Origin of the sequence: Cellulophaga baltica, assembly GCF_900102165.1 — a bacterium.
GTDB lineage: Bacteria > Bacteroidota > Bacteroidia > Flavobacteriales > Flavobacteriaceae > Cellulophaga > Cellulophaga baltica.
In genome coordinates, this window is record NZ_FNBD01000004.1 from 57,672 (window position 1) to 115,342 (window position 57,671).

47 protein-coding genes and 1 tRNA gene (2 of these 48 cut by a window edge) are annotated in these 57,671 nt (G+C 33.7%); 25 read left to right on the forward strand and 23 right to left on the reverse strand.

Features of this window, described 5'->3' with window-relative positions; translation table 11 throughout:
* The 3 genes in view from BLQ19_RS08060 to BLQ19_RS08070 are tightly spaced (at most 59 nt apart) and all read right to left on the reverse strand, a layout consistent with a single transcriptional unit that may run on beyond the window.
* A protein-coding gene (locus tag BLQ19_RS08060; RefSeq protein WP_074537997.1) for a tetratricopeptide repeat-containing sensor histidine kinase crosses the window boundary here: on the reverse strand, nucleotides 1–1,023 show its 5' end (the start). 1,023 nt of this gene lie to the left of the window's left edge; only the first 1,023 of its 2,046 coding nucleotides appear in the window; it begins with the start codon at nucleotides 1,021–1,023; its stop codon lies off the left edge, out of view.
* Nucleotides 1,024–1,081: 58 nt separating this feature from the next.
* Nucleotides 1,082–3,133 carry a tetratricopeptide repeat-containing sensor histidine kinase gene (locus BLQ19_RS08065; RefSeq protein WP_074537998.1) on the reverse strand — a complete coding sequence of 684 codons (2,052 nt, stop codon included), beginning with the start codon at nucleotides 3,131–3,133 and terminating at the stop codon, nucleotides 1,082–1,084.
* Between the two features lie 59 nt (nucleotides 3,134–3,192).
* Complete coding sequence (locus BLQ19_RS08070) at nucleotides 3,193–5,271, reverse strand: tetratricopeptide repeat-containing sensor histidine kinase (protein WP_074537999.1); 2,079 nt, start codon at nucleotides 5,269–5,271, stop codon at nucleotides 3,193–3,195.
* Nucleotides 5,272–5,566: 295 nt separating this feature from the next.
* On the opposite strand from BLQ19_RS08070, the gene BLQ19_RS08075 reads away from it, so the two are divergent.
* A tRNA-His gene (locus tag BLQ19_RS08075) sits at nucleotides 5,567–5,642 on the forward strand.
* Between the two features lie 115 nt (nucleotides 5,643–5,757).
* Here the strand turns inward: BLQ19_RS08075 and BLQ19_RS08080 are convergent.
* Nucleotides 5,758–7,320, reverse strand: coding sequence for a M28 family peptidase (locus BLQ19_RS08080; protein WP_029445140.1), 1,563 nt, complete (start codon nucleotides 7,318–7,320; stop codon nucleotides 5,758–5,760).
* Nucleotides 7,321–7,549: 229 nt separating this feature from the next.
* On the opposite strand from BLQ19_RS08080, the gene BLQ19_RS08085 reads away from it, so the two are divergent.
* The 5 genes from BLQ19_RS08085 (at nucleotide 7,550) to BLQ19_RS08100 (ending at nucleotide 11,457) form a co-directional block, all read left to right on the forward strand.
* Nucleotides 7,550–9,133 carry an aldehyde dehydrogenase (NADP(+)) gene (locus BLQ19_RS08085; RefSeq protein WP_074538000.1) on the forward strand — a complete coding sequence of 528 codons (1,584 nt, stop codon included), beginning with the start codon at nucleotides 7,550–7,552 and terminating at the stop codon, nucleotides 9,131–9,133.
* A gap of 11 nt (nucleotides 9,134–9,144) precedes the next feature.
* Nucleotides 9,145–10,152, forward strand: coding sequence for a 4-hydroxyproline epimerase (locus BLQ19_RS08090; RefSeq protein WP_074538001.1), 1,008 nt, complete (start codon nucleotides 9,145–9,147; stop codon nucleotides 10,150–10,152).
* 57 nt (nucleotides 10,153–10,209) lie between these two features.
* Nucleotides 10,210–10,539, forward strand: coding sequence for an AraC family ligand binding domain-containing protein (locus BLQ19_RS21510; protein ID WP_254788288.1), 330 nt, complete (start codon nucleotides 10,210–10,212; stop codon nucleotides 10,537–10,539).
* Nucleotides 10,540–10,621: 82 nt separating this feature from the next.
* Entirely contained in the window at nucleotides 10,622–11,077 is a 456-nt protein-coding gene (locus BLQ19_RS21515; RefSeq protein WP_254788291.1) for a helix-turn-helix domain-containing protein, read from the forward strand.
* 110 nt (nucleotides 11,078–11,187) lie between these two features.
* Complete coding sequence (locus BLQ19_RS08100) at nucleotides 11,188–11,457, forward strand: CBU_0592 family membrane protein (RefSeq protein WP_074538002.1); 270 nt, start codon at nucleotides 11,188–11,190, stop codon at nucleotides 11,455–11,457.
* Between the two features lie 123 nt (nucleotides 11,458–11,580).
* Here the strand turns inward: BLQ19_RS08100 and cydB are convergent, their stop codons facing one another.
* On the reverse strand, nucleotides 11,581–12,657 hold the full coding sequence (cydB, locus tag BLQ19_RS08105) for a cytochrome d ubiquinol oxidase subunit II (protein WP_074538003.1): 1,077 nt from the start codon (nucleotides 12,655–12,657) through the stop codon (nucleotides 11,581–11,583).
* Between the two features lie 2 nt (nucleotides 12,658–12,659).
* A complete protein-coding gene (locus tag BLQ19_RS08110; RefSeq protein WP_029445146.1) occupies nucleotides 12,660–13,991 on the reverse strand; it encodes a cytochrome ubiquinol oxidase subunit I in 1,332 nt (443 codons plus the stop codon).
* Nucleotides 13,992–14,180: 189 nt separating this feature from the next.
* On the opposite strand from BLQ19_RS08110, the gene BLQ19_RS08115 reads away from it, so the two are divergent.
* Genes BLQ19_RS08115 through BLQ19_RS08125 form a run of 3 tightly spaced genes read left to right on the forward strand, consistent with a single transcriptional unit; the run spans nucleotide 14,181 to nucleotide 16,775 of the window.
* Nucleotides 14,181–15,401, forward strand: coding sequence for a sulfite oxidase (locus BLQ19_RS08115; protein WP_074538004.1), 1,221 nt, complete (start codon nucleotides 14,181–14,183; stop codon nucleotides 15,399–15,401).
* Nucleotides 15,402–15,884 (forward strand): hypothetical protein, encoded by a 483-nt coding sequence (locus tag BLQ19_RS08120; protein WP_025615560.1) that lies wholly within the window; start codon nucleotides 15,402–15,404, stop codon nucleotides 15,882–15,884. It begins immediately after the preceding gene.
* 12 nt (nucleotides 15,885–15,896) lie between these two features.
* The gene (locus tag BLQ19_RS08125) at nucleotides 15,897–16,775 is read left to right on the forward strand and encodes a sterol desaturase family protein (RefSeq protein WP_034665779.1); all 879 of its coding nucleotides are present in this window, start codon (nucleotides 15,897–15,899) and stop codon (nucleotides 16,773–16,775) included.
* A 55-nt stretch (nucleotides 16,776–16,830) separates the two neighbouring features.
* Here BLQ19_RS08125 and BLQ19_RS08130 read toward each other — a convergent pair whose 3' ends face one another.
* The 4 genes from BLQ19_RS08130 to BLQ19_RS08145 form a co-directional block, all read right to left on the reverse strand.
* Nucleotides 16,831–17,448 carry a Tll0287-like domain-containing protein gene (locus tag BLQ19_RS08130; protein WP_074538005.1) on the reverse strand — a complete coding sequence of 206 codons (618 nt, stop codon included), beginning with the start codon at nucleotides 17,446–17,448 and terminating at the stop codon, nucleotides 16,831–16,833.
* Nucleotides 17,448–17,717: a heavy-metal-associated domain-containing protein gene (locus BLQ19_RS08135; protein ID WP_074538006.1), complete on the reverse strand. Its 270-nt coding sequence runs from the start codon at nucleotides 17,715–17,717 to the stop codon at nucleotides 17,448–17,450. The genes BLQ19_RS08130 and BLQ19_RS08135 overlap by 1 nt, the downstream gene beginning before the upstream one ends.
* A gap of 6 nt (nucleotides 17,718–17,723) precedes the next feature.
* Nucleotides 17,724–18,062, reverse strand: a complete 339-nt coding sequence (locus BLQ19_RS08140) for a rhodanese-like domain-containing protein (protein ID WP_024481294.1) — start codon at nucleotides 18,060–18,062, stop codon at nucleotides 17,724–17,726.
* Between the two features lie 160 nt (nucleotides 18,063–18,222).
* On the reverse strand, nucleotides 18,223–18,855 hold the full coding sequence (locus tag BLQ19_RS08145; RefSeq protein ID WP_024481293.1) for a Crp/Fnr family transcriptional regulator: 633 nt from the start codon (nucleotides 18,853–18,855) through the stop codon (nucleotides 18,223–18,225).
* Nucleotides 18,856–19,097: 242 nt separating this feature from the next.
* On the opposite strand from BLQ19_RS08145, the gene BLQ19_RS08150 reads away from it, so the two are divergent.
* The 11 genes from BLQ19_RS08150 to BLQ19_RS08200 all read left to right on the forward strand — a co-directional run bounded on the left by BLQ19_RS08150 (nucleotide 19,098) and on the right by BLQ19_RS08200 (nucleotide 36,334).
* Nucleotides 19,098–21,431, forward strand: a complete 2,334-nt coding sequence (locus BLQ19_RS08150) for a chondroitinase-B domain-containing protein (RefSeq protein ID WP_074538007.1) — start codon at nucleotides 19,098–19,100, stop codon at nucleotides 21,429–21,431.
* A gap of 2 nt (nucleotides 21,432–21,433) precedes the next feature.
* Nucleotides 21,434–23,716 carry an alginate lyase family protein gene (locus BLQ19_RS08155; protein WP_074538008.1) on the forward strand — a complete coding sequence of 761 codons (2,283 nt, stop codon included), beginning with the start codon at nucleotides 21,434–21,436 and terminating at the stop codon, nucleotides 23,714–23,716.
* 21 nt (nucleotides 23,717–23,737) lie between these two features.
* Nucleotides 23,738–24,112, forward strand: a complete 375-nt coding sequence (locus BLQ19_RS08160; RefSeq protein WP_024481290.1) for a cupin domain-containing protein — start codon at nucleotides 23,738–23,740, stop codon at nucleotides 24,110–24,112.
* A gap of 575 nt (nucleotides 24,113–24,687) precedes the next feature.
* The gene (locus tag BLQ19_RS08165; RefSeq protein ID WP_074538009.1) at nucleotides 24,688–27,789 is read left to right on the forward strand and encodes a SusC/RagA family TonB-linked outer membrane protein; all 3,102 of its coding nucleotides are present in this window, start codon (nucleotides 24,688–24,690) and stop codon (nucleotides 27,787–27,789) included.
* A gap of 20 nt (nucleotides 27,790–27,809) precedes the next feature.
* The gene (locus tag BLQ19_RS08170; RefSeq protein WP_074538010.1) at nucleotides 27,810–29,258 is read left to right on the forward strand and encodes a RagB/SusD family nutrient uptake outer membrane protein; all 1,449 of its coding nucleotides are present in this window, start codon (nucleotides 27,810–27,812) and stop codon (nucleotides 29,256–29,258) included.
* Nucleotides 29,259–29,274: 16 nt separating this feature from the next.
* Nucleotides 29,275–31,197, forward strand: coding sequence for a PKD domain-containing protein (locus BLQ19_RS21725; protein WP_083332217.1), 1,923 nt, complete (start codon nucleotides 29,275–29,277; stop codon nucleotides 31,195–31,197).
* A gap of 192 nt (nucleotides 31,198–31,389) precedes the next feature.
* Nucleotides 31,390–32,304, forward strand: a complete 915-nt coding sequence (locus BLQ19_RS08180) for a polysaccharide lyase family 7 protein (RefSeq protein ID WP_074538012.1) — start codon at nucleotides 31,390–31,392, stop codon at nucleotides 32,302–32,304.
* A gap of 211 nt (nucleotides 32,305–32,515) precedes the next feature.
* The gene (locus BLQ19_RS08185) at nucleotides 32,516–33,235 is read left to right on the forward strand and encodes a FadR/GntR family transcriptional regulator (protein ID WP_074538013.1); all 720 of its coding nucleotides are present in this window, start codon (nucleotides 32,516–32,518) and stop codon (nucleotides 33,233–33,235) included.
* A 192-nt stretch (nucleotides 33,236–33,427) separates the two neighbouring features.
* Entirely contained in the window at nucleotides 33,428–34,735 is a 1,308-nt protein-coding gene (locus tag BLQ19_RS08190) for an MFS transporter (protein WP_074538014.1), read from the forward strand.
* 50 nt (nucleotides 34,736–34,785) lie between these two features.
* Complete coding sequence (locus BLQ19_RS08195) at nucleotides 34,786–35,550, forward strand: SDR family NAD(P)-dependent oxidoreductase (protein ID WP_024481283.1); 765 nt, start codon at nucleotides 34,786–34,788, stop codon at nucleotides 35,548–35,550.
* Between the two features lie 28 nt (nucleotides 35,551–35,578).
* Entirely contained in the window at nucleotides 35,579–36,334 is a 756-nt protein-coding gene (locus BLQ19_RS08200; protein ID WP_074538015.1) for an SDR family NAD(P)-dependent oxidoreductase, read from the forward strand.
* A 67-nt stretch (nucleotides 36,335–36,401) separates the two neighbouring features.
* On the opposite strand, the gene BLQ19_RS08205 is transcribed toward BLQ19_RS08200, so the two are convergent.
* Nucleotides 36,402–37,424, reverse strand: coding sequence for a LacI family DNA-binding transcriptional regulator (locus BLQ19_RS08205; protein WP_074538016.1), 1,023 nt, complete (start codon nucleotides 37,422–37,424; stop codon nucleotides 36,402–36,404).
* A 155-nt stretch (nucleotides 37,425–37,579) separates the two neighbouring features.
* Here BLQ19_RS08205 and BLQ19_RS08210 point away from each other — a divergent pair, with 155 nt between their 5' ends.
* A complete protein-coding gene (locus tag BLQ19_RS08210) occupies nucleotides 37,580–38,626 on the forward strand; it encodes a sugar kinase (RefSeq protein WP_024481280.1) in 1,047 nt (348 codons plus the stop codon).
* Nucleotides 38,627–38,643: 17 nt separating this feature from the next.
* Nucleotides 38,644–39,864, forward strand: coding sequence for a 6-phosphofructokinase (locus BLQ19_RS08215; protein WP_025615550.1), 1,221 nt, complete (start codon nucleotides 38,644–38,646; stop codon nucleotides 39,862–39,864).
* Nucleotides 39,865–40,022: 158 nt separating this feature from the next.
* Here BLQ19_RS08215 and BLQ19_RS08220 read toward each other — a convergent pair whose 3' ends face one another.
* The 8 genes from BLQ19_RS08220 to BLQ19_RS08255 all read right to left on the reverse strand — a co-directional run bounded on the left by BLQ19_RS08220 (nucleotide 40,023) and on the right by BLQ19_RS08255 (nucleotide 47,544).
* A complete protein-coding gene (locus tag BLQ19_RS08220; protein WP_074538017.1) occupies nucleotides 40,023–42,242 on the reverse strand; it encodes a TonB-dependent receptor in 2,220 nt (739 codons plus the stop codon).
* A 46-nt stretch (nucleotides 42,243–42,288) separates the two neighbouring features.
* Complete coding sequence (locus tag BLQ19_RS08225; protein ID WP_024481277.1) at nucleotides 42,289–42,621, reverse strand: hypothetical protein; 333 nt, start codon at nucleotides 42,619–42,621, stop codon at nucleotides 42,289–42,291.
* 56 nt (nucleotides 42,622–42,677) lie between these two features.
* Nucleotides 42,678–42,995, reverse strand: a complete 318-nt coding sequence (locus tag BLQ19_RS08230; protein ID WP_024481276.1) for a DUF6787 family protein — start codon at nucleotides 42,993–42,995, stop codon at nucleotides 42,678–42,680.
* A 30-nt stretch (nucleotides 42,996–43,025) separates the two neighbouring features.
* Entirely contained in the window at nucleotides 43,026–43,484 is a 459-nt protein-coding gene (locus tag BLQ19_RS08235) for a DUF6146 family protein (protein ID WP_074538018.1), read from the reverse strand.
* A gap of 67 nt (nucleotides 43,485–43,551) precedes the next feature.
* Complete coding sequence (locus BLQ19_RS08240; protein WP_024481274.1) at nucleotides 43,552–44,187, reverse strand: DUF937 domain-containing protein; 636 nt, start codon at nucleotides 44,185–44,187, stop codon at nucleotides 43,552–43,554.
* Between the two features lie 79 nt (nucleotides 44,188–44,266).
* On the reverse strand, nucleotides 44,267–45,217 hold the full coding sequence (locus BLQ19_RS08245; protein ID WP_024481273.1) for a D-2-hydroxyacid dehydrogenase: 951 nt from the start codon (nucleotides 45,215–45,217) through the stop codon (nucleotides 44,267–44,269).
* Between the two features lie 63 nt (nucleotides 45,218–45,280).
* Nucleotides 45,281–46,345, reverse strand: a complete 1,065-nt coding sequence (gene serC / locus BLQ19_RS08250) for a 3-phosphoserine/phosphohydroxythreonine transaminase (protein WP_024481272.1) — start codon at nucleotides 46,343–46,345, stop codon at nucleotides 45,281–45,283.
* A 131-nt stretch (nucleotides 46,346–46,476) separates the two neighbouring features.
* Entirely contained in the window at nucleotides 46,477–47,544 is a 1,068-nt protein-coding gene (locus BLQ19_RS08255; RefSeq protein ID WP_139150221.1) for an acyl-CoA reductase, read from the reverse strand.
* A gap of 106 nt (nucleotides 47,545–47,650) precedes the next feature.
* Between BLQ19_RS08255 and BLQ19_RS08260 the strand changes: the two genes are divergently transcribed.
* Nucleotides 47,651–48,004 carry a 4Fe-4S dicluster domain-containing protein gene (locus BLQ19_RS08260; protein ID WP_024481270.1) on the forward strand — a complete coding sequence of 118 codons (354 nt, stop codon included), beginning with the start codon at nucleotides 47,651–47,653 and terminating at the stop codon, nucleotides 48,002–48,004.
* 134 nt (nucleotides 48,005–48,138) lie between these two features.
* On the opposite strand, the gene BLQ19_RS08265 is transcribed toward BLQ19_RS08260, so the two are convergent.
* The 4 genes from BLQ19_RS08265 to BLQ19_RS08280 all read right to left on the reverse strand — a co-directional run bounded on the left by BLQ19_RS08265 (nucleotide 48,139) and on the right by BLQ19_RS08280 (nucleotide 55,750).
* Nucleotides 48,139–50,985 (reverse strand): TonB-dependent receptor, encoded by a 2,847-nt coding sequence (locus BLQ19_RS08265; protein WP_074538019.1) that lies wholly within the window; start codon nucleotides 50,983–50,985, stop codon nucleotides 48,139–48,141.
* Nucleotides 50,986–51,102: 117 nt separating this feature from the next.
* Entirely contained in the window at nucleotides 51,103–54,060 is a 2,958-nt protein-coding gene (locus BLQ19_RS08270) for a TonB-dependent receptor (RefSeq protein ID WP_074538020.1), read from the reverse strand.
* 23 nt (nucleotides 54,061–54,083) lie between these two features.
* Nucleotides 54,084–55,085, reverse strand: a complete 1,002-nt coding sequence (locus BLQ19_RS08275) for a FecR family protein (RefSeq protein WP_074538021.1) — start codon at nucleotides 55,083–55,085, stop codon at nucleotides 54,084–54,086.
* A gap of 89 nt (nucleotides 55,086–55,174) precedes the next feature.
* Nucleotides 55,175–55,750 (reverse strand): RNA polymerase sigma factor, encoded by a 576-nt coding sequence (locus tag BLQ19_RS08280; RefSeq protein ID WP_029449651.1) that lies wholly within the window; start codon nucleotides 55,748–55,750, stop codon nucleotides 55,175–55,177.
* Nucleotides 55,751–55,961: 211 nt separating this feature from the next.
* Between BLQ19_RS08280 and ychF the strand changes: the two genes are divergently transcribed.
* Nucleotides 55,962–57,056, forward strand: a complete 1,095-nt coding sequence (ychF, locus tag BLQ19_RS08285) for a redox-regulated ATPase YchF (protein ID WP_024481265.1) — start codon at nucleotides 55,962–55,964, stop codon at nucleotides 57,054–57,056.
* Between the two features lie 76 nt (nucleotides 57,057–57,132).
* Nucleotides 57,133–57,671, forward strand: partial view of a DMT family transporter gene (locus BLQ19_RS08290; RefSeq protein ID WP_074538022.1) — the 5' portion only. 370 nt of this gene lie beyond the right edge of the window; the window shows 539 of its 909 coding nt (coding positions 1–539); the start codon lies at nucleotides 57,133–57,135; the stop codon falls past the right edge of the window.

Genomic DNA, 57,671 nt, shown 5'->3' on the forward strand with positions numbered 1-57,671 from the left:
GAGGTATAATATTTCCGATAGGGTAGCAATGCCCGCTTGGTATTTTTGTTTCTCAGCAATTTTTAAACCCTTAAGCGCTAAATCTTCTGCGCTAGTATAATCTCGAAGTTGTAAGTAGCTTTTTGCTTTTCCGCTGAGCAAATCGGCCTTTCTGATCTGATCCTGAAGCTTTTTGTGACTTTCTTCACTTAGCTCAAAATACTTTAAAGCTTCTTTGGGATTCTTTTTTTCTAGATAAAGTTCTCCTTTTGTGATATAGGCGAAAGAAAGCCATTCTTCTTTCTCCTGCTCTTTAAATATTACAATACTCTGGTCTAAAAATTCAAGAGCTTTATCAAAATTTTTATTTTTTACATTTAGATAACCTAGATTACTCTTTATGACTCCTATCCAATGCTTTTTGTTTAATGCTTCTGATAATTTTAACGAATTTTCATAATATGGTACCGCTTCTTTGGTGTCCCCTAATAATAAGAATAATGTTGCTAAATTCGTATTTAGTTTAATTTCACTGAGTAGATCTTTTTTGTTTTTGCTGAATTCTAAAGCTTCTTGGTAAATTTTATAAGCATTTTCATGATTTCCAGCATGCATTTGCATCATTGCTTTAACATTATAGGCAGATAGTAAGGTGCTATCTGCAGCAACTTCTTTAGAGAGCTTTATGGCTTTATCTATATGCTCGTGAGAAACCTTTGTTTGGTTAGAAGTGATGGTTGAAGAAAATGCAAGTGCTATATGTGCCTTGGCTTGTCCTCTTTTGTAATTTATTACTTTACTAAGTTTTATTGCTTTATGGCTAAGCGAGCTTACACTGTCATAATTGGAATACACCAATTCCCACGCTAGTTCATTTATCAAATTAATATACACAGTATCTTTTTGAAATGAGGTATGATTCAATTTATATTCCTCTACTTCGGAAAGGATAACTTGTTTTTTACCCTGTGCATACGTATTTGAGATACTTAATAAATAAATGATGAAAATTAAGAATAAAAACGGTTTGAAGTTATAGTTCATTGTATACGAAGTAGATGGCTTCGTTTAAAGTAATGAAATAATTCGGGAATAAATAATTTTAGTTGTTGTCGATAGGATTTTTGGGTATTGTAAAGTAAAATGTACTTCCTTCATTATTGGTACTCTTTACAAAGATTTTACCACCGTTATTTTCTACCATTTCTTTGCACAGTAAGAGGCCTAACCCTGTGCCTTTCTCTCTATTTGTGCCATAGGTGCTTTGTAAGGCAGAATCTGGCTTAAAAAGTTTCTTTAGGATCTCAGGAGTAATACCGACACCATTATCTTTGCAAGATATTTCCCAAAACTGTTCTTTTTCTGAGGCATGTATTTTAATTTCCCCGCCGGTAGGGGTAAATTTAATACCATTGGTAACTAAATTTCTAACAATTAAATTAAATTGATTAACGTCACAGTAAATTTGAGCTGATGTTGGTACATCGTTAATTATTGTTATTTTTTTCTGATTAGCATTTTCTTGTAATAGTTGAATGCTACTATTCACTTTTTCATGTATTTGAAAGGAGATGGGTTTATTTACGAAGCCATTCATCTGAGATTTACTCCAGGTTAATAGGTTGTTTAAAGTGAAAGACATAGCATCTACATCGCTATATAATTTAGGAACAAAGTTTAAAAAATCTTTGGGTTCAATATCTCCATTTTTAATTAATAAAAGCAGATTTTTTAAAGCATTGATAGGAGATTTTAGATCATGGCTTATGATGGAAAAAAGTTTTTCTTGAGTCTCATTGGCATATTTTAAAGTCTTTTCACTTTTCTCAAGAGTGATTGTTTTTTCTTCTAATTGATGATTTAAATTGGTGATGGTGTTGTTATTTCGGTAACCATAATAGGCAATAAGAATGACTAAAAATACAATAAAGAGACTGAATATTATATAGGTTTTTTGCTGTTTTATTGTTCTTTGGTTTTCTAGTTTTAGATCGTTTTGTTGTTTCTGAAAATTAGTTTTTGCATTCAAAAGTGCCAATGCGTTTTGCTTGCTCTGAAGGGCGGTACTGTCTGTAATGTTTTTAAATTTTTCTAAATAGAAGAGCGCTTCTTTTTGGTTTTCTTTCTCTTTGTATAATTGATAAAGAATTTCAGAAAAGTTAGCAATCAGGATCTGATTTTGGTTTTCAATTGATGATAAGTACCCTTCTTTTGCTAATTGTTCTGATTTTTCCAGTTCATTTATTTGCTGATGATATTTGGTGTAGCCTAAGAGTAAGTCTTGCTTTAATTTTTCATCTATTAGATTTTTTTGCAGGCTTTTACTTAAATCAAGATAACGCAAAGCCTCTTTAGTTTCATTTATATTGAGAAGTATATTTGCTTTGGTGAGATAGGCGTAAGCAAGCCACTCTTTACGGTCTACTTCCGTAAAAATTTGAATGCTTTCATCTAAAAACGTAATTGCTTTGTCAAACTGATGCGTTTTATTATATAAAAATCCTAAGTTACTTTTTACAACCCCTACCCAAAATTTATCTTCCAGACGGTCTGTGATGGCCAGTGCTTTTATGTAAATTTTTATAGACTCATCATTGTCGCCCAATACAGAGAAAAGTGTAGCTAGGTTGGAGTAGAGTTTTGTTTCCTCTAAGGGATGTTTGTTATTTTCACAAAGGAGTAAAGCATTTTGATACTGCTCATAAGCTCCTTCATAATCGTTAACATAGGTTTTGTAAATAGCTTTAATATTATACGCAGAAATCAGCGTACTGTCGGCTTTAATTTTAGTACTCAAGACTATGGCCTGGTCAATGTTGCCTAATGTTTTTTTAGAGTCTTTACAGGCTATGATTTCACTAAAGGATGCTGTTAGCAGTGCTTTTGCTTGACCCTGTTTGTAATTTATTTTTCTACTTAAGTCTAGGGCCTCTGTACTTAAAATTTTAACACTGTCATAGTTAGAATATCTTAATTCCCGACTTAATGCGTTAATTAGATTGATATAAGAAGAATCTTTCTCTTTACCTTCTAATCTATGTGCTGTAATTTTAGAAAGAATTTCTTGTTTTTTTGCCTGAGCAGTAAGTTTAGGAATATTTAAAAAAGAGCAGAAAATTAATATGGCAATAAGTGTAGAGTAGTTACATTTCATAAGTTCGCAAAGTGGCTGGCATTGCTGAAATTAAAGAAATAAATGTTATGAAGGAAATTTTATTTCGTAATATTTTCTCTTAGTGGAACCGTGAAATAAAATATGCTCCCCTCGTTTAATTTACTCGTTACAAAAATTTCACCTCCATTGTTATTCACCATTTCCTTACATAAGGAAAGTCCGAGGCCAGTACCTTTCTCATTAGATGTACCATAGGTAGTTACAAGGGTGGCATTTTTTGAACTAAAAACTTGGTCCAGAATCTCTGGAGACATACCTACGCCTTTATCTTTTATGGCCACTTTAAGAAAATCGCCTTCTTTTGTAGCATTTACGGTTATGGTACTTTTTGGGTGAGAAAATTTGATAGCATTGCTCAAGAGGTTCCTAATCACGACATCAATCTGGTTAATATCTGCCCAAACAAAAGCTTTCATAGGAGTGGTGTTGGTGATAGAAATGTTTTTATTCTTAGCTGTTTCTTGGAGTAATTTAATATTTTCAGTAACTAATTCATGAATATCAAAAGAAGATGCTTCAGTTTTAGAACCCGTCATTTGTGTTCTACCCCATGATAATAAATTGTTCAAAGTAAATGAAATAGCATCTACATCATTTTTAACTTTAGGTGTAAACTCCAAAAATTCTTCTTGAGAAATTTCATCGTCTTTTAACATATTCAGAACACTGGCTAGGGCATTTATAGGACCTCTAAGGTCATGACCAATAATTGAGAATAGCTTATCTTTTGTGGCGTTTATTCCACTCAATTCTTCTTCTCTTTTTTCTAAGGCTTTAGTTTTTAGCCTAAGCTCTTTGTTAAATATTTTACGCGCTTTAGATTGTTTGCGTAATAAGAATATAATTAATGCTAAAATAGCCAATGCAATTAATGCCATGTAGAAGTAAATATTCTGTCTAGCTTTTACCTTTTCATTTGCCAGTTGTGCATCTTTTTGCTGCTTTTCAAATTCTAATTTAGTTTTAAGTATACCTAGGCTATTTAGGTTTTCTTTTCGTGAAATAGAATCTGATAATAGTTTAAATACCTCGTGGTATTTCAAAGCAATATCAGCCTTGTTATTCTTTTTATTAATTTCATACAATAGCTGATTTGATTTTTTAGAATCATCTAAAAGGCTAAGTCTTGTTCCAATTTCTAAGGACGCAATGGCATTCTCTTCGGCTTGGACATAATTAAAGAGTTTAAAATAAGCTTCAGACAAAGAGTTTAAAAGTTGAGCTTTACTTCTGTCATCATTTAAATCTTCGTGCAAGGTTAATGCTTTATCATACCAGTATAAGGCTAATTTGGGCCTGTTCTGTCTTAAATACATGTCACCTTTTACCATATAAGAGTAGGCTAACCAGTCATTAATCTCTTTTTCCTCAAAAATTACAATACTACTATCAATGTATACTTTAGCATTTTCAAAATCTTTTAGTTTCACATATAAATCGGCAATATTACTGCTACTTTGTGCGGTGTAAACATCATTCCCTAATTGATGGTTGATGTCTTGAACTATTTTGTAAAGGCTTAAACTTTGCTGATAATCTTTTTGAGAAAGATATAAGTGCGCTACATTTTCTTGGATAAAGGACAAATTTAAAAGATCGTTGGTGTCCGTAGCAATCTCAATGGCTTTTAAATATGCTTTTAGCGCTTCTGCATGATTTCCTATGTCATAATGCAAAATACCTAAAGGATTTAATGCGCGAATTTTCAATTTCTGATTTTCTATTTTTTTTGCGAGATTATACGCTTTCTCCAAGGATTGTATGGCCTTATCGTTTTCACCATTATACGCTTCATAATGACTAAGTCCTATTAGCGCCATAATGGTACCTTCTTCATAGTTTGACTTGCGACTTAATTCTTGTGCTTTTTTAGTGTAAAAGTATAAACTATCTATATTTTTAAAGTAGTACTCATGACCTATAGCATTCAATAGATTTATATGCTCATGATTTGAAGCATCAAAATTGTTATTGCGCTGTAATTGTAATAATACGGTAGATAAACTATCTAATTTGTTGTTCTGTGTATACGTGTGGGTGACATTAAGAAACAGGAATACAATAAGCAGACAAAAAGGCCTTTTAATGTAGTTAGGAATGATAAAATAGGCAACCATACTCGGGGGAGGATATTATCCGTTTCTTTTTTATAAAACTACCGCATAAGCGTATAGTAATAAAAAATTTGTTGTGAAACGGCAGTTTTTATTTGTATAAATACGGTTTACAGGATAATACAAGTTGATTTAAGCCTAAAAAAGGAACGAAAAATAAGCAGTTGAATTGTCAAAACACTTGATTATTAGTACTATAATCCGAGAATGAATGATTTTATGAAAATTTATTTAAAATAGTGATTATTTTATTTTGCAAATAGCATCTAAAAAATTAACTTTGCAGCCGCTTACAAATGGTGGTTGTAGCTCAGCTGGTTAGAGCATCGGTTTGTGGTACCGAGGGTCGCCGGTTCGAACCCGGTCTTCCACCCAAAAAATAAAGCCTTATCAATTTTGATAAGGCTTTTTTTGTGGCTATAAGTAAAGAAAAAGCCCTTGTACAAATACAAGGGCTTTTAAACCTTAAATTAAGATTGTAGTGTAGGCTTATTTATTTTCCTTATCTACAACAAGTCTATCTTGTCTATTAGCAACTTCCCACCCGGTATAGAATACCAATCGTGATCTGTTTTCTAGTAAATCATAATTAATCTTATCTGGAGTATCTCCAGGAGCGTGGTAATCATCATGTGTACCATTAAAATAAAATATAATAGGAATATTATTTTTTACAAAGTTGTAATGATCACTTCTATAATAAAATCTGTTCGGATCATTTTCATCATTATACGTATAATCTAAAGCAATATTCATGTATTTTTTATTTGCTTCTTCAGAGATCATATGCAAATCGGTACTTAATTTATCAGATCCTATTAAATAGATATAATTACGATCTCCTTCTCTTTTAGGATCAATACGGCCTATCATATCTATATTTAAATCGGCAACCGTTTGTGCTAACGGAAAGATAGGATCAAAATCGGTATAATACTGAGAACCTAATAATCCTTTTTCTTCACCAGTTACATGTAAAAATACAATAGATCTTTTAGGACCTTTGCCTTCGTCTGCTGCTTTCTTGAAGGCTTGAGCTATTTCTAATAAGGCTACCGTTCCGGAACCATCATCATCAGCACCATTGTTTACCTCACCATCTTTAGTTACACCAATATGATCTAAATGCGAAGAAATAATTAAATACTCATCCGGTTTTTCTGAGCCTTTTAATATAGCTACAACATTCTCAGAATCTACATCCTCGTCAGAACTTTTAATCGCTAAGTCTATTTTAGCAGCAATAAGCTTTGCTTTGTTTTCCGTTTTAATGTTCGGTAAGATAGCGTTAGCGATGGTCTCGTTAATAAAGAAATTAAAGAAAGTGCTAGTTTCATCTTCTTTAATACCCATTCTTCCGCTATCGTTCTTTTTCATGTAATCAAAGCGACTTTCAAAACGAGCAAAATTATTTTCATCAAAATATAAAACACCTTTAGCGCCTTTAGCTTGTGCAGCTTCAAATCTTTTACCTACAGATTCTGATAAGTTGCTCCAAACAGATTTTTCAGTACCTCCAGAGATTACATATGTTCCATCAGCCTTCATTGGTTCACCAGCTTTAATCAAGACAATTTTATCTGTAACATCAATAGCACTGTAGTCAGAATATTTTTCGTCTTCTATTCCAAACCCAGCATATACAATGTCATTGTAGGTTCCTTCTGCAGCAGTGAAAGTCAAAAGGCCCTCTCCGTTATTGTAGGTTTTACCATTTATAGTAATAGTTCCTTCTGGAAGTTTGCTAACCGTTAAGGGTACATTTTGAAAATAGTTCCCATCTGCTTGCGCTGCAGGAATCCCCATTTTCTTATATTGCTCTGCTAAATATTCTACGGCCTTTTTCTGTCCAGGCTTTCCTGTTTCTCTACCTTCAAATTCATCAGAGGCATAAATGTATAAATGCTCTTTTAACTCTGCTTCCGTAATGGTTTCTGCATAAGGTTTAGGATCCATGGCAGTCTTAGCTTCTGAAGAAGTATCAGAAACAGTTTTCTGTGAAGAATTACAGGCCATGGCCAATAATGTCACAACAAATGCTATTTTTTTCATTTTGGTGTTCAATTAATTAATTAGTCTTTTCAAAAATAATGAAAACAATGAACTTTAAGCCAATCAATTAAAAAATCTATCTATGGTTTTCATTGGAATAATAGTTTAACGCTTCATTTTTTTAAAAAGACCACCAAGCGCTAAAAAAATGTTAGAAAAATAAACCGAAGCATGATAATTACTTTATAAACTAGTAGCTTTATCAAAGCATTATATAAAATGTATACGAATGATATCTGGAAAAAATTATATAGGGAACAAATTGTCGGCAAAAAACACAAAAATGTACAAGACGTTTAACCCAAAAACGAACACGGAGAATACCATAAGTTTTTACGAAGCAAATCAAGAGGAAATTAATGAAGCGGTGCTATTGGCTTCGAATGCTTTTGATGCTTATAAGAATATTTCTAATGAGAAAAAAGCCCTATTTTTAAATACAATAGCAGATGAAATAGTAGCATTAGATACTGCGCTTATAGAAACGTATTGTTCTGAAACAGGACTTACGGAAGGGAGAGCATTAGGAGAAAGAGGAAGAACCGTAGGGCAACTGCGTATGTTTGCAGATTTGGTGCGTCAAGGAAATTGGGTAGATGCCACTATAGACACGGCCATTCCAGACAGAGTGCCAATGCCAAAATCAGATCTACGTAAGATGATGGTGCCCTTAGGACCCGTTGTAGTATTTGGAGCAAGTAATTTTCCGTTGGCCTATTCTACTGCCGGTGGGGATACCGCTTCTGCATTAGCCTCTGGTTGTCCTGTAATTGTTAAAAGTCACCCTATGCATGCTGCAACAGGAGAACTGGTTGCCTCAGCTATTAATAAAGCAGCAGAAATAACAGGCATGCCAAATGGTGTATTTTCTAATCTTAACAGTAGCGGAATAGAAGTTGGGGTTGCTTTGGTGCAACATACTGGTGTTAAGGCAGTTGGTTTTACGGGTAGTATTAGGGGTGGTAGCGCTTTATTTAATTTAGCGGCGCAAAGAGAGGAGCCTATTCCTGTATTTGCAGAAATGGGGAGTATTAACCCTGTCGTGATTTTGCCTAAGGCTTTGGCCGCCAAAAATGAAGAATGGGCAAAGACTTATGCCAGTTCCATCACATTAGGTTCAGGACAATTTTGTACCAATCCTGGATTACTATTGGGTATTAGCAGTGACTCTTTGAATAAATTTATAGTGCACTTGTCTGATGAAATTGAAAAAATAGCTCCCACATGTATGCTGCATCCTAATATTTATAAGGCATATACGACGAATAAGGAGAACGCAGAAACACAACAAGGAGTTGTTATAGCAGCCTCTTTTGAAACTAAGGTGGCAGATAATCATGCAAAACAAGCAGTAACAACGGTAGACGGTGCTACATTCTTGAAAAACACAAGCTTGCATCAAGAAGTTTTTGGACCCTATTCTATGGTAGTGCGCTGTGAGAATGCGAAAGAATTAGAAGCAGTTATAGTAGCTCTAGAGGGGCAATTAACCGGTACTGTAATTGCAGAGGAAAATGATGCGGAAAACTATGTTGAAATAATTAACGCCTTAAAAAATAGAGTGGGGCGTATCATCTATAATGGGGTGCCTACGGGAGTAGAAGTTTGTCCATCTATGCAACATGGGGGGCCATATCCTGCATCTTCAGATAGTAGATTTTCTGCTGTAGGAGTACATGCTATAAAAAGATGGATTAGACCTTTTTCATATCAGGACTGGCCAAATGTCTTATTACCTTTAGAATTACAAAATGAAAACCCGCTGCAATTAAGTAGATTGGTAAACGGAGAGCAAACTACAAGATCTATCTAAGAAAACAACAAATGGCTAGTAAAACATTTTTCTGTGTTGATGCACATACCTGTGGAAATCCTGTACGCGTAGTAGCAGGAGGTGGACCTATATTAAGTGGAGAAAACATGAGTCAAAAACGGCAACATTTTTTATCCGAATTTGATTGGATTAGGAAAGGGTTAATGTTTGAGCCTCGAGGTCATGATATGATGAGTGGAAGTATTTTTTATGCGCCTTCTAATCCTGAAAATGACTTTGGAATTTTATTTATAGAAACTAGCGGTTGCTTACCTATGTGTGGGCATGGTACCATAGGAGCAATTACTATAGGCATAGAAGAAGGATTAATAAGCCCTAAGATTCCAGGTCACGTACGGATGGAAACACCTGCGGGCTTAGTATTAATTGAATACCAACAGACAGGAAATAAAGTGGATTGGGTAAAACTTACGAATGTCAAATCGTATTTAGCGGAAACAAACTTAACAATAGACTGTACAGGCTTAGGAGAACTAACTTTTGATGTTTCTTATGGAGGTAATTTTTATGCGATTATAGATCCACAAGAAAACTTTAAAGGAATTCAAGATTTTTCAGCGGGTAAACTAGTGCAGTTTAGTCAAGAAATTCGCTCTAAAATCAATAAAAAATATCCAAATTTATTTATTCACCCCGAAGATGAAACGATTAGAAATGTAAGTCACGTTTTATGGACAGGAGATACCATTTCTCCAGAGGCTACTGCCCGTAATGCCGTATTCTATGGAGATAAGGCTATAGATAGATCCCCATGTGGCACTGGAACTTCTGCCCGAATGGCACAATGGCATGCCAAAGGAAAATTAAAAATAGGAGAAAAGTTTATTCATGAAAGTTATATTGGCTCTCAGTTTATAGGAAGAATAGAAGAGGAAGGCACACTAGAAGGGAAGAAAGCTATCATTCCAAGTATACAAGGTTGGGCAAAAATATATGGGTACAATACTATTCTTATAGATGATGACGACCCTTATGCACACGGGTTTCAAGTGCTGTAGAGAAATTTAACCTGGTTTTATTTAGTGTATATAAATAGAACTAAAGAGATACTTAGTTTGAATAAAGTAATAGAAAAATACGAATTTAAGAAGGGGCTCCCTCAAGAGCTTGAAATAAAAAATCTAGCTACATTGTACCGTGATTCGCGTGAAGACTTGATACAACCTCATAGAACAGATTTTTATCAAATTATATGGTTTAAGAAAGGAGCACCTAAGCATATGGTTGATTTTAATCCGGTACAGATAGAGCCAAATACTATATTATTTGTGGATAAGAATAGTGTTCAACGTTTTGACGAAAATGAATTGGTTGATGGGGAAGTACTTTTATTTACCGATAATTTTTTCTCTAAAACAGAAGAGGATACAAGTTTTAAGAAGTAGCATGTTGTTTAATGATTTGTATGCAATATCAACCATAAAGATAAATGGGGAAACTACTATTTTCGAAACCTTTTTTGAGCTTATGAAAACGGAGCTAGGTTACAGTGCAGATATCTATCAGTCAGATATTCTTAGAAATCAGCTTAAAAACGTATTGTTGGTATCAGAAAGAGAAAGGCAAACCCAAAATAGTGCGATGATAAATAAGGGGCCAGATTTAGACTGTGTAATTAAGTTTAGAGATCTCTTAGATAAACAGTTTCAAATACAAAAATCTGTAGCTAAATATAAAACGCAGTTAAATGTTACTCAAAAACGTTTAAACTCGGCCACCTTAAAAGTAATGGATATTACTCCCAAACAAATGATAGATGCTAGGGTTATCTTGGAAGCTAAACGTTTGTTAGTCCATACATTAGATAGTGTCAAGGAGATAGGGTACACGCTTGGTTTTGAGGAGCCTACAAATTTTGTGAAGTATTTTAAAAAACATCAAACAATAACGCCGATAGAATTTAGGAATAAATTTGGTAATTAGTTTTTAAGGCGTAAAATTACCATTTTAAACTGCTTTTTTATCATAATAAATTAATCGTCTTACCGCAAATTTGCTTCTAAGTTTAACTACAATAGAACAAATTTGAAGAAATGAAATTGTTAATAGATGTTATAGGGTGGTCAGGTTCTGGCTTTTTAATTCTTGCTTATGGACTAACATTAGTAGAGAACAATAAGTATGTTAGTTACTCGAAATATTTAAATCTTTTTGGAGCTCTTTTAATAGCCATTAACTGTTATTACTATAATGCCATACCTTCATTTGTTTCTAATTTAATTTGGTCTGTGATGGCAACCTTAACCATTTACAAAACAAAAAGACGGGCGGGTTATTTTATGAAGGCTAAACTTAAGGTATAAGCTAATCTTTCTATTTTTAATAAATAGATCTCTGGTGGTGATTTAATTAGGGTGTTCTAAAAAATGGCATATGATACAGATCATTGAGGGACTTATTATGAAATAGAAAAGAATTATTTAGTATTAATGCTCTCCATAACCCACATCATCCATCTTACCTTTAAAAACTCTGTATTGAATGACCATATAGATGGCTACAAGCACGATTGCGATAGCAAACCAATAAACACCTACCGATAGGCCGTATTTGTCCGCGGCAACGTTGTAAATGGTTAAACTAGGGTTTATATCATTTGTTGATGGCAATACCTTAGGAAAAATCGATGCCACAGTTGTTGTTAATCCTCCAAATAAGAACACGGAAGAAAATAAAAATCCTAATCCATCTCTTTTAAATCTTTTAATATTAAATAACCCAAACAGTCCAATAAAAGTGAGCAGCGGGAAAATCCAAAGCCATGGTGTGTTTAAGAAATTTTGAAATGGTTTTGGTTCTATGACATGCCAAACAGATAAGGAGATAATGACCAAAGCAAGCAATACACAATTTAGTCTAAATATGACGGTCTTTAATTTTTCATTAAGATCAGAATTTGTTTTAAATATGATCCAATTCGCCCCATGAATGCTTAAGGACACTACCCCTATAACGCCTAGTAATACAGTAAACCAATCTAAAATTCCTAGGTGCTCTGCTTGCGGACTAAAAGTAGGGTTCCATAAGGGAAGAAAAAAGTAATGCGCCTCTTGTGTAGAGACACCTTCTGTTACAATACCTAAATTAACGCCCCGTACAATATTTCCTAAGGCTACACCGAAAAACAAAGCGAGCAGTAAGCTTGCTACTCCAAAAGCCTTATCCCAAATAGCTTCCCACATGGCATTATGTACCTGTCCTCTAAGTTCTAAGCCTATAGCTCTGAAAATCAAGAGCCATAATATCATAATTAACGGCAAGTAAAAACCACTAAAAGAAGAAGCATAGAGCGTAGGGAAAGCAAAGAATAAAACGCCTCCAGAAGCAATTAACCACACCTCATTAGCATCCCAAAAAGGACCAATAGCATTGGTGATAGCTTTTTTATCTTTTTCTGTTTTAGCAAAGAATAAATGAATAATTCCAGCTCCAAAATCATAGCCATCTAAGATAACATACACAGCAAGCATGGTCATTAAAACGATGTACCAAAATAGTTCCATAATTAGTGTTTTACAAGTTGAGGTCCTTTATTAATAATTTTACCCGCTAATATTAAAAATAGTAGTCCTAGCAATAGATATAAACCTACAAATCCTAATAGAGTAAAGAGTGTATTCCCTGCAGACACGGTTGGAGAAGCTCCAGCACTTGTTCTTAATAAATTAAACACTAACCAGGGCTGTCTGCCCAATTCTGCGGTATACCAGCCCATCGTATTGGCGATATAAGGGAAAGGTAGAAGGAAAACCAAGGAATAAAGGATCCATTTTGTTTTGTATAATTTTTTTCTAAATAATTGCACGATAGCTAAGAATAATAATCCTATAAAAATGGTACCTAAACCTACCATGATATGATAGGCATAATACAGCCCTGGAATGTTGGTTGGATGTACAGATTCATCAAATTCATTCAAACCTTTTATTTGTGCATCCCACTTTTGGTAGGTAAGAAAACTTAAAATGTTAGGCACGGCAATTTTGTTGTCTAATTTTTTCTCTACAATATTAGGTTGACCAATTAAAACAATTTCAGAACCTCCTTCTTCAGTTTCAAAAATACCTTCCATTGCAGCGAAAGTTGCAGGTTGATATTTCACGACATTTTTCGCAGCTAAATCTCCCGTAGGAACGGCAACGAATACGCTAGCAACAAAACCAAAAATTACTCCAGTTTTGACAAAAAGCTTTCCAAAATCATGATGTTTATCATTTAATAAATAGAAGGCGCCAATAGCAGCCATTACAAATGACGCTGTTACTAATGAGGCTAACTGGTTATGGAAATAAGAGGGAAGTAACCAAGGGTTGGAAAATAAGGCACCAAAATTAGTCAACACAAATTTTCCGTTTTCTAAAATTTCAAAACCAACGGGGTGTTGCATCCATGAATGCGTAGCGATAATAAGATATCCACTCGCCCAAGAGCCCAAGAAAACTAGAAATCCTGTTACAAAATGTAGTTTGTGGCCTAATAGCTTTTCTCCAAAAATAAATAAGCCTAAGAATGAAGATTCCAAAAAGAAAGAAAACATTCCTTCCATAGCAAGTGTTTGCCCTATAATACCTCCTGTAAGTTCCGAGAATTTAGCCCAATTGGTGCCAAATTGAAATTCCATTGGAATACCTGTAACTACACCCATTGCAAAGTTTAGAGCAAATATCTTCATCCAAAATTTAGCAGCATCATTATACATTTCTATCTTATTGAATAGAAATTTTCCTTTGTAATACACAATTAGGAGTGATAATCCCATGGTTAGTTGTGGGAACAAATAATGAAAGGTGATGGTGAATGCAAATTGTATTCTATCGTAGAAAAGCATGTCTTCCATAAACTATAATTTTAGAGATGGCAATTATGAGTATAAAAATAAGCATCAAAGCTTACTTGGAAGGTAACAATGGTTACATATTTATGTTATTTAACGTATTACCCAGTTCTGTTGTCTTCTGTAACTTTTGTTACCGAAATATAACCTAAAATTCAGTATTTTTAGAAGCTTAAAGTATGATGAGATCCTATGGAGAGAAGAAAATTTATTACAAGGTCATCTTTAGCTACGCTGACAGGAATTTTAGGGATGGATATCGTGTTTGGAAATTTACTTCCCGATAAATATATCCCTTTGGAACTACAAGAAACAGATCCGCTTAAATTGTTTGGTTTAAATAAGGAGATGCAGGTGCTAAATGATAAACCTTGGAACATAGAAGCACAAGCACATTTGCTCGATGATAAAGTTACACCGAACACTGCGATGTTTATTCGGAATAATGGAAAAATTCCGGAAGCCATAGATGTAAATACATGGACATTAACTTTTGATGGAGAATCCATCAACCAAAAGAAAACATATACCTTAAGTGAACTCAAAACTAAATTTAAGCACTATACCTATCAGCTTACCTTAGAGTGTGGGGGAAATGGTCGGAGTGAGTTTAACCCGCCAGCGAAAGGCAATCAGTGGACTATCGGAGCAGTTTCTTCTGCGAAATGGACGGGAATTCGTTTAAAAGATATTTTGGCTGAGGTAGGTATAAAATCTGACGCCGTATATATTGGATATCATGCGGCAGATACCCATTTAAGTGGTGATCCTAGCAAAGAACCTATTTCACGTGGAGTGCCCATCGCAAAAGCCCTTCAGGAGGAAACTATCTTGGCTTTTCAAATGAATGGTGAAGATATTCCAGTAGTACATGGTTATCCCTTGCGCTTAATAGCTGGTGGCTATCCTGCTTCTGCCTCAGGGAAATGGTTACAGAGAATTAGTGTTCGGAATAAAATACATGACGGAGAGAAAATGACAGGGAGCTCTTATAAAGTTCCTAGGAACCCAGTGGCACCTGGGACAACCGTAAAAGAAGAAGATATGCGCATTATAGAATCTATGCCTGTAAAGTCTTTAATAACCTATCCTAAATCTGGAGCTACTTTTAATTTAAATAAACAATTAACTATTAGAGGTCACGCTTGGGCAGGAGAGTTAAATGTTTCTAAAGTTGCGTATTCTATTGATTTTGGTAGTACGTGGAGCAGTTGTGATTTAGAAAAGGAGGTAAACCGATTTGCATGGCAGCATTTTTCCGCTAAAATAAAATTTCCTCAAAAAGGATATTATGAGGTTTGGATAAAAGCTACAGATAGGGATGGGCGTTCTCAACCTATGCTTGTTCCGGGATGGAATCCTAAGGGGTATTTAAATAATGCATGTCATAGAATTGCCGTAAAAGTTGTTTAAATGGGGGTAGAGGAAAAATTTAAACAAAGTGTTAAGGGTATTCATAGCTTATTAGCAATTCTACTGATAGGGTTTATAAGTGTACTCACAATTCTGTTTTTTACGGTTAAGGATTTGGCGAGTCCTACGACCAATACTCCAGTTATATCTCCTGATTATGTTGAGGTACTTGGCAATGAAGAAGATTTAGACAAAATAGAAAATGGCATTCATGTGCGAACAGGTTTTGTAGAAGGTGAAGGTTTGATGTTGGTAGTGCAAAACTGTACCAGTTGTCATTCCGCTAAGTTAGTAACGCAAAATAGAATGTCTAAAGAGAAGTGGTTGGCAACAATTAGATGGATGCAAGAAACTCAAAATTTGTGGGATTTAGGTGTCAATGAAGAACCTATCTTAAAGTATCTGAGTACCTATTATGCGCCCAATCAAATAGGTCGTAGAGCTAATTTAGAAAATGTTGAATGGTATCATCTCAATGAATAGTGCGATAGTAAAATGAATGAATATATAGCTGTTTTTGTAAAAGCCTTAATGAACACCATAAGTTGGACTTGGAAATCTATTATTTTTGAGGTGCCTTGGTATACCAATTTTTTCTGGGGGCTAATTGTAATTTCTTTAGTAGTATGGGGATTAGAAATAGCATTTCCTTGGCGAAAAAATCAATCCGTTTTCAGAAAAGATTTTTGGCTAGATGGGTTCTACATGTTTTTCAATTTCTTCCTCTTTGTAATTATGATAAGTGGATTTTATAAAATACTAGAAAAATTCTTTTCAGACATAGGAATTAGTGCATCTAGCTTTACATTGATAGATTTTTCTACTTGGCCTTCTTGGGCGCAATTGGTAATTTTCTTTATCATCTTAGACTTTGTACAGTGGTTTACGCACACGTTGCTTCATAAATATGAGTTTTTATGGAATTTTCATAAAGTACACCATAGTGTAAAAGAGATGGGTTTTGCTGCTCATTTACGGTATCATTGGATGGAAAACATCTTATACAAACCATTAAAAACTTTTGGAGTGATGATCTTGGGAGGCTTTGAGCCAGAACAAGCCTATATTGTTCACTTTATAGCCATCACAATAGGGCACTTTAATCATTCTAATATAAAAATAACTTGGGGTCCTTTGAAGTATATTTTAAACAATCCAGTAATGCATTTATACCATCATGCCTATGACTTACCCAAAGGTACTTATGGCGTAAACTTTGGTATAAGCTTAAGCGTTTGGGATTATATCTTTAGAACAAATTACATCCCAGAAGATAGTGGTACAATTGAATTAGGGTTTCATGGAGATGATAAGTTTCCTAAAGATTTTATCCATCAAAATATGGAAGGTTTTAAAAGTTCTAAAAAACAATAAAAAATCCTTTGGTTTTAAAACCAAAGGATTTTTTATTAGAACTGTTATTATTGTATTATTGTTCTTTAAAGCTAATACTCCAAATCCCGCGTACTTCATTTGTTCCATAGCCTAAAGCCATGTCTTTTGGATAAAGGCTTCTAATTACCGCACGTGTTTCTGGATTTACTTCTTTTTCTGTTCCGTGACATTGTAGACACATTGCATTGGTTATAATTGGATAATAGAATTCAACCATATCGTCCATATATTTTTTAACCACAGGGGTGGGGGTAATACCATTGACTATATCTTGTTTATAAGATTTAATATATTCCAATTCGGCCTCATTTGCTTTATTCGCTTGGTTTCTAGGTTTATCAGAGACTCTTTTGAGGGTTGCGTTATGTTTTAAGGCCATACTATCAGTAATTGGATATGCCTGAATATTACAGAATTTTAAAGCTGCCGAAGTTCCTTTTTTCTGTATAGTGCCTATCAATTGCTTACCTAAAGCTTGTTGTGTTGTCTGGGCATATTCTAAGCCTATAGCTGCCAGATTTTTTTGATTTTGAGTAGTCTTTTGCGTCGCATTTTCAATCATAGGAATCTGCTTAGTCGCGTTCGTTTTAGTTTCAGAATCTTTACAACCAGCTAAAACTAACAAAAGTAAAGATGGAATTATAAATTTCATTATGATGAGATTTTACCTGTAGCACAACTTACGAAAGATTTTGCTTTTGAAACTAATGAATTATCTTCATCTATTGACGGGTAACCAATAGCTTTGAGCTTATCTTTAACTCTTAAAAGGTCTTCGTTATTTTTAGTAGAGAATGATATATTAGAACGGTCTATATCGATCTCAATACTTGAAATATTTTCTATTTCCGAAATTTTGTTCTTAATTGTATTGGCGCAACCACCACATTTTAAATTCTGAATGGTAATTGAATTTTGCATAGTTCTTTATTTATAAGCCATATAGCCACCTTTTAAATCAATAATATCTGTAAAGCCCATTTTTGCAAGCTTATTCGCTGCTCTTTTACTGCGCATTCCAGATTGACAGTAGATATATAGAGGCTCATCTTTCTTGAACTTGTTAAAAGCATTTTCAAAAACAGTAGTATTGAAAAAATCAATATTAACAGCTTTTTTTATAGCACCTCTAGAGAATTCATTAGGGGTTCTAACGTCTACTAATTGAACTCTTTTATCAGAAATAGCAGCTTTGTAGTCTATAACATTAATAGTTGTAATGCTATCAGAGTTTTTGTTTCCGAATAGAAAATTTAAGAACGACATATAGTATATTTTTTTTTTAAAAAAATGGAAGTAGTCACAACCACATCACTACTTCCATTGAAACAACCAACTAATAAACTATTTGCCAATAAAGGCTCTAATTTATTACTGTAAAATTACAGATTGTTTGTATCATTGAAAGTAACCTAGGTTACATAGGCTATAAATTAATTACTTTTATGTAATTACGATGCAATTCTATTTTTCCTAATTCTTCCAATTTCTTTAGCAGTCTAGAAATAACTACTCTTGAGCTATGTAAGTCATACGCTATCTGTTGGTGTGTATTATGAATGGTGCTGTCGTTGGTAATTCTTATTTTTTCTTTTAAGTAACCTAGTAAACGTTCATCCATATTTTGAAAAGCAATAGAATCTACCGTGTTTAAGAGCTCTGTTAATCTATTATGATAGCTTTCGAAAACAAAGTTTCTCCATGACTTATATTTGGCTGTCCATTCTTCCATTTTTTGAACAGGAACCATAATCAATTTTGTTTCTGTTTCAGCAATGGCCCTAATTTCACTGATAGATTGAGATAAACAGCAACTCAGGGTCATAGAACAGGTATCTCCTTTTTCTAAATAATACAAAAGGAGTTCATCGCCATCTTTATCTTCTCTTAATATTTTTATAGCGCCAGAAATTAGTAAAGGCATGCTCTTGATATATTCACCAATCTCAATTAATTTAAACCCTTCGGGCACTTCTTTGAATGTTCCTACTTGAACAATTTCTTCTATGAGTTCTTTTTCAAATATAGTTCCGTAGTTGTCTATTAAATCTTTTATCATGGGCAGTGGGGTTCAGTAAAAACAATCAATCTCAAATTTAAGAATAATAAAGGAGTACCACTTAAAATAAAAGTATCAAAACCTAGTGGCGCACTATTCCTTTTTTAAGAATCTTCTTGTCTTTTAGCAAAATTAATTTCAATTTATTATTATATCATTACAATTGGGTCATATTTTTTGCTTAATAGGTAAATATGCATATATTTGGTAAACCAATTTGGTGAACCAATTAAATTAACAATATGAAACATAGCCTATTATCAATACTTTTGCTTGTTGTGGTATTCTCTTCTTGTAATCCAAAATCTCAGGGAATTGAGATGGCCAACAATGTAGAGGAATTTAATGAAATGGTTAAAAATTTACAACCAGGAGATTCTATTGTATTGGCAAATGGCGTATGGAGAGATGCGGAGCTTGTTTTTGAAGGAAAAGGAACTGAAGAAAAACCAATTACATTAACTGTAGAAGATAAAGGGAAGGTTATTTTAGAGGGGGCATCAAATCTTCAGTTAGCGGGGCAGCATTTAATTGTTAGTGGTCTTGTTTTTAAAAATGGTTATACCCCTACAAATGCGATTATTTCTTTCAGAAAGAATAGAGAAGAAATTGCTAATAATTCTAGATTAACAGAGTGTGTTATAGATAATTTTAATAATCCAGAACGTCAAGTGCAGGATTATTGGGTTACTATTTATGGAAAAAATAATCGTATAGATCACAATCATATTGTAGGTAAGAAAAATTTAGGAGTTACTATGATTGTTGGTTTAGATACAAAAGAAAGTGTACAGAATAATCATAAAATTGATCATAATTACTTCGGTCCTCGTCCAACTTTTGGAAACAATGGGGGAGAAACATTACGGATAGGTACTAGTCATACTGCTTTAGAAAACTCTAATACGTTGGTGGAATCTAACTATTTTGATAGAACCAATGGCGAGCACGAAATTATATCAAACAAATCTTGTCAAAATACTTTTAAGTACAACACATTTTTTGAATGCACAGGAACCTTAACCATGCGCCATGGGAATGAAACCTTAGTAGATGGGAATGTCTTTATCGGTAATGGCAAACCAAGTACTGGTGGGGTTCGTATTATTAATGAAGCACAAACCGTTATTAATAATTATCATATTGGTTTAACAGGGTACCGCTTTAGAGGTGCGTTTGTTATGATGAATGGAGTGCCAAATTCGCCACCAAATCGTTACGTTCCTGTAATTGATTCTAAATTAAACAACAATACGTTTGTTAACTGTGATCATATACAATTATGTGCAGGGAGTGATTCAGAAAGAAGTCAAGCACCTAGAACTTCAGAAATTTCTGGAAATATCTTTTACAACGATGATAAAGAAGACATTTTTACGGTGTATGATGATATTAGTGGCATCACATTTAAAGATAATCTTTTAGGAGAAAATGGTAAAACTAGTATTGCTAGTGGATTTGAGAATGCGGCCATCACTTTAGTAAAAAACGAACAAGGGTTTTTGATTCCTACTTCAGATAAAATAAAAAATAAAGTTACGATTAGTCCAAATATAGCAACCAAAGAAAACACAGGAACAACTTGGTATTCTAAAGCAGACACGGGTATTGCCTTAAATTCAGGAAAAACAATAAAAGTAGACGCAGGGATTAATACCTTATATGAAATTGTTCAAAAGTCTGAAGCAGGAGATATTATTGAATTATCAGAGGGGGGCACCTATTTAATCACAAAAGCAGTTCAGATTCATCATCCGTTGACATTTAAAACTTCAGGAACAGAGAAGGCAACCATATTATTTGAGCGTATGATGGCTTTCGAAATTCAAAATGGAGGCAGTCTATCATTAGAAAATATAACTTTTGATGGTACAAAATCTCCAGATTATGCGGGTAATTCAGTAATTAGCACCAGTAAAAATTCCATGCTAGACAATTATAAGCTGTTTATTGATAACTGTGAATTTAAAGATATGGTGGTTAATCATTCTTTTGATGTTTTAAGAGTATCTAAAGGAACATTTGCTGATACGATTAGTATTCAGAATTCAACATTTAAAAACATATCAGGCCACATTGCTGTATTGGATAAGGAAACAGATGATATTGGAGCGTATAATGTAGAGTATATGCTAATGAAAAACAATACCGTTACAGATATGCAAGGTGCTGCGTTGAGATTATACAGAGGAGGAAAAGATGAAAGTACCTTCGGTCCATTTTTAGAAGTAGACCACAATGTGTTCAATAATGTTGGTTTTGGTAAGAAAAATAAATATAATGCAGCGATGTCTTTGTATGGTGTTCAAGTAAATGATATTCAAAATAATAATTTTAATAATACCAATGGTTTAAAAATGCATTTGGTTGTAGGAGAGCCAATTGTAAATGTGGTGAATAATAATTATTATAAATCAGGTAACATAGAAGTTACTGGAGATGAAAAATATACTATAGCGAACCTTTATAATATCGAATCAGAGTTTAAAGAAGGAACTTTTCAACTATCAGAAAATTCTTCCTTAATAGGAAAAGGAACAGACCAAAAAGAAATAGGAATTATTGCCAAGAACTAATTATGAAGTTAATACAAAGTATCACATTAAAAATCGTACCAGTTGTACTCCTTATAAGCCTATTTTCTTGTAAAGAAGAAGTAACGGTGGTTTCAAAAGAAGAAGGTAAGACAGTCTCAGAGCAAGGGGCGCACCCTAATTTAATTTTAACGGCGCAAGGCGTTAAAGATATTAGGGCACAATTGGGTAGTATTCCCATTTTTGATGCTTCTTTAAAAGCTGTTCAAGAAGAAGTGGACGCCGAAATTGCCTTAGGGATTGACACGCCAATTCCTCATGATTATTCCGGAGGTTATACCCACGTGAGACACAAGAGTAACATGTTAATGTTACAAAAAGCAGGTGTTTTATATCAAATTTTGGATGATGAAAAGTATGCAAAATATGTAAAAGACATGCTTATACAATATGAAGCCATGTATAAAACCCTGCCACTGCATCCCAAAACAAGATCTTATGCACGTGGAAAATTGTTTTGGCAATGTTTAAATGATGCTAATTGGTTGGTTTATGTGAGTCAGGCGTATGATTGTGTCTACAACTATTTATCAGAGGAAGAGCGTAATAAGCTAGAAGCCAATTTATTTAAACCATTTGCAGATCATATATCTGTAGATAGTCCGCAATTTTACCAAAGAGTTCATAACCATAGTACTTGGGGTAATGCAGCTGTAGGGATGATTGGTTTAGTGATGAATGACGAAGAATTAATTGATCGTGCTTTATACGGTATTAAAGATTTAAAATTAGATACCGAAGAAAAAGATGATGATGGTGGATTCTTAAATAAAGATGGTAAAGCTGGCTTTTTGGCGAATATAGAAGAGCCATTTTCTCCAGATGGTTATTATAATGAAGGACCATATTATCAACGCTATGCGATGTATCCTTTTTTAATTTTTGCGGAAGGATTACATAATGTTAAACCAGAATTAAAGATTTTTGAATATAAAGAGGGAGTATTATTGAAGTCTATAAATGCCCTTTTAAATTTATCGGATGCAGATGGTGATTTCTTCCCATTAAATGATGGTCAAAAAGGAATGTCTTACTATAATGATGCTTTAGTTACGGCGACAGATATCTCTTATTATTTTGGAAAACAAGATCCAGGCCTATTGAGTATTGCTGAAAAACAGAATAAAGTATTATTAGATGATTCAGGTTTGGCAGTCGCTCTTGGTATAAAAAAAGGATTAGCAAAACCATTTGAGAAAAAATCAATTAATTTATCAGACGGTCCAGAGGGTACACAAGGAGGAGTTGGTATTTTAAGAAATGAGGATATTGAACTTGTTTTTAAATATGCAGCACAAGGATCTAGTCATGGTCATTATGATAAGTTATCCTATTCCTTATATGAAAATGGCGAAGAAGTAATTCAGGATTATGGTTTAGCACGTTTTGTAAATATTGAACAAAAAGGAGGCGGGAATTACTTAAAGGAAAATAAGACCTGGGCAAAACAAACTATTGCACATAATACCGTGACACAAAATGAAACGTCTCATTTTGAAGGGAAATACGAAATAGGAAGCCAACACCATTCCGTGTTACATTATTTTTCCTCCGACAATGATAACGTTCAAGTTGCTAGTGCCAAAGAAGTAAATGCATACCCTGGAACTGAAATGCTTCGTACTATGGCCATCATTAAAGATGCAGATTTTGATAAACCTTATGTCTTAGATATTATGAAGGTAGTTTCTAACAAAGCAAATCAGTATGATTTTCCGTATTACTTTTTAGGACAAGTATTGAATACAAATTTCGAATATAAAGTTCCGGAAACCTTAAGAGCTTTGGGAAGCAAAAATGGATATCAACATTTATATTTAGAAGGTACAGCGAAATCTGAAAAGGAGAATACGAAGTTTTCTTGGTTAAATAAAGGTAAGTTTTATAGTTTAACAACGGTATCAAATGCTAATGACGACATACTCTTTACAAGAATTGGAGCAAACGATCCAGAATTTAATTTGCGCCGCGAAGCTGCTTTAATGTTAAGGCGAAAAAACACTGAAAACACACTTTTTGTTTCTGCAATAGAGGCACACGGAAGTTATAGTCCAGTGTCAGAATCTGCAGTAAATTCAAACAGTGCTATAACAGCTTTAAAAATTGTGCTAGATACAGAAGATTTTACGGCAATAGCAATAACGAATGTAAACGGTACTACTAAACTGTTTATAACAGCAAATACTGATGCTGATAAAGAGGTAAGGCATAACTTAAAAATTAATGGTAAGGAATATGAGTGGTCAGGTCCTTATTGTTTCAAATAAATTAATCATAAAAAATAAAAAATGAGTAGATCTAGTGAAAAATACGTCATTACAAAAGACATGGAATGGGAAGTTCTTGGAGGAGGAGTTTCAAGAAAATTCTTAGGATATGATAATCAAATCATGATGGTAAGAGTAAAATTTGAGACAGGAGCATTAGGAGCTCCGCATCAACATTTTCATACACAAGCTACTTACTGCGTTTCTGGTAAATTTGAATTTGAGATTGATGGAGTAAAGCAAATTGTTGAAGGTGGAGATGGCGTGTATATTGAACCTAATTTGTTACATAGTGCAGTTTGCTTGGAAGAGGGCGAATTAATTGACACTTTTAGTCCTGTAAGAGAAGATTTTTTAAGTGGAGACGCCGTATCTTATTTTAGTGATAAGGCATAATAAAGAGGGTAGCCTATTAATAGTGCTTTAATGTAATGCTGTTAATGATGGGAATTTCGAACATGAAAACCTGTTCGAAATAAGAAATTGGAATTTGAGGCTTTGTTGGAATAATGAGGATCTCACTGAAATATAAGATTCTTCTTATCAATTCATCCAATCCAGATCCTAAAAATTAGCATTTCGTCATTTTAGCATGTTAAAAATTAGGATTATATTTTTTTTTAACAAAGTAATAACATATATTTGGTTATTCAGATTGGTAAACCAATTTGGGTAACCAAATTTTTTTTAACTCAAAACTCAATTTATTAACCAAATAAGAAAATATGAATTTAAAAAAATGAAATAAAAAAAGGATAGGCTTTTGACCCATCCTCCTTTATTAAATCACTTCTTGTCGTAGGGAAGTAACTAAGAATACATTAATTGCTTTACAATAAAATGCTATATCAAAAATAGTAATTTTAAATATAACTTCTTCATTGAAATTATTGTGATCTCGTAAAGCAAGTACCATAGGAGGTATTATCCTAATGAATTAACTCAATTGTACTAACGTAACAAAATCACAAATGAATTTAAAAACTAAACTTTTATTAATAGCAATAACATTGCTTAATATTTCGCTTTATGCGCAGGACAGCTACCAGTTGAAAGGTGTTGTTTCTGACGCAAACAATGTTCCCATTCCGGGCGTAAATGTTGTAATCCTGAATACTACCACCGGAACTTCTACAGATTTTGATGGTAATTATGAGATTTCAGTAAAAGAAGGAGCCGTATTAAACTTTTCATATATAGGGTATACAGCTAAACAAGTTATTATCTCAAACCAACAAAATTTAAATGTAACCTTAGTAGAAGACGCTAGTCAGTTAGATGAGGTTGTTGTAGTTGGTTATGGTACTCAGAAAAAGTCAACGATAACAGGTTCTATTTCCAAAGTAACCAATGAAAAACTAGATCAAATTGCAGTGTCAAGGGTTGATGATGCACTTATTGGTCAAGTGTCAGGGGTGAATATTCAGGCTACAAATGCAGAAGCGGGTGGAGCTCCAACCATTACAATTAGAGGTGTTGGTTCTGTTAGCGCAGATTCGGGTCCTGCACTTGTAATTGATGGTGTAATTGTAAGTTCAGAATTCTTAGGTAACATAGATATGAATGATGTGGAATCTTTTGAGGTTCTTAAGGATGCTGCTTCTGCAGCTATTTATGGTAGTGAAGGCTCAAATGGTGTTATTTTAATAACCACTAAGAGCGGTAAAGCTGGTAAAACTAAATTTAGTTACCAAACCTATACAGGTTATAAAGATGCTCATGGAAGTGAAGATTATAGGAAGAGTGTTTCAGATTGGGCAGCTAAAGAACAAGCAGCGACAGGTACACTTTCTGGAGAGACTCTTTATGCTCAATTGTTAGTAAATACTACTGGAGTTGACAGAGATTGGCAAGATGTCTTTTTTGATGGAGGTACAGTAACTAGTCATTCGTTTTCTGCAAGAGGTGGTTCGGAGGATACTAAATTTAGTACTTCATTAAGATATTTACATGATGAAGGCGTTGTAATTACTGATGATTATAAGTTATATACTGCAAACTTAAAAATTGATACTAAACTAGGCAAAAAGTTCAAATTTGGTCTTGCGGCTACACCTTCTTTTACAAAGCAAAGAGTTTTGCCAACGTCAATTCACAATCCATTACGTCAATCACCGTGGCTTCCAATTTACCATACGGAAGAATCATTGCAATTTATTGATCGCGGAGTTTATCCTGATGTCGGTGTTGGAGATTATTTCTATGAGAATCATTTAGTGAACTTAGATTTGGATAATGACGGTAATACAGAGAGACCACGAACTTCAGGTGATTCTAATCCATATGCTCAATATGTGGAAAGAGAACATTATGAAAATAACACTAAATTGTTTGGTTCTACTTATTTAAGTTATAAAATTTTAGATGGTCTTACAGCTAAGACTTCATTAGGTGTAACGATAGAGCAAAGAAAGAGAACAAGATGGGATGGTACTGAGCATCATGCCTCTGGTAATAGCAGGGCGCAATATAATTTACAAAATAGATTCAGATTAAGGACTGTTTTGGATAATACCTTATCATATAGTAAAAATTTCGGAGATCATGATTTAGATTTATTAGCAGGAACAACAGTTCAACAGCGAAAAAGTGAAAACAGCGAAGTTACGGGTAATGGTTATACTAATGACTTACTTAAAAACTTACAAGGAGCTACAGCAGTTTCTGAGTTTCAAGAGATAAATACAGAATTAAGAAAAGTAGGATATTTTGCAAGATTAAATTATGCGTACAAGGACAAGTATTTATTTAATGCTTCATTTAGACGTGATGGAAGTTCTGTTTTTGGTATCAATAATAAGTATGGTAATTTCCCAGCGGTATCTGTAGGTTGGAATGTGGCTAAAGAAAATTTCTTATTAGATAGCGAAGCTATTACTACTTTAAAATTCAGAGCTAGTTATGGTTTTACAGGTGCTGAAAACTTTAACGTTGGAGATGATAATATAAATTTATATCCTTATTTGGCATTGTTAAATAATTCTAATGCGGTAATTGATGGTAATGTTGTTACAGGTGTTTCTCCATTAAATATTGCTAATGCTTTTTTACAATGGGAGGCTTCTGAAGAATTAACGATTGGTTTAGATTACGGATTTTTAAATAATAAAATTTCTGGTTCTTTAGATTATTATAAAAGAACAAGTAACGATTTATTGTTAGAGAACCCTGTGTCTTATGTTACAGGTTTCAGTAGTGGTATTGTTAATTTAGGTGAAGTTGAAAATTCAGGATGGGAATTTGAATTGAGAACAAAAAACATCTCGAGAGAAAATTTCAAATGGAATTCTACATTTATTGCATCAACTAATAAAAATGAGTTAGTTAGTTTTGGTGATTCAAATAACGCTTTAATTGAAGATGAATATGATAGAAACTCTCAGTGGATCAATAGAATCGGCGAACCTATCTCCTCTTTTTGGGGTTATGTCGTAGATACAGATGCTTACGATGAAACTTCTTTTAGAACGACCTATGTCGATAATCCTTGGAATAGAATTAACGGAGAAGCTGAAGATACAATTGTTAAAGATTTGAATGGCGATGGTATAATTACAGCAGAAGATAAAACTATCCTAGGAGATCCTTACCCAGATTTAGTATATAGCTTTACTAATGAATTTAAAGTTGGAAACTTCGATTTCTCTTTTATGCTACAAGGAAGTGTAGGTGCTCAAGTAAAAAATATTGGTGATCAATATTTTTACAACTGGTTTGGAAACGGTACTAGAAGTGGAGGGGCTATACAAGCTGTAGCAGACGGACTTATATCAGATGTATCTTTTATACAAGAAAAAGTATTAACAAGTGAAGTTATCGCAAGTGCGGATTATTTCTCACTACGTAATGTCAACATGGGATATAATTTTTCAGGTGATACCTTAGATAAAATAGGTTTACAAGGTTTAAGAGTATATGCAACAGCTCAGAATTTAGTATATATAACTGCAGATGACTATCATGGTTTTAACCCAGAACATGTAGATAGTTCTAACCCTAGAGCTTATGGAGCTCAAAGGGCGGGTACTCCTATATTTAGTACTATAACGTTAGGTCTTAACGTAGATTTTTAAACTCTAATACATAGATAATTATGAAAAATATAAAATTTCTAATATTTGTTATAGCAGGATCTGTTGTCATATCCTGTAGTGACGATTTTCTAAACCCCTTACCAGAAACAGCTATTGCAGTTGAATCGTTTTTTCAATCAGATGATGATGTTTTAGCTGGTTTATATGGGATTTATGACGCTCTTCAGGGAGTTAACGATAATACCGAGGGTAATGAAACTAATGCAAATAGAGGTGTGCAATTTGAACATCTTTTAACTGAGCACCGTTCTGATAACACTAAAACACAAACTTTAGAGGGTTCCAAGGCTGATTTTCACAGGTATGTAGTGGATGCTACCAATGTGGAGTCTGAAGATTATTATCAATCTATGTATGAGGTTATATTTAGAGCAAATAATGTCTTAACATATATTGATTTTGCAGAAGAGGCTAATCAAGCTAAATATAGTGGAGAGGCTAAATTTTTACGTGCCTATGCTTATTTCAATTTAGTAAGACTTTATGGAGACGTACCATTGGTTACAGAGGTAGTTGGACCAACAGAAACAGAAGCTCTTTTTACTAGAATTTCTACTGTAGATATCTATGCGCAAATAGAAGATGATCTTTTAGATGCAATTAATGCCTTGGATAATTCATCAAAAGCTAGAGCTTCTAAGGCAGCTGCACAGGCACTATTAGCTAAATCTTATATGAGTCAGCCAACACCAAATTATTCAGATGCGAAGCTTTTATGTGAATCAATAATTAACAGTAATGATTTTGCTTTGGAGGATAATTTTTCTGATGTCTTTTATTCAGAATTAAATAACGAAATCATTTTTGCTATTCAATATCAAAGCGGGAATGCTCTTGAGAGTCAAGGGTTTTCAGCAGAATTTACTTCTACCGTTCGTCAAGGTTCTGATGATGGTCAGAATATAGTTAATGATAATTTGATCACAGACTTTACTTCTTTTGGAGGAGTAAGAAGTAGCCAATCATATATTACATTTCCAACGCGTAGTGAAGTTATTAAATTCTTGCCAGATGGGTCAGATATTTCTGTTTTTCCACCAACTTATGGTGATAATGCACGTAATGCAGGTAATGATTATATAGCTATTCGTTACGCAGATGTGCTATTAATGCACGTTGAAGCTGCAATTGGATCAGGTACTAATACGAATGATGGTGGAGCATTAGTTTCCTTTCAAAAAATAAGAGACAGAGCATTTCCAGAGACAGCACCTAATATTATCTCGAGTGTTTCTAAATCGGAATTGTTAATTGAAAGGCGTGTTGAATTAGCATTTGAAAATCAACGATTTTATGACCTTTTAAGATTTGGCGTTGCAGACGAAGTGCTAAGTGCTCATGCCGCAGAAATGGGGTATATATTTACAACACGTTCTTTACTGTTGCCAATTCCAGCAAGCGAGATCAATTTAAGTGGAGGATTATTAACACAAAACCCAGGTTATTAATTTTAAAAAAACGACTATGAGTTATAAAATAAATTTATTGAGTAGGACAAAATTGTTGTTCTTATTTCTTGCCACAATGAGTATTCTTACTGGTTGCGTTGGTGATGAACTATTCAGAGATGCTTTGCCAGATTCAAATTCTAAAGTAGATACTGTTTTTCCTGGAGCTAATTTTTCTTATGCATCATCTTCAGATGATTTTAGAACAGTTAATTTTAGTAATTTATCTTCAGAAGCTACTAATTTTATATGGAATTTTGGAGATGGTAATACCTCTACAGATAAAGATCCATCTTTTACGTTTGAAGCAGGAGAGGGTACTTATCCAGTTACATTAACAGCAACAGATGGAAATGGAATTACAGGCACTACTTCTATAGATGTTTTAGTTGTAGAAGGGCCATTTCAACCAGTTATTTTAGAACCGGGATTTGAAGATCTTAGTTTACCTGATGGAACAGGAGATGGTCGTGACTCATGGAGAGCAGACTGGAGTGATGAAAGAGCTATTTTTGGCATATCTGGTAGTCCAGTAACTTTTGGGGATCAAGCTGCTAAATTAGAAGTAAGTAGTGCCCGTCAAGGATACCAAGAAATTGTTGTAGAAGCAGATACCAACTATGATTTAACTTTCTGGTATACGATGACAGATTCATCGGCTGATCCATATGCAATAGTTGCAATTGTTGGTGTTACTGAATTTGGTCCTATTGGTAGTATTGCAGACGCAGAAGCAGGTGTTATAGCTTCGGTTACAGTTAGTGATACGTCTGAGCCTTCAACATATGTACAGGAAAAATTATCATTTAATTCTGGAAATAATAATGTAGTAGCAATTTATTTCTATAATGATGCGAATGTTGAAACTAGATTTGATGACTTTAATATTGAAATAGGTGTTGCGGGTGCATTGCCTCCATCCGTAGGATTTAGTGCTGCTCAAAGTACTGAAAACTTTTTAGAATATGCTTTCACAAATTCATCTACAGATGCTACCAGTTATCTTTGGGAATTTGGCGATGGAAATACTTCTACAGAAGAATCTCCAACACATATATACGATACTGCGGATACATATACGGTAACTTTGACTGCCACAAATGATTTAAATTTATCTGCTAATTTGAGTAGAACCATTGATATTCAGGCACCAGTTACAGCAGGTTTTACATTTGAGGTTGATGCAGTAGATTATAAAACGTACACTTTTACTGATACTTCTGTAGATGCGGTTACTTTGTTATGGGAATTTGGAGATGGTTTCCAATTTACAGGAATGAATCCTTCACATACCTATGAAGAGGATGGCACTTATGATGTAACCTTGACAGCAACCAGTGTTACAGGTAATACAGATGTGATTACAGAACAATTGATTATCTCTGAAGGTTTTGTTGTGAGGGTCCTTAACGGTGATTTCTCAGATGGTACTTCCAGTTGGAAACCATCCATCTTTACAGGAAGTAACAGTAATGCTTTCAATACTAGTTCTGATGGTGATACATTGGATTATAGTGGCGCAGATACGGGTGTTAAAACACCAGGAGCAAAATATACAGGAACTTCGAGCATGGTTGGGCCTCTAGGAAGCTTATCTAGAACTTCTGATTCAAGAGCTGCTTATCAAGAGATTACAGTAGAGGCTAATAAACAATATGAAATAGAATTTAGTGCAGCTATCACTAACAGTGGTGATGCAGTTTATGTAGAAATATTAGATGGTTGGTTTAATGGTGTTGGAGAAGATGCTTTTACTAGCTCTACTGTTAATGGTCCATTGGCAAGAGCTGTCGTAGATGTTGCTAACGGCAAAGCTAATTTCACTGTCGGTACGGATACTTTTACAGCAAACTCTAGTGGACAGGTTACTATTTGGATGTATTCTTTAACAACTGCAGATGCTTGGGTGGATAATATTAAAGTTACCGAGGTAGAATAATACTTTTAGATTATAATTTGTTAACGTAAGAAGTATATTGATTTTTTATAATACTTCTGAAGTATTTTAATAATAAATTATCTATTAATTGATAAAAACCACCTAGTCGCTATAATTAGTACTAGGTGGTTATATTAAAAACGGATTTAAAAGAATAATAGTTTATTTACAGGTTAATATCCAATCAGTCAAATGAAAATTTTTCAAAAATATAATGTATTTGTTTTAATAGTATTTTTTGTTGCTATAAATGTACATAGTCAAACTACAAGGGCTGTACAGCAAACAAAATTAAAAACGGAGGTTAAGAAAAACAAGAAAAATAAGAAGAAGAAAACAAAAATTTCAAAAATTGATTTAAGTCATTGGAAAGTGACTTTACCTGTTGCAAATGATAAAGGGAAGCCAATTGAATTAGAGTCTCCTGAAATTTTAGATTATGCAACTAATGAAAAAGTAAAACCTTACTTCTATAATGATTCTACAGATGGTTCAATAGTATTTTACGCCTTTCCCAATACTACAACGGCCAATACAAAATATTCAAGAAGTGAGTTAAGAGAACAAATGGTCCCTGGTGATAATAACACCAATTGGACTTTTGAGCAAGGTGGTAGAATGAAAGGTAAACTTGCTATAGAAGAGGTTACGAAAGATGCTGACGGAAAATATCATAGAGTAATTATCATGCAGATTCATGGTAGATTAACCAATGAACAAAAAGAATTAATAGGGGCAAAAGATAATAATGCTCCTCCCATATTAAAAATATATTGGGATAAAGGGAAGATTAGAGTTAAGACTAAAGTATTAAAAAACAAATCGGTTAATAATACAGCAATCTTACTCGATGATGCTTGGGATGATGATGAAGGATATAATTTTCCAACAGAAGTAGGTTTTAGAAAATTTACTCTTGAAGTTAAAGTAGAAAAAGGAAAAATGGTGATTATTTTGAATAATTCAGAATATGCCGTTTATGAAGGTATTGATATAAATAGGTGGAATATTTTTGAAAACTATTTTAAAGCAGGTAACTATTTTCAAAGTAAAGATGAAGGTTCATATGCAAAAGTGAAGTACTACGAACTAGAAGTATCGCATTAAAAGGCTATTACATATAAAAAATATATAAAAAAGAGTTTGAGTTAGTTGATTTAAGGAGCTTACTGGCTTGATTTACAGGTCAGTAATTTCTTTTTTAAAGCAGTTAAAATGAGTTTATTTTTAATGTGAATATTGTTTTTTTAGTCGAAATATATTTTATAATTTTAACAAACCAATCTGGTTAACCAATTTCAGAAGCCATTTTATTATTATGAAGTTAGAAATTATCACCAAAACTGAAAATCAAGATATTCAAAAAGGGATTATTGCGAATATACGAGAGCTTATAAGTTATAAGAATCTTGAGCCTGGAGATAAATTACCTTCAGAAAGAATGCTTTCAGAAAAATTTGGAGTCAGTCGTAGTAATCTTCGTGAAGCGATTCAAAAATTAGAATTCTATGGGATTCTAAATTCTAAGCCACAGAGTGGAACTTTTATAGCAAATATTGGGGCTATAGCGATGGATGGTATGTTAGAAGATATTTTAAGATTAGAGGAGCCAGGTTTTAAGTCATTGGTTGAAACAAGAATTTTATTAGAATTAAAAACAGTAAGATTAGCTGCGTTACGCAGAACAGATGAAGATCTTAAAGTTTTAAAAGAGGCTATAGATGCTTACGAAACTAAAGTTAGAGCAGGGAAGGATGCCGTGCAAGAAGATTTATTGTTTCACTTGGCTATTGCAAGAGCTAGTGGTAATAGTTCTATGAATACCTTCATGCTAATCATTACACCAGAAATTATAACAAACTTTGAAAAATATCACGTATGTGATAGTAATCAATCATTATTAGGGATTCAAGAGCATACGGAAATTTACAATGCCATTAGAGATCAAAATCCTCAATTGGCAAAAGAAAAAATGAAAATACATTTTAAGACATTATATCAATATTGCTATCATACAGATGATATAAAAATAGACTAAATGCGCAGCGCAGGTATTTAGAATCTAGGGGTTAAACTGCGTTAAAAAGCTAAGTATTTTTTTGAGAAATAAGTAACTAATAAAAACGATGTTTTTATTAGTTAGGATTTTAATTTCTTTTTTTAAGATTAATATTTTTTAAACAATTGATTATCAACTAATTAAATTAGTAATAGTAATAATTCAAAGCATATGAAATTAAAAGGATTAAGATGGTGGGTTGTTAGCCTTGTTGCTTTAGCTGCAGTAATAAATTATATTGACAGGCAGGCCTTTGGTGCGTTATGGCCGGACATTGCTAAAGATTTATTTCCTGAAATGGATAAAGATGGACACAAAGCTATATATGGTACCATATCAACTATTTTTATATTATCCTATGCTGGAGGTCAAGCTCTTTTTGGAAAGATTTTTGACTGGATAGGAACTAGAATAGGTTTTGCCCTTTCAATTGGAGTATGGTCTATTGCTACTTTGTTACATGCATTTGCTCAAGGTATGCTTAGTTTTTCAATCTTTAGGTCAATACTGGGTATAGCAGAAGCTGGGAACTGGCCTGGTGCTGCTAAAGCTAATGCAGAATGGTTTCCAACTAACGAAAGAGCTTTAGCACAGGGTATTTTTAATTCAGGAGCGTCTATAGGTGGTATAGTGGCATATCCTGTAATTGGGCTGTTATCATATTATTTTGATTGGAAAGCAATTTTTATTGTAGTGGCTATTCTTGGTTTTTTATGGTTACTTCCTTGGTTATTTGTAGTTAAAGCTGATCCAAAATCACACCCATGGTTATCTGATGATGAAAGAAAATATATTCTATCTGGTCAAAGAAATCAAGATATTGATGATGATGGTGACTATGACGAAGGTTATACACCAACTACTGCACAGTTATTTAAACATAAAGAGAGTTGGGGAGTAATTATTGCATCTGCGGCAATTGATCCTATTTGGTGGCTATTTATAGTTTGGATCCCTCTTTACTTGTCAGAAGTTTTTGGTATGGATGTGGAACAAATAGCATTCTCTGCTTGGGTGCCATATGTAGGGGCAATGATTGGAGCTATATTTGGAGGTCTACTTGCCAAAAATAGAATTAAAGCAGGTTGGTCTGTGGATAAAACACGTAAGTTGACAATCACTTTAGGTATTGCATTGATGATTCCATGTTTCTTTCTTTTAAAAGCGCCAGGAACTGCAATAAATGCTGTGATTATTATGGCTGTTTTACTTTTCGGATTCCAAGTGGCAATAGGAAACATACAGACTTTGCCAAGTGATTTATATAGTGGAAAAATAGTTGGTACTCTATCTGGTTTTGCTGGTATGGCGGCTAAACTTGGTGCTGCTGGACTTACAGCCTTAGTTACAATTATAACAACTGGAGGTAATTATACGCCTGCATTTTTAATAGGTGGAGCACTGGCTGTAATAGCTTTAGTAGCAGTTTGGTTCTTATGTCCTAAAATAGAACCGATAAAGCCAAAATTAAAAGCATAATAAAATAGAATAGTTTAAGTGAATTAGTTTTAAATATAAAAATGAGTAAAATGAGTGAGAATAAAGGAAAAGTAGCTGTAGTAACAGGTGCAACTGGTGGTATTGGATTTGAAGTAGCTAAAAGATTAGGTAAAGACGGGTATACTGTAGTTTTAAATGGTATCGAAGATGAAGCAGGAGCAAAAAGAGTTGAAGAGCTTAAAGCAGAAGGTATTACTGCTGAATATTACGGGTTTGATGTAACTAAAGAAGAGCCTGTAACTGAAAATATTACTGCTATCGGAAATAAGTATGGTAGAATTGATGTTTTGGTAAACAATGCAGGTGGTTTAGGTGGAAGATCTAGATTTGAAGAAATGACAACTGAATTTTACAGATTTGTTATGGCTTTAAACCTTGATTCTGTATTTTTTGCTTCTAGAGCAGCAATTCCTTTTCTTAAAAAAGGAGAGCACCCTTCTATAATTAACTATACATCAAATGCAGGTTGGACAGCAGGTGGTCCAGGAGCGGGTATTTATGGTACGTCTAAAGCAGGTGTTCATGCTATAACTAGAGCATTAGCTAAAGATTTAGCGGAATACGGAATTAGAGTAAACGCAGTTTCTCCAGGAACTATTGATACTCCTTTCCATGCACAGATTAAAGCAACTAAGCCAGAAGTTTTTGCTTCATGGGCAAATAATATTATGTTAGGAAGATTAGGTCAGCCAGAAGATGTAGCGGGTGTTATTTCTTTCTTAGCAAGTAAAGATGCTTCTTTTATTACTGCTGAAACTATCCAAATTGGTGGTGGTCAAGCTTTAGGAATCTAATATTGAAATCTATTTATAAAAAAGGATAATGAGTAAATTTGAAGGTAAAGTAGCGGTTGTTACAGGAGGTTCTAGAGATATTGGTAGAGCTATATCAATTAAATTAGCAAAAGAAGGCGCTAAAGTAGTGGTAAACTACAATAGTTCTGAAACTGGAGCTAATGAGACGGTAGCAGAAATCAAATCTTTTGGAGGTGAAGCTATTGCTGTTAAAGCTGATGTGTCTAAATTAGAAGACATCAAAAATTTAAAAGCAAAAACAATTGAAGCATTTGGAGAAAATGTACATATTTTAGTTAATAATGCTGGTGGTCTTTTTGCACGTAAAACGTTGCAAGAACTAGATGAATCATTTTATGACTTGCTTATGAATGTTAACTTTAAGTCTACTGTATTTGTAACGCAAGCCTTTGAACCTTTAATGAGTAAAGGATCAGCTATCGTAAACCTTTCTTCGCAAGCAGCAAGAGATGGTGGTGGTGGTGGATCTTCATTGTACGCTTCTTCTAAAGGAGCTGTAACTACATTTACTAGATCAATGGCAAAAGAACTAGGTCCTAAAGGAATTAGAGTTAATGCCCTTTGTCCTGGTTTAATAGGTACAAAATTTCATGATGACTTTACTAAAGACGAAATTCGTGTAAAAGTAGCGGCAGGAACACCTTTGCGAAGAGAGGGTTCCGCTGCTGAAGTAGCAGATTTAGTTGCTTATTTAGCTTCTGATGAAGCATCATTTATCTCTGGAAATAATTTGGATATAAATGGAGGATTAGCCTTTAGTTAATCATTATCTTTTAAAGTATTAAAGCTACAAGCTTAGAAATTTAATTTCTTGCTTGTAGCTTTTTTTATTACTTAATTTTAGAGGAATCTCTAATAATGAGCTCGGCTTGTAAAATTTGCTTATGAAGTGTTTGTTTTAAATCTGTTGTGTCAACATGTTTTAAAAAGGTTTCTGCTGCCAATTTACCAATTTCCGCACTATGTTGGTTAATACTAGATAGAGTAGGAGTAACCATTCCCGTAAATGGTTCATCGCCAAAGCCAACCAAAGCAATATCATTTGGGATATCTATATTATTTTCTTGTAACACTTGTAAGGCACCTAATGCCGCATAATCACTAGCAACGTATACCGCATCGGGTCTGTCTTCTAAATCTAGTAGTTGCTGCATTTTTAGTCGACCATCTTCTGTAGTTAGACTACTTTCTATCAACAAAGCATCATCTGTAGGTAGCTTGTGCTTCTTGATGGCATCAATATAACCTCTAATCCGGTTATTAAAAATTCTAGTATGCCTGTAACCGCCAATGTGTGCAATTCTTTTACAGCCTTGCTGTGTTAAGTGTTCTATAATCATGTGGCTACTATCATAATCATTAATCCCAATATAATCTACATTTAAATCATTCTCACCACGATCAAATAATATAAGCGGAATACCTTTTGATTTGATTTTCTCAAAACAGTCTAAATTAGTAGTTTCATTGGCCATGGAAGCTATGATACCATCTACTTGTGTAAAGAGTAAAGTGTCAATATTTCTACATTCTTTTTGATAGGATTCATTCGATTGCGTAATGATAATATTATACCCTTTTTTATTAAGTACCTCTTCTATATTTTGAATAACAGAGGAGAAAAAGTTACTATTGGTTCTAGGAACAACAACACCCACTAAATTACTCTTCCCTCGTCTTAAAGCACTTGCAAGATGATTAGGCTGATAATTTAACTCTTTAGCCACTTTTTTAACCGCCTCTTTCGTTTTTGTACTAATTCTAGAATCATCGTGTAATGCTTTAGAAACCGCTGCAGTAGAAATACTTAATGCATTTGCAATATCTTTTATTGTAGTTTTTTTATTTGCCAACTTTTTCTATATTTGCTTAATCGATTAAACAAATATATTGTAATTAAGTTAGGGAATCAAAACTGCTTTAGTATTTAAGAGGTTTTGATTTTTATTTACAGTGTTGCTTAATCGTTTAACTAAAGTGATATTTAATTTAAAACAATACCCAAAAAATGAAAAAAGTTGTAACGTTCGGAGAGATTATGCTTCGTTTAGCTCCAGAAGGATTTTTAAGATTTTCACAAGCTAGTAGTTTTGATGTTGTTTACGGAGGTGGTGAATCTAACGTAGCAGTATCTTTAGCTAACTATGGTGTTCCTGTAGATTTCGTAACGCGTTTGCCAAAGAATGATATTGGAGAATGCGCAATGATGGAAATGCGTAAGCGTGGTGTAGGCGTTGATAAAATTGTATGGGGTGGTGACCGTTTAGGAATATATTTCCTAGAAACAGGAGCAGTATCTCGTGGTAGTAAAGTGGTTTATGACCGTGCACATTCTGCAATTTCTGAAATTAAGCCAGGTATGGTAGATTGGAAAGCTGCTTTTAAAGATGTTGCTTGGTTTCATTGGACAGGTATTACGCCAGCTATTTCTCAAGGAGCGGCAGATGCATGTTTAGAAGCTGTTAAAGTAGCAAGTGAAATGGGAGTTACTATTTCTACGGATTTAAATTATAGAGCAAAATTATGGACCTACTGTGATGATGCTCATAGAGAAAAAGTAATGACGGAATTAACGTCTTATTGTGACGTTGTTTTAGGGAACGAAGAAGATGCAGAAAAGCATTTCGGAATTCACCCTGAAGGTTTAGACGTGCATAAGAATGGTCATGATGTAAAAGCAGAAGCATTTTTATCTGTATGTAAGCAAATGATGGAGAAATTTCCAAGAGCTAAGAAAGTTATTACAACTTTAAGAGGTTCTATTTCTGCTTCTCATAACACATGGGCGGGTGTTTTATATGATGGTACAAAGATGTACGAAACTCGTCAATACCAAATTACAGATATCGTAGATAGAGTAGGTGGAGGAGATTCTTTCATGGGTGGATTAATTTATGGTCTTTTAAAGTATCCTGAAGATGATCAAAATGCATTAGATTTTGCTGTTGCAGCTTCTTGTTTAAAACATACGATTAAAGGTGATGCTAACTTAGCAACTGTTTCAGAAGTTGAAAAACTTATGGGTGGAGATGCTTCTGGTAGAGTAGCTAGATAATTAACAAAAAGATATAAATGGCTTCTAAATCTATATTAATTATTTGTGGCGGAGGCCCAGCACCGGGAATTAATGCTGTAATAAGCACGGTTGCTAAAATTTTTTTAAAAGATGGATACCGAGTTTTAGGCTTGCACGAAGGCTTCAAAGGAATTTTTTCTGATAAGCCAGAAATTAAAGAGTTCGATTTTGCACACGCAGATCGTATTTTTAGTCGTGGTGGATCAACACTTATAATGAGTAGATTTAAGCCAAGTGATGAGAAAATCAACACAGAACTTTTTATTCAGAATAACGTAAAATTATTAGTTAGTATAGGCGGTGACGACACCGCCTCTACGGCTAATAGAATTACAACGTATCTTTCTAAAGAAAATATTTCTATAGCCAATATCCATGTGCCTAAAACTATAGATAATGATCTTCCTTTACCTGATAGAAATCCTACTTTTGGATTTCATTCAGCAAAAGATGAAGGTGTTAGAATAGGAAATACTACGTATGAAGATGCGCGTACCAGTCAGAATTGGTTTGTGATGTCTACCATGGGTAGATCCGCCGGTCATTTGGCTTTTGGTATTGCTACAAGTTGTCATTTTCCAATGATGGTTATTCCTGAAATGTTCAATAACACAGAAATTACCTTTGATAAGGTAGTGCGTTTGATTATTTCATCGATGATTAAAAGAAAAATAGAAAACATTAATTATGGCGTAGCTTTAATTAGTGAAGGTGTTTTTCATATTATGCCAGATTCAGAACTTGAAAATTGTGGTATTAATTTTACTTATGATGATCATGGTCATCCAGAGCTTGGTAACGTAAGTAAATCGCATATTTTTAATATGTTAGTTCAGCTTAAATTAAAAGAGCTTGGAATTAGTATCAAAAGTAGACCAGTAGAATTAGGTTATGAACTTCGGTGTTGTCGGCCAATTGGTTTTGATTTAACCTTGTGTACCTTATTAGGGTTGGGGGTCAAAAAACTATATGATGAAGGTATAAGTGGTTGTATTGTTACGGCCAATTCTAAAGGAGAAGTAAGTCCTTTGTATTTAAAAGACTTACAAGATGGTGAGGGGAAAATTTCGCCTCGTTTGGTAGATATAAATTCGGAATTTGCAAAGCTATGTTTCCAGAATCTACATTATTTATCGGAGGATGATTTTGATAAGGCTAAAGAATACGTGGCGCATCCTGAAGAATATTATTTTAATAACATTTTAAAAGAAGCTTAATTATAGTTGATTTTGCTTTAATAATACCCGTTTGGAACCTCAAGGTTATTAAGCGGAATATCTCTAGTAGATCTACTAGATAATTTTTTTTAGAATTTAACTAATAAGAGCGCTGAAACTTTGGTTTCGGCGCTCTTTGCTTTAATAAAATCTAAAAGTTATAGAGGTACGCTAATACCAATACTAATATTTCTTCCAATATTACCTATAGCATCATATTTTAAACGAGATAAATGCGATACATAGTTTTTATTTAGCAAATTATTACAACTAATTCTCAGATCCATTGGATTGTTGAATATAGTTACAGTACCTCCTAATCCAACGCTTAAAAGATTATATCCTTCTGTAGTTGTTTCAAAAAGACTTATTTTATCTTGCTGAAAAACAGATTTTAAGGTGATGAAGGTATAGCCACTAGTGATCCATCCATTACGCTTGGTAAATTCCCCTCTTAATGTGTTGGTGATACTATTTGCAGGAATTAACGGTAGGTTATCTCCATCCTTTAATTTCCCGCGAACGGTTTGAAAGCTACTTTCAAAATGCAACCAATCTAAAGGATGCGGATGAATATGAATTCCTGCTTCTCCACCGTACAAATAGGCATCTTGTTGGTTGTATACAAATACTTGATTTTCGTCTATTTCATCGCCATTAGGAGCAATAAATACATAATCATTTATAGTATTATAAAATCCATTTACAAACACCTCAAAATGCTGATTTTTGTATTCTAAGGCAACGTCTGTCTGTAAGTTTTGCTCATTTTTTAAATTAGTATTTCCTATTTCGTATCTATTTGTGCCTTCGTGTACGCCATTTGAAGTCAATTCAGCAAGATTTGGGGCTCTAAATCCTGTAGCCAGATTCACTCTAGCAATGAGGTTGTCAGCGAAGTTTGCTTTATAGCCTAAAGCTGCGTTAAAACTGCTAAAATCTCTATCTAGAGCGGCGATATATCCTTCTTCTCCTGAAATACCATTGGCATCACCCTTAATGGTTCTATGATCGTAACGTAAACCTACTTGAATATCATTAAAATCATTTAAATGTATGTGTGAGGTACCAAAAAAGCCAATATCATTTGTTATCGCATCAGGAACTAAAAGCTCTTCACCAAAATTGCTATTAGTTTGGTGAAGTCCTTGAATACCAACAATAGTTTCTAATGGTCCGTATTTCGGAGTATGATATTGGACATTATAATTAAAAGTATTCAAATTCATATGTAATGCGGCACCATCTTCGCCTTCTTCAAATTCTTTTCTAATATTAGAGGTATATCCTAAGGTAACGTCCAGACTTGAGGCGTCAAATAGTAAGCTACTTTTAGAACTTAAAATATGGTTGTCTATAGTTTGGTTGGGTTCTATAGGTGAGCGGTCGGTACTTTGATTACCAATTTCTTCAGGGATTCCTAAATTGGAATTATTATAGTTGTAACGCACTTCCGTTTTAAAGTTTGTAGCTTGGTAACCAATACCAGTTTTTATATCATATTCTTTAAATCTAGAATTGGTTACGCGTTCATTACTACCTGTTTTGTAATCGGTATGAGTAGTTAGCGCTCCACGAAGTAAAAATCTGAAGTGTTCTGTAGCAGCTTTAACTCCTGCATTAGCAGTTAGGCCTTGTGTGTTCGTAAAATAATTTAAGTTAATATCTCCTTCAGTAGAATTGGGTAACGAGAATTTTTCAGGATTTAAATAGAGAACACCTCCCATGGCATCCGATCCATAGAGTAGGGAAGCAGGGCCTTTTATAACCTCAATACTTTCAATTCCTGCATCATTTACGCCTAAACCATGCTCGTCTCCAAATTGTTGGTTCTCTAAACGTATTCCTTGGGTATATACCAACACTCTATTGGCATTCAAACCTCTAATAACGGGTTTGCCTATACCAATACCGGTAGAGACACTTTCTACACCTGCAATACGTGCTATCCCATCAGCTAAGGTTATAGAGCCCTTCGTTTTCAAATCGGCAATATTTGCGTATTCTACTTTCATGACATTTTCACTTTGTAATTTGTGAAAAGGAGTAGAAACAATAATTTCTTCCATTTCAATGGCACTTTCGTTTAGTGACAGATCATAGATTTCTTCTGTACTATTTATGGAAATAGATTTTGAGACCGTTTGATATCCTATATACGACACTACAATTTTGTAAGATCCAGAGGGTAAATTTGATATTTTATACACCCCTCTAGCGTCTGTAATAGCACCTTTTTCTAATTGAGGGAAATAGATAGAAACTTGTTCTAAAGGCAGGTTGTTATTTACATCTGTTACTGTTCCTGTAAGTGAGTTTTGTGAATAGACAAAACTGCTTAACATTGCTAAAAGCAATGTGAAATATATTTTATTCATATACTAAATATTATACTAAATGATATTTTATCTTTTAACTACGGAGTTATGAATGTAGAGGAGGACCCCTAAGCGTAAAATGAAGTTGTTGAAATTCGCTTAAAAGAAAATAGAATATATCAGTTACGGAAGTAAGATTTACTGGCTCCAAAATTGGAAAACTAAAAACTTCTGGTGTCAAATAAGTAGTGATATGGTATTTATGAAAATCACAATCAAATTCAGTTTCATGAATATGTCCTTTAGTTTTTTCTTGGCAAGTTTGCTCTTTGTGTTCAAATACGGCATGAGATATTTTTGCAATATCAGGAATACCTAAAGCGGCGAGTAGTGAAATTGCAATACAGGAAAGTAGAATTTTGGATAATTTATTCCCCATGATTTTTCAAAGGTAGTAAAAGCGACTCGTATTAGCTTGTTAAGAAAAACACAAGCTTACTTAAATAGGAACCCCAGTCCAAGGCGACTCAACATTTTTTTTTCAAAATTCCAGAAAAATTTGAATTGACCAAATAACCAACCAAAGATGATTAATAATATTTGGTATATAGGAAAAATGATTAAAATACGTACGGTCCAATAAAGAATAGAAAAGTACCAGTCATCTGCAAAATTATCTCGTGTAAATCCAATATAATCTAAGAGTGGTCTTGCAATTTTTAATGCTGAAGATCCTGTAACTGAAAAAACGAGTAGAATCATGATGATTCCAAAGTTAGATTCTATCCCCCAGCGTTCTTTTAATTTTTTCATAGCATTTTTAAATCGCTTGCAAATATAAAATTATATACGGGGATAAAAAGAACCTAAGCGTTGATTATATTTTCTTTGGAAATAAATGAAGTAATTATAGAGCTTGAAGTTTACCTCATAGCCATAATCTGTGAAGGAATCATAGTCGATTCTCATTTCATAGAGATTGGGATTAAACCTTTGTGGTTGTTGCACTCTTTGGTTCCATGCCAGTACCCAAACCGCATTTCTAGCCTCTAAATAATTTTGAGAATAATATCCTTCTGATCTAGCTATACTTTGCAACCAAAAATTAAAGCCAGGTTCAATAATAATTATTTCATATGCACTTTCTTTATCAGCAATAGTAATAGTATCTCCTTGAGTTTGCTTGAAAGCGGCTTTTTCTTTTTCAGAAATAGCATTAACATTTTTGGTACTCGTACAGCCAAATGTTATTAAAGCGATGACGGTTAAGAGAATACCCAAATGTATTACATACTTTTTCATAGTCTTAAGATACAAAAAAAGCTGAATATGGAATATTCAGCTTTTTTAAAATTGTGTTTAAAGGTATTTATTTTCCGAAAAGTCCTCCTAAAAGACCTCCGATACCACCTTTTTTGCCACTAGATCCCATGACCATTCCTGCAACATCATCCAAGATACTACCATCGCCATCTGCATCAAGTAAAGAAGTAATTAAACTTTGATTCTCTTGAGGTTGACCGCCAAGCATTCCGCCTAATAAAGCGTTCATACCACTAGCATCACTAACATTATTTTGAGAAGTTTGTTTTGACAAGAATCCCATCAAAATTGGAGCTGCTATTTTTAAAATATTACCAACAGACCCAGCATCTACGCCAGCTTTTTGGCTTATAGCACTCTCAACACTTTCTTGTTTAGAACCTAAAAGGTGACCTAGAATTCCAGCACCGTCATTGGTGACAGCATCATCAACTCCACCACCAAATAAACCACCTAGGTTATCTAGTATGCTTCCGTCATGTTTTCCTCCTTGTAAAGCACTCATTAATCCTTGTGCGCCTTCTGGTGTAGAGACATTCTTTTTCATAGCGCCTAATAGCAATGGCATGGCCATACTAAGTACGCTTGCAGTTTTTCCTTCTGATTCTCCGGTTTGACCTGCAACACCGCTAATTAATTGTTGACCCATTGGGCCACTTAATAAATCTAATAATCCTGACATTTTATAGTTTTGGTTTTTTTATTTTCTCTAATTTACAAAAAAGAAGTAAATTCTTTCTAATTTGTTAAGAAAAAGGTTGTTATTTTAACAATGCACTAATTTTAGTTGCTAGTTCAACACCAATTCTGTCTTGAGCTTCCTTAGTAGCTGCACCAATATGTGGTGTTAACGAAATATCAGGGTGCATTAGTATTTTTATTTCAGGTTTTGGTTCAGATTCGTACACATCTAAACCTGCAAAGGCAACTTTACGTGATTCCATAGCATCAATCAAAGCTACTTCATCTAATGCTCCACCACGTGCGGTGTTGATGATACCAACCCCATCTTTCATTAAGCTGAATTCATTCTTGCCAATTACATATGCTGTTTGTTTAGGCACATGCAAGGTTATAAAATCTGCTGATTTTAAAACGTCTTCTTTACTATTGTTCTTTAAATGGAAATCTAAGATTTGCCCGTCATAAAATTTTAAAGAGACAGTTGTTTCATCAATTTCAGAATCGTGATAAAGTACTTTCATACCAACACCCAATGCTATTTTTGCAGTAGCTTGTCCAATTTTTCCGAAACCGATAATTCCTAAAGTTTTTCCTCGTAGTTCCGAACCGCTTGAATAGTCCTTTTTAAGGTCTTTAAAACGGCTATCACCATCAAGAGGCATATTCCTGTTTGAATCATATAAAAAACGAACTGCGCCGTATAAATGAGCAAAAACCAACTCAGCAACAGATTCAGAAGAAGCTTCAGGAGTATTTATAACGTGTACTCCTTTTTCTTTAGCATAAGCAACATCTATATTATCCATGCCAACACCACCACGGCCAATTAACTTAAGACTTGGGCATTGATCAATAATATCTTTTCTTACTTCAGTTGCACTGCGTACAAGCAGCGCTGCAATTGTATGTTTATTTATGTAATCTATAAGTTGATTCTGTGCAACGTTTACCGTTAAAACTTCAAAGCCATTTGATTTCAATGCATCAATTCCAGCTTGAGAAATTCCATCGTTTGCTAATATTCTCATGTTCAATTTTTATAATTTTAAAAGATTAAATATTCTATTTATGGAAGTATTTAATCTTTTTATCTACGCTTTTCTTTCCATTTCACTCATTACATCTACTAATACGCCAACGCTCTCTAGAGTTAAGGCATTATACATAGATGCTCTGTAGCCACCTATTGATCTATGTCCATTAATTCCACTAATACCAGCTTCTTTCCAAGCAGCGTCAAAAGCAGGTTTTAATTTTTCATCCGTAATACTAAAAGTTGCATTCATTGTAGATCTATCTTCTATATTAGCATATCCCTTAAATAAAGGGTTTAAATCAATTTCAGAATATAGCAATTGTGCTTTTTTGTTGTTAATTTCTTCTATAACAGATATACCGCCTATACCTTTTAACCATTCTAATGTTAACATAGAGACGTAAATAGGAAATACTGCAGGAGTATTAAACATACTTTCTTTGGCAATACTAACTTGGTAATCTAAAATAGAAGGAATTTTACGCGTTACTTTCCCTAAAATATCTTCTTTAATAACAACTAACTCTGTTCCTGCGGGTCCCATATTTTTTTGAGCACCAGCATAAATTAAATCAAATTGAGAGAAATCTATTTGTTTAGAAAAAATATCAGAACTCATGTCACAAACCAAAGGAACATTTACTTTTGGAAATGTTTTCATTTGAGTTCCGTAAATGGTATTGTTAGAGGTTACGTGCAAGTAATCTAAATCATTAGGAACACCAAATATTTTTGGAATATGGTTATAGTTTTCATTTTTAGAAGAAGCCACTTCAACTACTTCTCCGAAAAATTTAGCTTCTTTGATAGCGTTATTCGCCCAAGTACCTGTATTTAAATAGCCAGCTTTAGTTTCCAATAAGTTGTAAGCCACACGTACAAACTCCATACTAGCTCCTCCTTGTAAAAATAAAGCTTTATACCCTTTACCTTCTAAACCTAGTAATTCTAAGGCAAGCGATCTAGCATTTTCCATGATCTCCACAAACTCTTTACTTCTGTGAGACATCTCTATAAGAGACAATCCTGAACCATTATAGTCTTGTACAGCTTCAGAGGCTTTTAATAACACTTCTTGTGGTAATATACACGGTCCTGCGCTAAAATTATGCTTTTTCATTTGTGTTTTGTTTATTTTGATTTTTGGTCTTATAGGACCTTGACTAATTAATAAAAAATATTCTTAAAAAGAATTTTAAGTTGACAAAGGTTGTAAAATTTATGCGAATTAAAGCGAATTATTCAAAAATTCTAAGAGTTTCTTAACAAGAAGGCTATGGTATCAACATTATCTGCATAGTCTGTTAATTGTGGGTTTTGTGTGTTTCCAAATTTGATTTCAGAATCAAACAAATTATGAGAAACAATACATTGAATTTTTTCTTGATCCCCGATTATTTTTTCTTTTAATACTTCTAAATTTTCATATTCTTCATAAAATAAAGAAGCAATAGGAGAGGAGTAACTTTCATCTTTCTTTAGGATTAAAAATCCGTTTTCTAAGAGTTTAAAGTTACTCATAAGGTATACCGCTTTATTATAATCATAATTATTGGCATACTTTACTTGTTCTATAATAGGGTGAAAATCATATAAAGATTCAAATAATAAATCGAAGTTATAGCCCTTAGGAACAAAAAGTTTGGAGACACTTCTGCATCCTAATCCGTAATAAAGAAAAATATCATCTCCCAAAGCTTTCAATTGTTCAGGAGATTCCTTTCCTGTTAACAAGGCTACAGAATTTCTATTTCTACGAATTATATATGGCTTATCTTTGAAATAATGTTCAAAATAGCGTGCGGTATTATTACTTCCGGTGGCAATAACAGCATCAAAATCAGAAAGTTTATTGGTTTCAAAATTTATGAAACCTTTTAATTCTGGAGCCAATGAAACTAGGATCTCCGCAACCTGCGGCAATAAGATATTATCATTTGAAGATAACTTTATTAATGCTTTATTTCCTGTTAGTAAAACACAAAGAACATCATGAAACCCTACTAATGGAATATTACCCGCTAAAATAAGAGCAATGGTTTTAGGAGATTTATCTTGTTGGAAGCGATAAGGGGCAAGCCAAGTATTTAAGTGTACTTCTGTAAGAGCATTTGCCCAACTATTGAAGCTAAAAAGTATGTTTTTGCGAGTAAACCATCCATTTTTATGTTTTGCTAATGCTATTTTATCTTCTAAAGCATTAAAAGATGGAATGGAATGTTCAAGCTTACCTTGCAGATTGTTAGTAGAATCGCAAAATTCTCTAAAAAAAGTACCAAGTTTAACAAAAGCTTTAATTCGTTGTGTATGGTCTGTCATTATATTTGTATAGGATTGTATTAGGTTTTACCTTTGTGCAAAAGTATTGATACTGAAATAAATTCAATATAAATACTGGAATTAATTCAGAAAAGAAAAAGAAAATATGGCAATTATAATAACTGATGAGTGTATAAATTGCGGAGCATGCGAACCAGAATGCCCAAATACAGCAATATATGAAGGCGCTGACGAATGGCGTTATAGTGACGGAACCTCTTTAAAAGGTCAGGTGGTTTTACCTAACGGTAAAGAAGTTGACGCGGACGATGTTCAAGAGCCAATAAGTGATGAAGTGTATTATATATCTCCTGATAAATGTACAGAATGTATGGGCTTTCATGAAGAACCACAGTGTGCTGCGGTTTGTCCTGTAGATTGTTGTGTACCAGATGATGATCATGTGGAGACAGAAGAAGTTTTATTAGAAAAGCAAAAATTTATGCACCCAGAGGGGTAGTATACGTTTAAGATAAAAAAAGCCCGAACTACAGTATGTAGTTCGGGCTTTTTTTATGCAAGTATTATTAATAACATAGTTCTAATAAAAAAAGCTACCGGTTAAGGTAGCTTTTCAGGTTGACTAATTACTAATTAAAACCTATAGTTAATGGATAAGTTTAGCATAGTTCCTAATTGACTAAAATGGTAACCATCATAAGTCATTTGTGAGTATCGTTGATTGAATGTAATTAAATCAGATTGATTTTTAATTGCAGTCTGACCACTAGACGTTATAGTTGTGTCGTCTATGATTGCCTGACCTGCAGCATTTTCAGCTTTGAAAGACCATTCTGGTAATATATTAAATAAGTTGTTGATGTTAAATGCAATAGTTAACTTCTCTGTTGCATTAAAATTAATACCTAAATCACTTACAATTTTTGGTGTAAATTCAGTTCTTAAATTTTCATCTAAACCTTGTTGCTTAAAGGTAGTTTTACCAAAATAAGTGTTGTTAAAAGAAAAACCAAATTTGTTGATTTCATAGTTTGCACCAAGAATCCACTTAGTTTCTGGTCTAGAGGTAAAGAATAAGGCTTCTTGGGTTGCATTAACAACAGATTGACCTGATTCTGCAACTAAGGCGATATCTTTAACAGCTCCATCTCTTTCGTTCTGAATGGTGTAATTTCCAGATAAATTTAAATCTAAATTACCATTACCAATTTCAATGTTCTTTTTGCTAAGTACCACATCTAAACCAGAAGTTTTTGTGTCTATAGCATTAGAAAAGAAACTTACATCAGATAAATTATTATCTCTTAAGATATCATCTAAAGCGGTCGTACCAATATTATTTCCGTCGTTATCAAAAGCTGTTCCTCCTATTTCTGAACCTAAAACAATACGGTCTTTTACGGCAATATTATAATAATCAACAGTGAAACTAAAATTATTAGCAAGTTTTCCACCAAAACCAACAGTAAAATTGTTAGAAGTTTCAGCATCTAGTTGAGGAATACCTAAAAGCTTCGCTTGTGTAGAGACATTATTAATTAGCCCCCCCACTTGAATCCCTTGTCCAGGTACAAAACTATATTGTGCTTTTTGTGTATAAATTTGGTGTAGGGTAGGTGCTCTAAATCCAGAAGAGATGGAAGCTCTAGCGGTAAGTTGATCCGTTAATTTTAAACGAGAACTAAACTTATAGACAAATGTATTTCCAAAATCAGAATAATTTTCTGTTCTAATGGTACCACTTAATAAAAATGCATCAGTTACGTCATAATCTAAAGATAAATAACCCCCAAAATTGTAACGGTTGAATTTTCCTGAATTCTCAGGACTATTTCCTGCAAATGAATCTGCACCACCACCATCATAAGAAGCTAATTCTCCCTCAATTACTTCAAAAGTTTCAGCTCTAAATTCGGCTCCAATACCAATACTTACTTTATCGGATAATAATCTAGAAATATCAATATTTCCTACATTATGTGAAAATTTTGTACCTCCTGGATCAAAAGATTGTTGACTGTTTTCTCTGTATAGTTGAGATCCTTCTGTGATTTCCCCGTCATCTACTGTACCATTACCGTTTGCATCAACCCATGTAGATGGAGAATACACAACGTTTCTATTGTGTGTATCACTTACCGTATAAGTTTGAGAATTACCACCAGTGGTAAAGCTTGCATCAATATTCCAATCGTTCTTAGTTGTTTTAAAGCCAATAGTTCCATTATAATCACTTAATAAACCTTCAAAAGTAGGTACATAGCCATCATAACCATTTTCTGTAGTTGGATTATCTCCAGGAAAGAAATCTGCTAGATAAGGAAACCCAGTATTTTCATCAAGAGTTCTCCAATAAGGTGTTCTGTAATTCGCAAAACTATTTACTTTTTTATAGACATATGCTGCATTTGCATATAATTTAGTGTTTTCGCTTAAATCATAGCCCATATTCATTTCAAACTTAGCTGCAGCAGTTTCAGGAGAACCATTAATATTTCCTGCATCTGGTTTACGATCTAAAAATTCTTGAACAAAACCTAAATCAGCTCCAAAACCTAGATCGCCATCAGCTTCACCTAAAGCACTTACGGTTCCTGGTCTGTTAGACTGATTAAGTTTAGATAAATCTATAGTGTAGTTGATAAAACCTTTATCCTCATTAATAGTAGAACCGTTATTTACCGAAACACCAAACATTTCGCCATCTCCTTCAGTAGTAATTCCTGTTCTAATTGTTGCAGAACCTTCAGTAGGACTATCTTTAAGAATGATGTTCATAACACCAGCAATTGCATCAGAACCATATTGAGCAGATGCACCATCACGTAAAATTTCAACTCTCTTAATCGCATCTTGAGGAATTGCAGAGATATCAGCTCCTGTTTCACCACGGCCTGGAGAGGTTTGCGTGTATAATAAGGCACTTAAATTTTTACGCTTTCCATTAATTAATATTAATGTTCTAGAAGGTCCCATATTTCTAATTTCATAGGGATCTAATAAAGAAGTTGCATCATTTACAGGAGTTTGTACCGTATTAAAAGATGGTATTTTGTACTGTAACGCTTTATCAAATGAAGCTTGGCCGGTAGATGTTAAATCTTTAGCACCGATAACATCAACAGGTAATGCACTATCTACATTACTTCTTGGAGCTGTTCTTGATCCTACAACAACAAATTCATCTAATTGATTACCTTCAGATAAAGTTACATTGATGGTGGTTTGACCTCCAATTTTCTTCTCTTTGGTTTCAAAACCAATGTAACTAAATACTAAGGTTCCGTCACTAGGTGCTTCGATGGTGTAGTTCCCATCAAAGTCTGTAGTAGTTCCATTCGTAGACCCTTTAACAACAATATTGGCTCCCGCTAGTGGAATACCATCACCGTCTTTCACGGTTCCTTTTACTTCGCTTTGCGAGAAAAGGCTTGTAACACTAAAAATTAGTGTTAGTAATAATAAATTAGTCAATTTCATAAATAGTGATTTTAAAGATTAATTAGTAATTAAGGTATATCTCGTGTGAGAAAGATATTAAATTGTAATTATGTATAGGAATTTTATGTATTATTAAATCATAAAATTCTTACTTTGTTAGAATTTGAAATTTAAGCCAGCTCTTATTGTGGTGCCATTGAAACCAAATTGATTGACCTCCCAAGGATATTTAAAACGTCCACCCAAGTCAGTAACGACATCTCCTTTTGTAATAATTTCATCAGGGTAAACATTGAGTAAGTTGTTTACTCCTATGTTGGCACTTATCTTGCTAGACAAATTATAATTAAGGATTAGATCCGTAATAATTTTACCAGAGAAAGTTTGGTCTTTATCAATATCGATGGCATGTTGCCATGTTACTTCGCCGAAATAAGTATTGTTAAATACAACGGTAAGTTCTTTTATGGTGTAATCTAATCCTAATAGGACCTTAGACTTAGGTCTAGCGGAAATAATTCTAGACTCTTCTTTTCTATTGAATACGTCATAATTATTTTGTGCTAAAAGGGTAGGAGTGTTAATCTCTCCGTCAATTTTAGTTTCATTAAAATTAGCAGAAAGAGTTGTATTTAAATAACCTTCGCCCAAAGAGATATTTTTGTAGGAAGCTACTAAATCTACTCCGTTGGTAGTCGTATTTACGGCATTAACGAAAAATTTAAGACTAGTAATAGAGTTATTTATTAATATTTGCTCTACAGGGTTGGTACTTGTGTTATCCCCATCAAATCCTATTTCTCCTGTAAAAAGGACTCTGTCATCCATTTTTACATTATAATAATCTAATGCTACAGTGAAATCATTTGCTATTTTATAAGTAAGACCTGCTGAAATATTTTTAGAGGTCTCTGCAGTTAATTGTGGTACTCCTAAACCATCACGTATTACGGGATCCACATTATTAAATGTACCTTGGTTAGATATGGTATTTCCAGAAACCAATGTTTGTACATTGCTTAAGTATATTTGGTGTAGAGAAGGAGCTCTAAATCCTGTACTGTAAGATGCCCTAATAGCGCCTTTGCTATCTCCTAATAAATACCTAGAGCTTACTTTCCAAGAGCTATTACTGCCAAAATCGCTAAAATCTTCAAACCTGATAGCTCCTCCTATCAAAAAGGCTTCCGTGATATCCCATTCTAAATCTCCATAGATGCCAAAATTATTTCTATTAGCAATAACGGCATTGGAGGGCTGTAGGCCAGGGAATGATTGTGCTCCTCCTGAAATGTATGATGCAGACTCTCCTGCCTTAGCAGTAAAGCGTTCTTTTCTAACCTCCGCACCAAAAGCCATATTCAAATCACCAAAACCTCTAGAGAAATCTAAATTGCTTAAGGTGTTACTAAAGGTATAGGCGCCGACATCAAATGAAGTAGGGCTATTAGCTCCTAAAGCAGGGTTTAAACTATTGCTTACGGTATAATCTACAGCATTTCTACCATAGGTTCCGCTTAAATCTACATTAAAGCCTAAAAACTTGGTTTTCACCCCGACTGTTACATTATTGTCTCTTATATCAGTTTCAAATGACGGTTGAAAACCATCATAAATTTCGTTTTCATCATGAAGTAGATTAAATGGGTCGCCCACCCAATATGGAGCTCTATATAGAGCAAAGCTTTTACCTGTTCTATAAGTAAGTCCTCCAAAAGTATAGAACTCACCGGTGTCATTTCCGAAGGGAACGCCAGCGTTGAAAAATACATCGGCATTTTTCATTTCTGGCTGACCAATAGTCATTCCTAAATCAGGATTTTCCACGAGCCAATCTCCCCATGTAGGATCATTTGCCGCAACTCCAAACAAAGAATCTTCTCCAGGTGTTCCTGCTCTATTGGTCGATTCTTGTTGATAGTATCCCAACGTAAAATTTAGATATCCGCCATTGTCACCTAAGTTTATAGAGGAATTCAGATCTGCACCAATATTAAAGCCATCTCCTTCTGTGGTTATTCCTGTGTTAACGTTTACAGTAGTGTACTCTACGTTTTTCTTTAAAACCATATTTATTATACCAGCTATGGCATCAGAACCATATTGTGCAGAGGCTCCGTCCCGTAAAACTTCTACACGTTCTATTGCTGCGGAAGGTATACTTTTTAAATCGACACCAACTTCCCCTTTTCCAGGAGTATCATTTATATAGACTAAAGCACTTTGGTTTTTTCGTTTTCCATTTACCAATACCAAAGTTCTACTAGGGCCTAATCCTCGCAAATCAGCAGGGTCAAAGTGTGCAGTGGCATCGGAAACAGTTTGGTTTGTGGAGTTAAAAGAGGGTACTTTATAGGTAAGCATCTTATCTACGGTAGGCTGTCCTGTACTTCTAAGTTCAGAAACTCCAATGTTATCTATAGGTACGGCAGATTCAATTGCTGTTCTAGGTTTAGAACGATTACCTACCATAATAATCTCATCTAATTGCTCTCCTTCGTTTAAACTTACATTTATAGTGTTTCTTCCGGCTATTTTCTGTTCTGTGGTATTGTATCCAATATAGCTAAAAACTAGCGTAGCATTATCACTAACGGTAAGCGTATAATTCCCGTCAAAATCTGTTGTGGTTCCATTTGTGGTTCCTTTTTCAACAATATTAGCACCAGCTAAAGGAATACCGTCTTGATCTATAATTTTTCCTGAAACGGAATTTTGAATCTCTAAAAAACTTAATGAAGTGTGGATGTCTTTTGAAGTACCAACTTGTACTTTTTCAAGAATACTTCGTCTTACCTTTTTTCCGTAAACAGCATAATACTTATTACCAAGATATTCAAAATCAAAACTAGTCTTCTCTTCAAGCTTATTTAAAATTTTATCTAAACGATTATAATTGTACTCTTCCGGATTTAGTGAAGATCCAGAAAGTGCATCAGGATTATACGTAAAATAAACTGTGTGTTTTTTGCTTACTTCATCTAGAAAAGTGACTAAGGCTACTTTTGCATTTTCACTTTCTAATGTAATAGGTTCATTTGCAGTAACATATTTTATGTGCGCTACTAGAAAAATGAATAGAAGCAGTGTTTTAATTGGAGTTCTCCCGTTCATATTAGTGAATTTAATTAGTGAATTTAATTAGTGATAATTAGTAAGTTGTCGTCTATATGGTCTATTTTGATTCCTGCAGATTTCTCTATAGCTTTAATGCAGATGTTCAAATTTCCGTTGGGTATACCGCCTGTAAGCATTATTTTCTTTGACTTTTCATCTTTAAATTCTGTAGTTACGCCATAAGAATTTTCTAAGTAATGCATCACCTCAAGTAATGAGATGTTATTAAAAACAAACGTTTCTTCTCTCCAGAAAGAATAGTCAAGCTTAGAATTTATGATTTCATGCGAGAAAAGATCACTTTTATTGGAATATGTGGCAATCTCACCAGGTTTCATTTTTTTTCGTGACCCATTTTTTAATTCTAATTGAATAGATCCCTCATCTAGTAATACTTTTGTTTTTTCGTCTCTCGTATTCACATTAAAATGTGTCCCGAAAACTTCTACCTTAAGATCATTAGTGGTTACCCAAAATTTAGCTTTAGTAGAGGGTTTAGATTTTACCTTGAAATAAGCTTCACCTTGTAGCATAACATTCCTAGGATTTTCAATTTCATATTGTAATTCTGAATTGCCATTTAAAACAACAGTGGTACCATCAGATAGTGTTAAATTGATGGTTTCTCCAAAACCAGTTTTTTGAACTACATAAGTTTTGTTTTCTTGAAAATTATAAAATACGATAAGTAGGGTTGCTATAAAAAAGCCAACAGCTGCTAAAATGTATTTAGAGGCGGTTGATTTTTTTCTAGGAATATCTGTTATGGTATTGTTTGTGTTTATTTTAGATAATACGTCGTTAAGTTTATTTTCAATAAATTCTGGTTCAAGAGTATTATCCTTAAAATTGATTCCTAAAATAATATCTCGAGCAGTGAATACAGTTTCTGCGTAATCAGAATTAACATCAATCCATTTATTCCAAAATGTCACATCATTCCTATTTCTTTTGTACACCCAATTTTTAAATGAAGTGTCTTCCAAAAGATTCTCTAATAGATGTTGTTTGCTTTCTTCCATGCTTTAATTTGTATAACCAATTATGCCGTTATATGTATAAAGAGAGAGGAGGGTGAATTTTATACCCTATTAAATTGAAAAAAAATGAATTATTTTTTCAAAATAGCTGAAAGCATATTGTTTTCAATGGTTTTTCTGATTTTTGAAAAAGCTTTTTGAAGTGTATTTAAAACACTTTGATAAGAAATATCCATAGTACTGGCAATTTCAGACATAGATAAAGCTCCATAATACTTTAAATAAATAACTTCTCTTTCTCTAGGAGCAAGTGTGTTTAAGATTAAAGTTATAGAACTTGTTTGTGCAAAAGAAATTTCTTGATGAATTTTTAGCTCTTCGGGTGAAAATTCAAAATTAGATGAATTTTGAGTATCCGAATTCAAGTCCGTAAAATTACGTTCTTTTTTAAGTGCGCTGAATAGTGTTCTTCTAAAAGAGATAAATAGGTAGGCTTTGATGTTTTTGACTTCCCCAATGGTATTTCTGTTTTCATACAGGTAGACGAAAAAGCCTTGAAGGCAATCTTCTGTTACACAGGTGTTGCTACACAGTTTTATGCCGTAATTATATAAAGGTGAGTAGTATTTTTTAAATAGTAAAGAAAAGGCATTAGTATCCCCTTGTAAAAATAAGGACCATATAATTTCTTCATTATTTAAAGACATAAACTTTATTTGATAGATTTTAAATGTATGACAATAAAGTTAATTAAAGGTTAAATTAATAAAATAATTGAATAATTATTGATTTTTAATACTTTACATTAAAGAATGTTCAGTTTTCTGTTGTTTTCATTTAATTTTCTTTAGTTTGATTCGTGTTGCAGATATTTATAAGGTAAAGATTATATTTGCATCTTCTTAAAATAGAGAATTGATGAAAGCAGGAATCGTAGGATTGCCAAACGTGGGAAAATCCACGCTATTTAATTGTTTGTCGAATGCAAAGGCACAAAGTGCAAATTTTCCATTTTGTACTATAGAACCCAATATAGGTGTGGTGAATGTTCCTGATCCTAGGTTACAAAAATTAGAAGAGTTAGTAAATCCAGAACGCGTATTGCCTGCTACAGTTGATATTGTAGATATTGCGGGATTAGTAAAAGGAGCAAGTAAAGGAGAAGGTTTAGGAAATCAGTTCTTAGGCAATATCCGCGAAACAGATGCTATTTTGCATGTGTTGCGTTGTTTTGATAATGATAATATAGTACATGTTGATGGATCTGTAGACCCTATTAGGGATAAGGAAACTATTGATATGGAGTTGCAGTTAAAGGATTTGGAAACTGTAGATAAAAAACTTGAAAAAGTAAAAAGAGCAGCTAAAACAGGTAATAAGGACGCTCAGAAAGAAGAAGCTGTCTTGTTGGCTATAAAAAAAGGACTTGAGGAAGGTACTTCGGTTAGAGCAATCACAATTTCTAAAGAAGATCATAAAGAGTTTGTGCATCCTTTACAGTTTATTACAGATAAGCCAGTAATGTATGTTTGTAATGTAGATGAGGAAAGTGCCGTAGAAGGTAATGCTTACGTTGATAAAGTAAAATCGGCGGTAGCGCATGAAAATGCAGAAGTTATTTTCTTAGCGGTAGGTACAGAAGCAGACATTACAGAATTAGAAACCTATGAAGAACGTCAAATGTTTTTAGAAGATTTGGGGTTGTCAGAACCTGGGTCAGGTAAATTAATACGTGGAGCGTATAAACTCTTGAATTTAGAGACTTATTTTACAGCTGGTGTTAAAGAAGTTCGGGCTTGGACTATTCCTGTAGGGGCTACTGCGCCTCAGGCTGCGGGAGTTATTCATACTGATTTTGAGAAAGGATTTATCCGTGCAGAAGTTATCGCTTATGATGATTATGTGGCTCATGGTAGTGAAGCCAAAGTAAAGGAGGCAGGAAAGATGCGTGTTGAGGGTAAAGAATATATTGTTAAAGATGGGGATGTAATGCACTTTAGATTTAATGTGTAAGAACTCATTTTTGGGTGTCGTATTTTGGTAGCTTAAGCAGGTTTAAAATAGTATCATCTCTTTTAAATTTGTTTAGATGTTTAAGAATTCATCGGCAACAAGTTTAGGAATTATATTTGCCATTTTAGGTGTAGTCCTTTTTTCTGCTAAAGCGGTAATTGTAAAACTTGCCTATCAATATAAAGTAGACTATCTAACACTTCTGCTCCTAAGAATGGTATTTTCCTTTCCATTTTATTTGGTAATAGCACTTTGGAAAAAACCAGCACAACCAGAAATAATCAAGAAACGTGATTGGTTCTGGTTGTTCTTTTTTGGTTTTATTGGGTATTATTTAGCTAGTTTGTTTGATTTTATGGGGCTCCAATATATTAAAGCAGGTCTAGAGCGCATTATACTTTTTGTGTACCCTACTATTGTCGTACTAATTTCTTGGTTAGTTTTTAAAAAGAAGCTCAGTAGAAATCAATTTTTAGCACTTTTAATCACCTATTCAGGTGTTGTTGTTGCGTTTTGGGATGAGATAGGCTTAAAAGGAGAAGGTTCAATTTTAGGAGGTTTTTTGATTTTATTAAGTGCTATTACCTATGCATCTTACCTTGTGGGTAGCGGGTG

Excerpts from the sequence above, each read along its gene's own strand:
- BLQ19_RS08140 (WP_024481294.1), bottom strand. The coding sequence starts at position 18,062 with ATGTCGTTCTTAAATTTTCTATTCGGAAACAAAAACTCTGATAGCATT.
- BLQ19_RS08245 (WP_024481273.1), bottom strand. The coding sequence starts at position 45,217 with ATGAGAATATTAGCAAACGATGGAATTTCTCAAGCTGGAATTGATGCA.
- BLQ19_RS08200 (WP_074538015.1), top strand. The coding sequence starts at position 35,579 with ATGAGTAAATTTGAAGGTAAAGTAGCGGTTGTTACAGGAGGTTCTAGA.
- BLQ19_RS08150 (WP_074538007.1), top strand. The coding sequence starts at position 19,098 with ATGAAACATAGCCTATTATCAATACTTTTGCTTGTTGTGGTATTCTCT.
- BLQ19_RS08100 (WP_074538002.1), top strand. The coding sequence starts at position 11,188 with ATGAAATTGTTAATAGATGTTATAGGGTGGTCAGGTTCTGGCTTTTTA.
- BLQ19_RS08170 (WP_074538010.1), top strand. The coding sequence starts at position 27,810 with ATGAAAAATATAAAATTTCTAATATTTGTTATAGCAGGATCTGTTGTC.
- BLQ19_RS08165 (WP_074538009.1), top strand. The coding sequence starts at position 24,688 with ATGAATTTAAAAACTAAACTTTTATTAATAGCAATAACATTGCTTAAT.
- BLQ19_RS08065 (WP_074537998.1), bottom strand. The coding sequence starts at position 3,133 with ATGAAATGTAACTACTCTACACTTATTGCCATATTAATTTTCTGCTCT.
- ychF (WP_024481265.1), top strand. The coding sequence starts at position 55,962 with ATGAAAGCAGGAATCGTAGGATTGCCAAACGTGGGAAAATCCACGCTA.
- BLQ19_RS08240 (WP_024481274.1), bottom strand. The coding sequence starts at position 44,187 with ATGTCAGGATTATTAGATTTATTAAGTGGCCCAATGGGTCAACAATTA.
- BLQ19_RS08110 (WP_029445146.1), bottom strand. The coding sequence starts at position 13,991 with ATGGAAGACATGCTTTTCTACGATAGAATACAATTTGCATTCACCATC.
- serC (WP_024481272.1), bottom strand. The coding sequence starts at position 46,345 with ATGAAAAAGCATAATTTTAGCGCAGGACCGTGTATATTACCACAAGAA.
- BLQ19_RS08270 (WP_074538020.1), bottom strand. The coding sequence starts at position 54,060 with ATGAACGGGAGAACTCCAATTAAAACACTGCTTCTATTCATTTTTCTA.
- BLQ19_RS08265 (WP_074538019.1), bottom strand. The coding sequence starts at position 50,985 with ATGAAATTGACTAATTTATTATTACTAACACTAATTTTTAGTGTTACA.
- BLQ19_RS08235 (WP_074538018.1), bottom strand. The coding sequence starts at position 43,484 with ATGAAAAAGTATGTAATACATTTGGGTATTCTCTTAACCGTCATCGCT.
- cydB (WP_074538003.1), bottom strand. The coding sequence starts at position 12,657 with ATGGAACTATTTTGGTACATCGTTTTAATGACCATGCTTGCTGTGTAT.
- BLQ19_RS08085 (WP_074538000.1), top strand. The coding sequence starts at position 7,550 with ATGATATCTGGAAAAAATTATATAGGGAACAAATTGTCGGCAAAAAAC.
- BLQ19_RS08155 (WP_074538008.1), top strand. The coding sequence starts at position 21,434 with ATGAAGTTAATACAAAGTATCACATTAAAAATCGTACCAGTTGTACTC.
- BLQ19_RS08070 (WP_074537999.1), bottom strand. The coding sequence starts at position 5,271 with ATGGTTGCCTATTTTATCATTCCTAACTACATTAAAAGGCCTTTTTGT.
- BLQ19_RS08125 (WP_034665779.1), top strand. The coding sequence starts at position 15,897 with ATGAATGAATATATAGCTGTTTTTGTAAAAGCCTTAATGAACACCATA.
- BLQ19_RS08275 (WP_074538021.1), bottom strand. The coding sequence starts at position 55,085 with ATGGAAGAAAGCAAACAACATCTATTAGAGAATCTTTTGGAAGACACT.
- BLQ19_RS08120 (WP_025615560.1), top strand. The coding sequence starts at position 15,402 with ATGGGGGTAGAGGAAAAATTTAAACAAAGTGTTAAGGGTATTCATAGC.
- BLQ19_RS08255 (WP_139150221.1), bottom strand. The coding sequence starts at position 47,544 with ATGACAGACCATACACAACGAATTAAAGCTTTTGTTAAACTTGGTACT.
- BLQ19_RS08135 (WP_074538006.1), bottom strand. The coding sequence starts at position 17,717 with ATGCAAAATTCAATTACCATTCAGAATTTAAAATGTGGTGGTTGCGCC.
- BLQ19_RS08220 (WP_074538017.1), bottom strand. The coding sequence starts at position 42,242 with ATGAATAAAATATATTTCACATTGCTTTTAGCAATGTTAAGCAGTTTT.
- BLQ19_RS08195 (WP_024481283.1), top strand. The coding sequence starts at position 34,786 with ATGAGTGAGAATAAAGGAAAAGTAGCTGTAGTAACAGGTGCAACTGGT.
- BLQ19_RS08185 (WP_074538013.1), top strand. The coding sequence starts at position 32,516 with ATGAAGTTAGAAATTATCACCAAAACTGAAAATCAAGATATTCAAAAA.
- BLQ19_RS08080 (WP_029445140.1), bottom strand. The coding sequence starts at position 7,320 with ATGAAAAAAATAGCATTTGTTGTGACATTATTGGCCATGGCCTGTAAT.
- BLQ19_RS21725 (WP_083332217.1), top strand. The coding sequence starts at position 29,275 with ATGAGTTATAAAATAAATTTATTGAGTAGGACAAAATTGTTGTTCTTA.
- BLQ19_RS08180 (WP_074538012.1), top strand. The coding sequence starts at position 31,390 with ATGAAAATTTTTCAAAAATATAATGTATTTGTTTTAATAGTATTTTTT.
- BLQ19_RS08230 (WP_024481276.1), bottom strand. The coding sequence starts at position 42,995 with ATGAAAAAATTAAAAGAACGCTGGGGGATAGAATCTAACTTTGGAATC.
- BLQ19_RS21515 (WP_254788291.1), top strand. The coding sequence starts at position 10,622 with ATGAAAACGGAGCTAGGTTACAGTGCAGATATCTATCAGTCAGATATT.
- BLQ19_RS08115 (WP_074538004.1), top strand. The coding sequence starts at position 14,181 with ATGGAGAGAAGAAAATTTATTACAAGGTCATCTTTAGCTACGCTGACA.
- BLQ19_RS08210 (WP_024481280.1), top strand. The coding sequence starts at position 37,580 with ATGAAAAAAGTTGTAACGTTCGGAGAGATTATGCTTCGTTTAGCTCCA.
- BLQ19_RS08130 (WP_074538005.1), bottom strand. The coding sequence starts at position 17,448 with ATGAAATTTATAATTCCATCTTTACTTTTGTTAGTTTTAGCTGGTTGT.
- BLQ19_RS08280 (WP_029449651.1), bottom strand. The coding sequence starts at position 55,750 with ATGTCTTTAAATAATGAAGAAATTATATGGTCCTTATTTTTACAAGGG.
- BLQ19_RS08160 (WP_024481290.1), top strand. The coding sequence starts at position 23,738 with ATGAGTAGATCTAGTGAAAAATACGTCATTACAAAAGACATGGAATGG.
- BLQ19_RS08260 (WP_024481270.1), top strand. The coding sequence starts at position 47,651 with ATGGCAATTATAATAACTGATGAGTGTATAAATTGCGGAGCATGCGAA.
- BLQ19_RS08090 (WP_074538001.1), top strand. The coding sequence starts at position 9,145 with ATGGCTAGTAAAACATTTTTCTGTGTTGATGCACATACCTGTGGAAAT.
- BLQ19_RS08145 (WP_024481293.1), bottom strand. The coding sequence starts at position 18,855 with ATGATAAAAGATTTAATAGACAACTACGGAACTATATTTGAAAAAGAA.
- BLQ19_RS08215 (WP_025615550.1), top strand. The coding sequence starts at position 38,644 with ATGGCTTCTAAATCTATATTAATTATTTGTGGCGGAGGCCCAGCACCG.
- BLQ19_RS08225 (WP_024481277.1), bottom strand. The coding sequence starts at position 42,621 with ATGGGGAATAAATTATCCAAAATTCTACTTTCCTGTATTGCAATTTCA.
- BLQ19_RS08190 (WP_074538014.1), top strand. The coding sequence starts at position 33,428 with ATGAAATTAAAAGGATTAAGATGGTGGGTTGTTAGCCTTGTTGCTTTA.